Raw genomic sequence first — 57,671 nt, 5'->3', positions numbered from 1 at the left:
GTTATCATGCAAAAGCGTGAGCATGTCAGCTTCTGGTAGAGGCTTAGCGTATAAATAGCCTTGTAAATATTCACAACCGTACTGCTTAAAGAACGCTGCTTGCTCTTGGGTTTCAATTCCCTCCGCTACGCATTGAATATTTAAGCTGTCTGCCATTCTAAGTGTGGCAAGAATTATGGCCTCATTACCGCCGTTGAAGCCGATGTCTTGTACAAAACTTTTGTCTATTTTAAGAATATCAATCGGAAAGTCTTTCAAGTACTTTAGCGAGGAGTATCCTGTGCCAAAGTCATCTAAAGCAATGATAAAACCACATTCTTTCATTTTTGCCATTGCACGCATGGCGCTTTCGTAGTCTGACATGAGTGCGCTTTCTGTAATCTCAAATCTGATAGCACTGTTTGGGATGTCGTGGGCGGCAAGTAACACAACTATTTCATCAATCTTCGCGTACTTAGATATATGTGTTGCACTTAAGTTGATAGACAAATAGTAGCCACTTTTTCGCCACTCGGGGGAGGTAAGCGTAGGGATTGCTTGCTCGATGAGCGAAATCGTCATGTCTTCAACCAGTCCAATATCTTCTGCAACGGGAATGAAAACATCGGGTGGTGTCATGCCATTCTCAGTGGGCCAGCGCATCAACACTTCAAAGCCAGAAATGCGCCCCGTTTTGCAGTGCACGATAGGCTGGTAGTAGCCAATAAACTGTTTGTTGGCATGGGCTTGTTTTACGGCATTCTCTAGTCGCAGTTTGTTTTGCGCCCGTTCGTTCATGTATTCAGTAAAGTATTGGAAATTATTACTGCCCAGCTCTTTAGCGTGATACATGGCAATATCTGCGTTTTTCAGTAATTCTGCTGGTGTGCTGGCATCTTCAGGAAATACCGATATTCCCACGCTTGCTGAAACACTGACAACTTGGTTGGACAGCATCACGCTTTTTGATAGCTCTTTAATCATTTCATTGGCGATGTGACTGAGATCTTTTTCTTTAGAAACTTTCTCAATCATGACAACGAATTCATCACCGCCTAGTCGTGCGACGGTATCAGATTGACGCATTAAGTTTTCAAGCCTTTCACCGACGACGCGCAACAAGGTATCGCCCGCGTCGTGGCCTAAGCTATCGTTTACTTGCTTGAATCGATCTAAATCAATGAAGAATAGCCCTATGGAAGTTTTATCTCTGGTAGCCTGATCAAACGCGTGTTGAACACGGTCTAGCAGCAACGAGCGATTTGGTAGCCCTGTTAAACTATCGTAGTTGGCTAATTGTACCAAAGCCCCTTGTGCATCTTTTTGCTGAGTAATATCTGACAGAATGACTAGATAGCGGCTTATTTCGTTGTGGTCTTGCGCATTGGTAACGGCGGTTATGCCAATATTTACAACAAACTTATCGCCTTTTAAGCTTTGAATCTCAGTTTCGCCGCTCCAGTGTTCATTAGGCGCAAGTCTTCGCATATTGCGCAACGATTCAAACAATGCACTTTTTTGATCAGAAAAAATCTGACTAAGTTGAATGGCTATGTCTTTGTTAGGACAAAGGCAAAGTGCGTCCTTAAACGACTGATTTGCAACAATGGGTTTAAAAGCGCCATCAAAAATTACTACCCAATCTCGGGTGTGCTCGAATGCTTCGCCGTAGAGCTGTGCTTTAGTTTGCGTGTTAATTGACTCGGTTACGTTTGAATATGTGCCAGCCAGTTTTATGGTGTCACTGGCCTCTGCGCTATCTACAATGGCACCTACATCTCTATACCATTCATAATGCCCGTCTTTTGCTTGTAAACGGTATGTCAGGTCAAGGTTTTTTCGCTGGCCTTCAAGCACAAGTTGCCACTGTGATTTAAATGCTTTGAGGTCGTGTTCGTGAATTAATGCGCAATGTGAGTCGAAGTCAATTGAGCCATCTAAAGCGTCGTATCCAAGCTCTGTAGCAATGCGTTCTTGCGAAATGTTATTGGTGTCTTCACGCCACTGCCATACCTTTGTGTTACTGGCTGTAAGGGCCATGGACAGTCTATTTTTATTCTTAAGCACTGCAAGGTGGGCAGCTTTGAGCTTGTCGCTGTTTAGCTTTCTTCGCCAGAAAAATATCACCAAAAACAAGATGACTAGCAGGCTGTAAACAAGATAAGCAAAAGGAGAGGCAAAAGGGGGATAATGTACCTTAATACGCAAAGACGAAACTGGGCCTGTTGTGTTATTGGCAACATTAAACCGGCTTACTTCAAAGGTGTATTGGCCAGGTTCAAGTTGGGGAAACGTAACTTCTGTTGAATTAGTTGGGGGGTAGGTAACATCAACGCCTCCGAGTAAGGCATATTTATAATGACTTACATTGGTTTGGTCGTATTGCATGTCAGAGTAGTTTATCGTTAAACCAATATCATTGTGCTGCAGAATTACCATTTTACCGTTCTTGTTACCTGCACCTAATTCAAGTTGATTTGATATTAAGCTTACATCTGTGATCAGAACATTAGGCGTAATATCATTCTTTTGAACAAACTGATCGGGGTTGAAGAGGGTAAAACCTTTTTGAGAACCGAATACCAAATCACCATTGTTTAATGGCTTTTTCGCGCCCCATTTGAATTCGTTGTTGATAAGCCCTTCTTTGGTTGTGTATTGCTTAATAGCCAGCGTCTTAGGGTTAAATTGCAGTAATCCCTTGTGGCTACCCATCCATATATAGCCGTTATCGTCTTTCTCTAAACTAAACACGATATTGGTAGGCAGCAAATTTGAAGTATCGAAGAAGTGTTTTTGTTTGTACGTAGTCGCATCTAACCCGTAAAGTCCATGACCTGGGTAGCTAATCCACAGCGTATTATAGTCATCCAAAATAGCCTCAGTGGGCTGAATGACATATTCAGACTGAAAACTTCGCGCCTCGTGGATTTTTTCTAACTGGCTGGTAGCCACATGATAGCGCCATAGCCCACCCGTCATAGAAATAAGTACAGTATGCTCTTCGCCATCATAATCAGGAATGAAGGTGTAGAACTGGCTGGTATCTAAAGTGGCTGAAAGTACTTCGTCTTTTGTTAGTGTGTTTTTTGTTCCGTCAAGCAGATAGAACTGCTCTTCACCAGCCACGATATATTTGTTTTTCGACAGTCGAAGAATATCGTAGGCCATGTCTGAGCTTAACAGCGCATTGGCTTTTGCATCCATACTTAAAGGAATAACGCGCTTAGTCACGAGATCAAATTTGAGTATTGCCTCGTAGGTAACCAGCCACACCCAATTGTCTTCACCTTCACGAATAATAAAAATTGAGCCAAAAGACGCTACTGCTTTTTTATCCGGTGATACCAAAAAATGTTCAAAGTCGCCTGTTTCCAAGTTGTAGAGGTTTAACCCGTTGTTTGTCCCAACCCACAAATTAGTATCATTTTGAACATGGAAGTCATGAACCATGTTGTCACTAAGTTGGTTAGGAGACGATTTATCAGAAAATATGTTTTTAAAAAGGACTGAGCGAGGATTCCACAGCAACATACCAGATGTCTTCGTTGACAACCATAATTGACCGTTTGGCGTTTGAGCCATTTTGGTAAGGTTATCGTCAGTCATCAATAAATTGGAATTGGAAGGGCGAAACAGGTGCTGCAGCTGAAGTGTATTAAGGTCGATAATATATAAACCATCGTTGGTTGCCAGATAATACTGGCTATCTTTAATAGATAACATGCTCCAAATATTGAGTGAAGATAATGCTCTAACACTATTGGGCATGTTGTCTTGTCCTCGCGCAAAAGCGAGTAACTCAGCGAGATCAAATCGATATAACCCATCGACAGTGCCTAGCCAGAATTGATGCTTATCGTCGATTAGAATTAGCTTCGCGTTCATTTTGTCTTTGTTCGCGTCACTGTTTTTGACGTATTCAACCTTTTTGATAGTAAGGCTTGGGATGTGAAACGTGTAAAGACCTGTGGAAACCGCCACAAAAAGTACATCATCGTGCAACGTCAAATATCGAATAACTTCGTCATCTGAAATAGCGAGTTCGGGGGCCAGTAAATCGAATATGGTTTCCCATGTATTCGTGGTTAGGTTGTATTGAACTACAACGTGATCAAACGCAATAAATAGGGTGTTATCTGGCCCCTCAATATAATGCGACGCATATTGATACCACGACGGCTGACTTTGGTAGGTTATGGCAAGTAAACGCTCGCTTTTACCCGTAGCGCGACTAATTCGATAAACGCCACTACTGTATGTACTGACCCAAATATCGCCGTTCTTATCTTCAAATAGCGAATAGATACCGTCATCGGCAAACTCATTTTGTAAGCCAATATATTGCTTGTTGTGATGTCCGTCGTATCGGTTAAGGCCTGTCTCAGTCGCTACCCATAAAAAGCCATCACTATCGACCAACATGTCGTTGACAGAGTCCTGTGAAAGACCATTTTCGGTGGAGAGTTGTTTGAATCGAGGATTGGATATAATGGGCTCAGCGAAGGCGAACGAATGCACGCATACGCTTAATACGACTGTGAGTGCAAAGAACTTAACAAAGGTAAAAGTAGAAACTTTTTTGTCGCGCAATGACAGCATCAATTACATTCGCTTTCCGGTTGTTCCACAACGCCTATTCTCTATAAGTAGCAACATAACAGCGTCTTAATTTTGAAGCTAACTTAATGAGGGTAAACAATAACGTCTAGTCTTGTCATTAATTCTAGTTCAATTTATGAAAGTACTGGTAGTCACAAAAAGTATAAGTGTTCAGGCTACAACAAACGTCGTGTAGGTAACCATTTAATTCTAACCGCGATCTATTTTTAACAGTGTTGTGTTGTAGTTAATACTTGATCGCGAGCTTAAACTAATGAACCCGACAATTCACAACGCGTTGCTCAATTGCACTACAGAATAGTCGCTTTATTATCGGGCACAGGGGAAGGAATGTGCTGAGTATTGTATGGAGCTAGTAAGGGGCTTCGTCTAATTCACTATTAGTGGACAGCCGATGATGATGGCGCAATAGGTGGTTTATCGTATTTTGGGGTGTCTAAACCAACAGTGCCCGCTTCCTCGACCAATGCCGTCATGGCATCAATAATATCGAGAAAATGCGCTAGCTGTTTCGGTGATAGTTCGCTAGAAAGGTGTTCAATCTTAGTGATAAGTTGTTTTGTAGGTAAACGCATAGTGTCAAAATCTCGTTGTTTTACTGGTTTTGGCTCTTAATTAACCTTTACCTTTCAAGTTACTTGCCAATATTTAGTATCATTATTAAAAGAAACAAGAGAAGTTTACCAAGGAGCCAACGTGCCACACATTCGAGCTAGAGGAATTGACGTTAGCGCGCTTACGAGCGTTGCGGGTGATATTGTTGAGAGTATTGCTAAGGTGACTGATACGCCTGCCGATCATTTTACTGTCGAACACATACCCAGTGAGTTTATCGTGAAGGGTGGCGCGTCGCCTGCTTACCCTTTCATTGAAATACTGTGGTTTGATAGAGGGCAAGAGGTAAAAACCAGTGTGGCCATTATTGTTGATGACATTTTGCGGCCCATAGTGGGGATATACAAAGACATTACAGTGGTGTTTTCAGATTTGCGCGGGCAAGACTATTACGAAAATAAAACGCACTTTTAGGGCATAAAAAAACCGACACTATGTGTCGGTTTTTACCTAATTCTGTGATTGCTTATCGACCACTAGCGCTCTTTGCGCTGTGAATAGGTTGGCGAGAATGTTTGTAACCGTCGTGGTAAACAGCATGATTTACACTGTTGTGCTTTTGTAATCCTACTTCATAGCCTTGCATAAAGTCATCGGCCATCGCTGTTGGACATACATTCGGGTACGCTTTTTTAATTCTTCCCAGTGCATAGCCATTGTCATAGGTACAGAAGCTTTCGATGCCTGACATGTAGCCTTGCACAAACTCGGCTTCATCTTGCGCTGTTGCTGGCTTGTCGCACGATTGTACGATATTGTAAAACTGCGTTGCAGGCTCACCTTGGCTTGCTGCTTTATAGCCAACTTCCTGCCACGTAGAGTCTGTGGCGCAAGAAGCGTTGCCGGTGTGCTGACTTGCAAAACTAAAAGGCGCTAGAACTAGCAGGGAAACTACTGCGAAAAGCTTCTTCATAACATTCTTCCTTAAATCTCAGATGTACCTTACTTTCTCAGTACAATGTTGTTTATAAAATATACTTCTTCAACGAAAATATGGCAGTTCACAAAGCGTATGTCAAATTGGTTAAAGAACTAAATTGAGTAAGCTGATCATTTAGTGAATAGGTACTGCGAAATAACACTATTTCATGGATCTTCAATACGTTAAGAAAAAGCGCTGAGAGGGAAGTGCAGGCGAGCATCGATAACTCGCCTGCTTTGGGTGTGCTGAAATTTATTCGGCGACGAAATCGTCAAATGACTTTATTTCAACTTTGCTTTGCTTAGCTTCCAATAACGCGGTAAGCGCAGGTAGCTCTGACTTTTCCATTGCTTGATAAGTGTTTTTTGCTTTATCAAACATGTCTTCTAACAGCGCAAGGTTCTGCATTTCAGACTTAGATGGTGCTACAAAACTTTGCGTAATTTTGCTGTACAAGTCTGCGATTTTCTCGCGCAGCTGAGGTTCGGCTGCACCAACGTAGTTGTCACCCGTGGTGATAACTAGGGTCTCCTTCAGCGCCATAAGTTTATCGGTTATCGCAGTAACTTCGTCAGATTCGCTGCCTTGTGCTGCGTTTAGATACTGGTCAACTTGATAAACTAAGTATGCTAAGTCTTGTGTCATGTCATATAGCTTCATTGTGGTTTCTTGAAGCTTGCGACGCTCACGCTTAGACAGGGCTGAGTCAGGATCGTTTTTAAGCGTTAATGTGCTTTCAAAGGTTTCTTTGCCCTTGGTTAATACCACTTTATATTCACCTGCTGGTGCGGTAGGGGCCGCGAAACCGCCGCGAGCAAACGTCTTTCCGGTAGCAATTTTAGGGACAGGTAAATGGTAATCCCATGTGACCAAGTTAATACCCTTCTTCTTGCCCGCTGGTAACGCTTTTACTAGCTCACCCTCTTCGTTGAAGATCTCAATCTTCATTTTTCCAAAGATGTGCTTTTTCTTCATGTAGTAAGCAATTTTGGCTTCGTTATTTGGGTTGCGCCCTACAAACTGGGTTTCGCTGCCGAACCCTCCCGCCCCAAAGCTTTGCTCTTCATCTATAATGGTTGCAGATCCTTCATCGAAGAAATGTACTTTCTTCGCCAATACATCGTCGTTTAACTCACGAAGGGGCGATATGTCGTCAATAATAATAACGCCGCGTCCATGTGTACCCATTACGAGATCGTTGGTACGTTCTTGCAACGCTATATAGTGCACTGCTGTTGCAGGCATATTGTTAGTGAAACGTTCCCACGACTTTCCGCCATTGATTGTTACAAACAGACCAAACTCAGTGCCCAAAAACAGCAAATCTGGATTTACTGTGTCTTCTTGAATGTTTCTGGCGAAGCCTTCAATGGTGTCATCGTGAAGCGCCGTCCAGGTTTTACCAAAATCTTGCGTTTTATAAACGTAAGGTTTCATGTCACCTGATGTATGACCTTCAAAGGTCACATAAGCGGTTTTCTTGTCATGCACACCTGCTTCAATGTGTGACACCCATGTGTTCTTCGGTAAGTCGGGTACGTTGTCGATTAAGTTCGTCCACGACTTGCCACCATTTTTTGTAAGCTGAACATTACCATCGTCTGTACCTACCCAAATGATATCTTCATCAAAGCTCGACTCGGCAATGGTGAAAATAGTGGAGTGGTTTTCAGCACCAGAGTTATCCATCGACAGACCACCAGATTCCAGTTGCTTTTGCTTTTCGGGATCGTTAGTTGTCAAATCAGGTGAAATAATTTTCCACGTATCACCCATGTCGTCCGATACATGTAAGAACTGGCTGCCAATATAAATACGATCTGGCTCATTAGGGCTTAGTGTGATTGGTGCATTCCAGTTAAATCTAAACTTAGGTGTACCTTCAATAGGCAATGGCTGAATAGTCTTTATTTGTTTTAGCTGGGTGTTATAGCGCCAAACGTTTTCAGCACCTTGCATTTCAGAATAGATTACGGGTTTGGTTTCGTGTTTTAACACGCGGAAGCCGTCACCAAAGCCAACACTGTTCCAATCGCTTGCGCGTACACCACCAGGGGCGGCAGAAGGGCCATACCAACTGCCGTTATCTTGTAAACCACCGTACACATTATATGGCTGTGCGTTGTCTACACTGATGTGATAGAACTGAGATACAGGAATGTTCTCAACAATTTCCATCGTGGTGCCGCCGTCCCACGTACGGTAAATACCGCCGTCAGTGGCGACAAACATTTGATCAGAATCGTTAGGGTCAAACCAAATATCGTGAATATCTGAGTGCATAGTACCCATATTTCTAAAGGTATTGCCGCCATCTCTTGAGATTGAACCAAATAGGCCACCTTTCACAAGGATATCTGGGTTTTTCGGGTCAACCGTAATGCGCGAGAAGTAGAAAGGTCTTACTACTAGCCCAAAATCGCTATTAAGATGCTGCCATGTTGCTCCGGCATCATTTGAACCGTATAAACCTTTTTCCTCGTCTTTCTCTGTTTCAAGCACTGCGTACATTCTGTTCGGATCAGAAGGTGCAACGGCTACGGCAATTCGACCAAGCTTTCCTTCAGGGAAGCCTTGGTGAATTTTGTTCCACGTTTTACCGCCATCACTTGATTTATACAGTGCACTATTAGTACCGCCAGAGTTAAATGACCAACCGGTACGTCTAAATTCCCACATTGAAGCGTAGAGAACGTTTGGATTTTGAGGGTCCATGATAAGGTCAGCACAGCCTGTCGTTTCGTCTACGTAAAGCTGCTGTTCCCACGTCTTGCCGCCGTCTGTTGATTTGTAAACGCCGCGCTGTGTGCTGTCACCCCATAAACCACCCAACACACCAACGTAAATTTCGTTGCTGTTTTGCGGGTTTACGATAACGCTACTAATTCGTTCAGAGCCTTCAAAACCCATGAGCTCCCAGTTCTTACCGCCGTCACTAGTGCGAAACAAGCCGTCACCAATCGATACACTGTTACGCGTCCAGATCTCACCTGTACCAACCCATACGGTATTGTCAGGGTCGCTCGGGTCTACCTCAATAGCACCGATAGACTGAGGGAATTCTTCGAAGATAGGCTGGAAAGTTGCGCCACCATTCTCAGTTTTCCACACACCACCGCCTGCCGCGCCAGCGTAAAGCACTCGGCTATTCGTAGGGTGACCTTCAATGTCGCCAAATCTACCACTCATTAGCGCGGGGCCAATGTGACGTGCTTGTAAGTCGCCAAAAATTGGGCTGCCTTTTGCCTTGTCAACAGCAAGTGCGGGTGCACTTGCTGCTGTAGTCATTGCAATAGCAACTGCCAACGCCCAGCGTTTTGGGAGTTGATTCATGGGTTTATCTCCTTATAAAACCAATTTATTGTGCAGCTGGAAATGCGAACACACTGTCATCAACAGTTGGGTTTAATTCAATCTCATTAATTACAAGTGGCGATGTAGCAGCAGGCTGTCCTTTGATGCCTTGTGTCATAGCAAACGGAAAATAAATACCGTCAACTTCTTGATAGTCACTCATTTTTATTTGTTGAACCTGGCCTTTCATTGGACCGCTGTGAATATCGCTTTCCATCATCACTAAGACCATGCTTTCTGCATCGAAGTAATAATATTCAACAGAAGGGATTTCTTCGCCTTCAACGGTAATAGGCTCTTTAACTAGCTTCACCTTATAGGTGTCTTCGCCGTCAACACTTTCAGTGCCCATTAGTTCTGCTTGATAGCCTTTTTCAGCGTAATCCATTAACGAATCAGGGAAGTCGTTCATATTTAACTTCATGTTTTCGGTTTCTTCGGTTTGCGCTTTTTCTGCTTTCATGGTCATGAAGTTAGTGCTCCACAGCGTTTCACCATCAAATACGCCTTGCATGATTTCTTGACCCTGCACAGTCGCTTTGGTGTATTGCTTGCCCGAAGACTGTTGGACAATTTCCAATGGAAACTTCATCGGTCCTTGCGATACTTCGGCAACAATCTTGATACCTTTCATTGCTTTAAGTGCATCTTCCCCACCAATATTTTCATGGTATGTAGTGATAATTTCATCTGCATCGGTAGCGTGTGCCAATGAACTAAAACCAATTAAAAGCGCAGGCATGAGGATTTTTGCTAGTTTCATATCTATTTCCTTGTTTGTTTAAAACTTAAATTTACTTAGCTTACTGAATGAGTTGTCTGTTAGCGTTAGTCGTTAAACGCTTAAAAATATTACAGGCAAACTGAATAAAAACGGTTGTCTGATAACCCAGTATATTGAACACGGGTATGGTTACACTATCACTAAAGGTAAAAAAAATGTGACATTTTGTTTCCTCGTGTATGGGTTGCTTAAAAAGTGCTGAATTATGGTGTTGAATTGATTTTCTTATTGCGAATCTCTTTGATTTTGCAATTCGCAAATTGAAAAAATAAGGTGTTTTTTGCCCAATAAAGTTAACGCAATAATCTGAACTAATTTTTCGTATGGTATTGTTTTAAATGACTAAACTACTATAGTTGGTTAGTTTTTTCTTATCGCTGGCATGCAACTTGTAATCACAGTCATTACTATCCTTTGATTGTGAGAAGCTCAATGAAAAGACAATGCAAGCCAGCAGTTGCAATATTAGTGGCATTATCGTCATGTCATGTAGCAGCAGACGCTTTTGACACCTGTCCATCACAAGCCTTTTTAATGCAAGACACTACCGCACAGTTGTATGGGGTAAATCTTGTTACAGGAAACGTTGATTTACTTTCAAGTAATCTTGGCACGAACAACCGGATTAATGGTTTTGGGTTCAGTAACCACGACAGATATCTTTATGGCTGGGGTTATCAAAACAACACTATCGTACGAATTGGTAACGACTACCAAATTGAGCCGTTAACAGTAACCAACAAGCCCGGAGCGAACTTTTTTGTTGGTGATGTGGCGCTCACAGAAAATGCCTACTATCTGTATAAGAAAGGCAGTCAATATGGCTTGTATCGAGTCTCTTTAGATGAAGATGATGTCGATTATTTAGACATGCAGCGCGTAATCGATGGTGCTTCGCTTTCAATGTTAATTTACGATTTAGCGTTTCATCCCACCGACGGTTTTGCCTATGCCGTAGACAAATATGGTGACTTATATCGTATAGACGTTAGCACGGGTAGTAAGTCGAAAGTAAGCAACGTGGGGCAACGAGGAACCTTCGGCGCGGCGTATTTTGACGTAAACGGCACCTTTTACATTAGTCGAAACTCAGATGGAAATATTTTCCGTATCGATGTTGACGGGAATAATCCCAAAGCGGAGCTTTTCGCCTATGGCCCAAGTTCTGGCAATAATGATGGTGCGCGCTGCGCGATGGCACCCATCACCGATGAATCTGTGCCTGCGACTACTGATTTTGGCGATGCGCCAGACTCGTATTTAACTTCGCTTGCCAGTAACGGCGCAAGACACGGCGTGGTTGAAGGTATTCATTTGGGTAATGCTATAGATACTGAATATGATGCGCATGTTTCGCCGTTCACAGATGAGCAGACCAATGGCGATGAAGACGGGGTTAACTTTATTACCGCGTTTGAAGCTGGTCTAGAAAGCTTTATGCAAGTAACAGTCGAAGGTGACGGCTTCTTAAGTATGTGGGTCGACTGGGATCAGGATGGCAAGTTCGACGCGAGCGAGCAATTAATTGCTGATAAAAGCTTAACTTCAGGCACGCACTTCCTCTTCGAAGATACCCCATTAGAAGTCACCTCAGGTGTAACTTGGGCCCGTGTGCGCTATACAACCACGGCTGGGGTTGGACCAAGCGGAGGTGTAACTGATGGTGAGGTGGAAGATTATCAAGTAGCGGTTGTTAACTCAGGCAACAGTTTAGTGAACAATACGCCCTACTTCTTGGCCTTTGAAGACAACTGGCCTGAAACCGGTGATTATGATTTTAACGATGTTGTAATTCGTCTTAACTCGTCAATGATTGTCTCGCAACAAAACCACGTTAAAAAACTGAGCCTCACCGGTGAATTAACCGCTATGGGCGCGTCGTACAACAATGGGTTTGCTATTCAGCTTGAAGGTATCACTAATGAGGACATCGATACGGATACTATTCGTTTTTACATTAATGGCACCGAAGTGGCGACACCTTTATTAGAGAATGGTACCGAGTACGCGGTATTAAAAATTAGCGACGATTTATGGGAGCACGTGACAGCCGGCGGTTGTTGGTTCTATAAAACCGAAGAGGGATGTACGTCACAATATGAATTTAAGTTTGCAATTTCGCTTCAGTTCAATCGTGATGTTAGTGTGAGTAACTTCCCTCAGGCTCCTTATAAACCCTTCATTTTCGCCACAGAGGGGACCGAACATGGAGATACCTTTGCAACTAACCCAGGGCGCGGTTTAGAAATTCATCTTAAAAACAAAACACCTACAGCGTTAGCAAACACAAGTTACTTTGGTTTAGCTGAAGATGCCACAGATTTGGGAGCTGGGGCCACCTATCAAACAGAAAATGGATTACCTTGGGCTATAGCCATTAATGCAAGCACGAACAGTGACTGGCTTCATCCTCAAGAATATGTGGATATTTTAAGAGCTTACCCTCAATTTGCAGACTTTGTAAGCTCTAATGGCCAAGACAAAAAGTCATGGTTTATGAGCGAAAACGCTGACTTATCAAAAGTTTATTCTTACTAAGGGGCTGACAATGAAACATCTTTTACTTATTCCAGCAATTGCAGTGTTAGTCGCTTGTGGCGGCGGTGGTAGCGGTAGCGATACGTCAGTTTCAAGTTCTAGTGGTAATGGGCAGTCTGCGCCTCCTGCGAGCACACCGCCTCCGGCAAGTACTCCGCCGCCCACTACTACGCCTGAACCGGTGGAAGAGCCAGAAGAAACAGGCGATATTATTAGTGATGAAAAATTCGACTTTATAGGCAAAAACAACCTAACTTTGTCACTGGATAATAATGCTGATGCATCGAGAGTTTACTTGAATGTTTGCAACAACTTTTCAACGGTGAATGGGGTAGTGAAAGTTGACTACACTACCTGTCAGTTGCGCACAACATTGCCTGCTGGCGCGGCTGAATATCAACTCACGATTGGTGGTGATGTTGAACGGCTAGTGGCTCAAGTGTGGGTTGTAGAAGCTGGCGCTGTTCCAAAGAACTATTACTGGTCGGCTGCTAATGACGGTGCTGATTGGTCAATTGAAGTTAACTAACTACGCTAACCCAATGCATCTGCGAATATTCAGCAGGTGCATTGGACCTCACTATTGTCTACTTATCTGACCCAGCCTTAAGCCTCGTGCTCATTTTTCATTAGCCATGCATAAGCAGTTGTAAACGCGGGCTCTTGAAATTGTTTTAAACCTGTTTCAGAGAACGGCACTGCCAAAGGATTTTTGCGTAACGATTCTTTTATGTCAGTTGGGCTGAATACAATCACGTCTAAATCGTCGATAAGCTCAATGGCTGCTTCAAGCTTAAAACCAATGGCGCTGCCTGCAAACTTGCCTTTGCTCTGGCGCTGACGAATGATAACTGCATCCACTTTATAATCAGCCGCTAATTTGGCAAACGTGCTCTGAAAGTTCTTTAAACCCTTAGCGCTAGTGTCTGCAAGTGTTAAGCGGCGAGAGCGACAATCTGGAATATGAAATACACCGTCAACTAACGACAATAGACATAAGGTAGCGTCGTTACTTTTTAAATCTACACCTAAAACTTTCATTCTATTTCCTTCAATAATTTGCGCGCGATTATACCGTTTTGAAGCTGTTAAATGGAGTTTAATTCATCCTACCTTGGTAGGATGAATTCACCTCTAATGCAGGATGTGCTTTTTAACACAGCCTGTATAGCATAACCCTGTAATAAAAGGCTTACAGGGGCGATTATGTCGGGTTTTAAAAAAATATCTACAGCTATAGTAGCCGTTTTTATCGGCTGCTTTTGGGCCTTTACCTGTTTGGTCTATTTCCACATACAAAATAATATAGAGGAGGAGATGACTGGCGCACTTAATCAAGTGAGAGAAATGGTCAGCCTCAATATCCCTGTTGCTGATATCGAAGCGATTGTTGAGCCAAGCCCACACTTATCTGCTCACTATTTCACGGGCCGTCTTCAGGAAGACTACGCTTCAGCGAATTTTCAATCCGAAGGAACTGCACTGACGCCGGTTATTATCCCTATTCAGGAAAACCAGTATCTTATAGTGACGCCTTTCAAAGCTACAGAACTTACCCAAAATCTCACTTTTTTTGCATTAGTGGCGGGATTGTTTTTCGCAACATTCGTTTTGCTGTTGTTTACGTTAAAAGTGACGGTTAAACAGAGGTTAGTGCCGCTAAATCAACTTGCCGAAGGGTTATCTAAGCTGCGAGAAGGCAAGGGAACACAGCCCCTGCCACATTCAGATATTACCGAAATGAATAGGGTGTTGGACCAATTTAAGCACCTGCAAAATGCGCTTAAATCAAAAGAGAAGCAGCTCATCAAAATAGATAAGCAATTAGCTATTCTTCAAGAGCAAGAACGAAATTATCTTGCCAGAGAGCTTCACGATAACGTGGGACAGTTACTGACAACGATAAAAGCCCACGCCTATATATTGGTTAACGCAAAAGAGCGCTCGGTTGTTGAATTTTCTGCGCAAAAAGTTCAGGTAATGTCACATCAAATAAGTGATGCAATTAGAAAGCTGACAGCTCACCTTCACCCTCTGATACTAGACAAAGTACCTTTGCAATCGTCGCTTGAGAGACTGGTGTACGAGCAAGAACTGGCCCAGCCTGATACGCAATGGGACGTGTCAATTAACCTAAAGCGCTATCAAGAAGATAACGAGCGGGATATTCACCTTTATCGGTTTGCACAAGAAGCTATTAACAATGTGATTAAGCATGCGAAAGCCACCAAAGTTAGCATTCAAATTTATGGCGATATTCACCGGGTCTCTGTGATGGTCAAAGACAACGGTAGGGGGCTGGGAAATCACATCGTGGAAAACATTGGCATGTCATCAATGCGCAGCCGAGCGCGTTGTATAGGTGCTAATTGTAGTGTGACGTCACCCGATGATGGCGGCGTTGCTGTATCGCTGTCGCTTACCCTTAAAAAAATGCCTCCTCTTATGGGCGCTAATGTCGCATGAATATTCTTATCGTCGACGACCACGCTGTGGTGCGTGAGGGTTACAAAGCATTGCTCAATGCTATGATGCCCAACTGCCGTATTTTTGATGCTGAAAATGGTGCGCAAACCCATCGTTTATTAGCCAGTAGTAACATTGAAATCTTAATCCTCGACATAAACCTTTCAAATGAGAGTGGTCTTGTTTTAGCCAAGATTTTTTTAAAGCGACATCCAGATTTAAAAATTATCTTTTTTAGTATGTTCGAAGACAGCGTCATATTGCACCGCGCTATGCAAACCGGTGCTATGGGTTACATCAGTAAAAGCAGTTCACCTGAAATTCTTATCTCGGCTATTAAGGTTGTCGCTAAGGGACAGAAGTATATTGAGCGTGGTCTGGCGGTAAACTTAGCCAATCAACTTCTCGATACCAATGTGGACATTGCTGCCAAATTAACAAAACGTGAGTTCGAAATATTTATTGCTATAGCAATGAATAAATCCCGCTTCGATATTGCTGACGAGTTGGGCCTATCGGCTAAAACCATCTCTAACGCACTTACCGTCATTAAGCGAAAGCTTGACGCGGTGCCCTCCCAGTTTTCTGCCATTGCGACTAAACACGGTTACATCGGTGATGCAGAACTTTCAGCGTCTCAATCGGTGTCTTTTGTCGAGAAGAGTGAGAAGTAGCCATAGGTTTCCCCTCCTAAAGTAGGAGTCAAATCGGTCTATCGCATCATGGTAGGTACAACGTAAAAGTACCATTATCAAACTACACAACAAACCAAGTTAGTGCGCGTGGTACGCGCAAAGTTATCAAAAGGTACTTCTTATGATTTATGCAAAGCCAGGTAGTGAGGGTTCGGTCGTAAGCTTCAAAGAAAGCTACGGTAATTTTATCAATGGCGAATGGGTAGCACCGGTTAAAGGTGAGTACTTCACCGCAACATCTCCAGTAGACGGCAGCGACATCGCACAAATCCCACGCTCAACATCTGAAGACATTGAACTTGCGTTAGATGCAGCTCACGCTGCGAAAAAGGGCTGGGCAGATACGTCAGTAGCTGAGCGTTCTAACATTCTTCTGAAAATAGCCGACCGCATTGAAGAAAACCTAGAGCTACTTGCCGTTGCGGAAACATGGGATAACGGTAAAGCCGTTCGCGAAACGCTTAATGCAGACATCCCGCTGTGCGCAGACCACTTCCGTTATTACGCAGGCTGTATTCGAAGCCAAGAAGGCACCATCGGTGAAATTGATAAAAACACGGTGGCGTATCACTTCCACGAACCTTATGGTGTAGTTGGGCAAATTATCCCGTGGAACTTCCCGCTACTTATGGCTGCATGGAAACTTGCGCCAGCACTTGTTACCGGTAACGTAGTGGTGCTGAAGCCAGCAGAACAAACGCCAGTATCTATCTTATTGTTCGCCGAACTAATCCAAGACCTACTACCACCGGGTGTACTAAACATCGTTAACGGGTTCGGGGCAGAAGCCGGACAGGCTCTTGCAACAAGCACAAGAATCGCAAAAATTGCGTTTACTGGCTCTACACCTGTTGGCGGACATATCCTTCGCTGTGCTGCTGAAAATCTTATTCCATCTACCGTTGAGCTTGGCGGCAAGTCGCCAAACTTATTCTTCCCAGACATCATGAATCACGAGCCTGAATTTATTGATAAGTGTGCGGAAGGTTTAGTGCTTGGATACTTCAACCAAGGTGAAGTATGTACGTGTCCTTCTCGAGCGATTATTCACGAAGACATCTATGATGCATTCATGGAAAAAGTGTTGGAAAAAATTCAGAAGATCAAACGTGGCAACCCACTAGACACAGACACCATGGTAGGTGCACAGGCATCTAACGAGCAGTTCGAAAAGATCCTTAAATACATCGATATCGGTAAGTCAGAAGGGGCTCAGGTTGTCACTGGTGGTGAGAAAGAGCAGCTACCAGGCTTTGATGGAGGCTACTACATTCAGCCGACTATCTTGAAGGGTGAAAACCACATGCGTGTGTTCCAGGAAGAGATTTTTGGTCCGGTAATCGCTGTTCAAACCTTCAAAACCGAAGAAGAGGCGATTGAGATTGCCAATAATACAAGCTTCGGACTTGGCGCTGGTGTATGGAGTCGCGATGCGAATGTAGCATTCCGCGTAGGTCGAGCGATTGAAGCAGGTCGCGTATGGACGAACTGTTATCACTTGTATCCAGCTCACGCTGCGTTTGGCGGCTACAAGAAATCGGGCATTGGCCGCGAAACCCACAAGATGATGCTAGATCACTACCAGCAGACAAAAAATCTATTGGTAAGCTACGACATCAACCCACTTGGTTTCTTCTAAGTAAACCTGAGGGCGGCGCCTACCGCCGCCCGCTACTTTTATGCGCATCGCATTTTCCTCAATCATTTTCTTGCTGTTTCTCAGCACCAATGTGTTGGCGCAGTCTGACGCGACAGACATTCCACAAGACATTTACAAAATATTTCCCAACGCTACACGCGTGGGGGAGATGCACACTGACATCAAGGTAACCCCGGTCTATCAGCTTCAGCAACTACTCGGATATGTTTTTGAGTCGAATGACTTTGTCGACTTCATAGGCTTTTCAGGCAAACCGGTTAATGTGGTGATTGGGCTAGATACACAAGGCAATGTGGTCGATCTTTTCGTCAAGCAGCATAGCGAGCCGATTTTTTTGCACGGGCTTGGCGAGAAGTCTATGTTTGATTTCGTCGCTCAATACCAAGGGCACAGTGTCAAAGAACGTTTTATCATTGGTGGGAAAAGCAATGTAGGCAAAGACGCTACCTACTTTGATGGGGTTACGAAAGCCACCGTATCGGTGCTGGTTATCAACGATACCATCGTGACATCTGCACTAGCCGTTGCCAGAGCCAAGCTCGATGGCTTTGTTGCGCCTAGCAACAATATTATCAATCCAGACTTTTACGAAGCTCTTACTTTTAATGATTTGGTGGACAAGGGCTACATTCAAAAGCATCAGATTACGCGCCAAAATACCGAAGGCCTTTCGAGAGAAGTGGTTCGGGCGGTTGACGATATTCAAAGCGAGCTTGCTCTTGATGGTGACATCATTGCCGAACACTACTATGCGTTTTTAAGTCTTCCTATTGTGGGGAAAAACCTGCTAGATGAAGAGGAGTTTGCCCGGTTACAGGAAAATCTAAATCCGGGTGAAATGGCACTGATGGTGCTGAATACGAAAGGTTTTAGTTTTATCAGCGATGAGTTTATTCCCCAAACCACACCTGAGCATTTACGGGTGTCTCAAGGCGGCTTTCCCACAGCTATCCGCGATATCGATTTTTATAGCTTCTATGACCCCGCATTTTCACAAGCATTGCCCGACTACAACGAGATCAAAGTACTTCGATTAAAATCGAAAGGTGGGCTGTCGCTTGACCAAGAAATGGAAATAGCGATTAGTGTTCCGTTTAAGCCAAGTTTCTTCGAGCAAGATGAGCATCTGTTCCCTTTGAAAGTAACACTGCCTAGTGAACTATTTATGGAAAATCCTGAGGCTCAGTTAGCGAAGCCCATTCCGTTGTGGCAGAAAATTTGGGGGGACAGAACCTTAACAATAAGCATCACCGTTGTTTATCTTGTAGCGCTGTCGTTGTTTTTTGCATTCCAGCAAAGGCTAACGCCTTACACGAAGTTTGTGCACACAGTGAGGGCATTTTCCCTTGTGTTCGTGCTGTTTTTTATTGGTTTTTACGCTCAAGGGCAACTGTCTGTTGTCAACATATACACGCTGCTACTGGATATTGTCGATGGATTTTCCTTAGAGGTATATCTTCTCGACCCGGTCATTTTTATTTTGTGGAGCTTTGTATTTGTATCGTTGTTTATTGTTGGTCGGGGACTATTTTGTGGCTGGCTTTGCCCCTTCGGAGCACTCCAGGAAATGATGGGAATACTGGCTGAAAAGCTCAGGATAAAACAAATTAGAATTAAGCCACAGCACCACAAACGGGCGCAAAAAATTAAATATGTATTGCTTATAGGCCTAGTTGCGTCTTCATTCTATTCGCTAAACCTTGCGGAGAAGCTCGCTGAGATAGAGCCGTTTAAAACGTCCATAACCCTACACTTTGTTCGATATTGGCCCTTTGTGCTGTATTCGGTTTTATTGCTGCTACTTAGCTTAAAAATTCATAAAGTGTACTGCCGCTATTTATGTCCACTGGGAGCAGGGCTTGCCATTCTGGGGCGTTTCCCTTTAGTTAAATTGCTCACACGTAAAGACGCCTGTGGTAATCCGTGCCAGCTGTGCAAACAAAAGAAATGTGGTATTGATGCTATAGAACAAGACGGCAGCATTGACTATGCTGAATGTATTCAGTGCCTTGAGTGTGTGGTTACGTTAGATAACCCTGACTTGTGCAAAATCGATAAATATAAAAAGAAAAAGGTGCCAACGCGTGTCAAAAATCTCAATCCTGTCAGCACTTAGTCAACCTGCTAATAGCAAGGTTAACGATGACAACCATTCTAGTTTATACGGTGCTAAAGAAGCCTGCCGTGATGTGGCCAATGAGATTTTAGCCAACGTTAAGTGTGATGAAATAGAACTATTACTTTTTCATACCAGCACGCTGTTTGACTTAGACACCGTAGCAAAGGAAATCTCCGCACGTTTTCCGCACGTGAATATTGTTGGCTGCACCAGTGCTGGAGAATTTAATAAAAATGGCTATGGAACAGAAAAACTTTTGGCCGTCGCGTTTTTGAAAAACGAATTTTCTATTGCCACAGCATTGGTGCCTAATTTAGGCGAAGTAAACTTTGATGAAGCCCACGATATTGCCAGTGGTTTGCGCCGAGCCTTACAGGGGAGGGAGCGTCGTTACGATACAGAGCAGCACTTCGTTATTTCTGTGCTTGATGGACTTACCCGCCATGAGGAACATTTTCTAGAAACCTTTGCGACTGCATTTGGCAATATTCCACACTTAGGCGGTAGCGCTGGCGACGATCTAAAGCTTGAAGCCACCTATGTGTTTTACAACGGTGAATTTCATCGAGACGCAGCAGTACTGCTGCTTGTTGGCACGGGAAAACCCTTCACCGTGTTCTCCATTGATCACATTAACTCTCCCGTTTCAAAGCTGGTGGTCACCCACGCCGATCCTGAGTCGCGAACCGTGTATGAAATAAACGGTGAACCCGCAGCGCAGTATTACGCCAGTTTATTGGGAATGAAAGCTGAAGACTTAACGCCAGATGTTTTCTCGCTTTTCCCATTAGCAGTGTTAGTGGGCGGAAAATACTTTATTCGCTCGATTCAAAAAGTAGATTTAGCCACTAACGCCATTACCTTTTACTGCGCGGTAGATATTGGCATTATTCTTACATTTGTTCAGCTGGGTGACTGCATTGAAGCATTAGAAAGTAAGCTAGACAAACTGCGCGCTCAGCTTGGCGAGCCCGAATTTGTCTATGCTTGCGATTGCTTTCTGCGAAGGCTTGAAATTCAGCAGGGCAAAAACGACCACGAAATAAGACGGTTACAGCAAAGATACAATGTAGCGGGCTTCAACGCCTATGGCGAGCATATCCACTCGGTTCACTTGAACCAAACGTTTACGGGGGTGTATTTTGCAGCCCAATAATCAACTTACCGACGTGGAGACGCTTCAAAAGGCGCTGCACGAACAACGGCGTGAAAACGAAAAGCTTGAAAAAATAAACGCAGCGCTGATGTATCGCATGGAAGAGGGGGGGTTTAATCATCACAGCTACCGCGCCTTCGAACATTCGGTTCAACTTTCTGAAAAAGTGAGTCAAAAAACCGAAGAACTACAGTCAGTGCTGCAAAAGCTGGAGCAGTCAAACGCAGAACTGGTGCACGCTCACGAAGAAACCAATCAGGTAAAACAGCGTCTGCACGATGCCATTGAAAGTACCAATCAGGCGATGGTGTTGCTAGATAGGCTCGGCGGAATCATCTTCTTTAATCGGCATTTTGAAACCGTTTGGGATGACCTTTCTATTACTCCAAAAATTGGTGACAACTATTACGATATTACCCAAGCTGCCAAGCACTCTGGGGTTATTCGCCGCGCCTTGCCTGCCGATGTTGAAGGCAGGATGATCTATCAGTTGTCCAACCGGCGATGGTATCAGCTGACCAATCGACCCACGCAAGAAGGTGGGAACGTTATTCTGTTTAACGACATCACGGAAGTAAAGCTGCTTGAGTCGAATCGTTACGAGCAAGTCATTAAAGAGAAAAACAAGCTGTTGCAAAGCCTTATCGATAATATTGATGTTGGAATATTGCTCATTGATAAAGAAGGTGGCATTGCGTTTTGGAATAACACGTTTTTGACCCAATCAAACGTACCTCAGCACGTACTGGTAAACAGTAAGAATATTTATGCCCTTCAAAATAACCGTCACTGGAGCGGGCTCAACTTAAACCCGGTGGGGCCAAGTACCCAGATTATACACGAGCAATTGGTGGTTGAACGCAACATCACTACACTGCCCGACGGCAATACGCTGTGCACGTTCACCAATGTTACATCGCAGCATCACTACGCGGAAACACTGAAGCAAAACGAAAGCTGGATCCGCATGATAACCGATAATGTACCGGCGCTTATTGCTTATATTGGTACCGATAAAAAGTTTCAATACACCAATAAAGGTTATCGCGATTGGTATGGCGTTAGTGAGCAAGACATTAATGATATGCCTATGGATCGCAGCCACCTGAAAGAGGTTTACCCCAATCTTATTCAGTACTTGCGCCGTGTTAACCAAGGCGAAGTGGTGAGCTTTCAAAGCAAAGAAAAAAATGCTCATGGCGACGTTGGCTTTTTACAGAAAGTTTATTTACCTCATTTCAATGAATCTGGCGATATTATCGGGCACTTTGTCTTGGCAACAGACGTGTCGCAGCAGGTAGAAAGCCAACTCCAGCTTAAAGCGGCTAAAGACCAATTAGAATCGAATGTAGAAAAGCGTACCCGTGAACTCAACCACGCCAACATCGCCCTTCAAGAAGCCATTGATTCAAAGAGCAAATTTTTGGCTGCTATTAGCCACGATCTGATGCAGCCCCTTAGCGCTGCAATCTTGTTTAATGAAACATTGAAAGATCAAGTGGATAGTTCATCCAGCCCTATCGTTGCCGCTCTCGATAACTCACTATCTGATCTACATGGGCTTATTCGCGCACTTATTGAAACGTCCAAACTCGACGCTGGGGTATTACAGCCCGATAAGCAGCAAGAAAATGTATTGCCGTTACTTATGCAGCTAGCCGAAGAGTTTACGCATATCAGTAAAGATTACAGTGTAGATTTTCGCTATCGCTTGAAAGAAGCCTTCGTGGTGACAGACGTGAATTTACTTTCTCGAATATTGCGAAATTTATTAATAAATGCAATGAAATACGGCGCAAACGGCAAGGTGCTACTGGCTGCAAGAAAGGTAAATGAGAACCTGGAAATCAGTATCTACGATCAAGGTGTGGGCATAAGCGAAGACGATCAGAAAGTTATTTTTAAAGAGTTTTCTCGGTTAGAAAACGATTTTAATTACTCTTATAGTTTGGGGCTGGGGTTATACATTGTAGATAAAATGAGTAAGTTGCTAGAGCACGATATTCGAGTGCGCTCGAAAGAGGGCGTGGGCGCATGCTTCACGGTGTCCATTCCTATTACCGAAGTGTGTGATACGAGCCAGGAGCAAGACTATCTTTATACTTTGGAGCCATCGTTACCAGATTACATTTTGGATAAGCATATATGGCACATTGATAACGATGCGAATATGCGCATTGCTATGCAAACGTTGTTCGCAAACTGGGACATGGAAGTAGACACCTTCTCAGGTTTTGAACAATGCAGTGCCGTAAATAATGGCAGCTTTGACGAGTGCGACATGCTTATTGTCGATTACCACTTAGATGAAGAAGAAACCGGTTTAGACATTGCTAAACGGGTAAGAAAAATCGCCCCTTCCATGCCCATTATGATTTGCACCGCTAATCATTCGAAAGCGCTGGCGAACGAACTGGAAGGCACTGACATTCAGCTGTTGCACAAACCTGTTAATTCCGCGGTACTGAAGGCGGCACTAGTCTCCAGCTTGAATGGCTATAAGTAAAGGAACCTAATTAAATACGTATTGGTTAAAGTCGATATTCGCAGCACTGGCCACTACCTTCACTCGGTTGCTGGCGCCCAATTTTTTAAGAATGGACGAAACATGAGACTTAACCGTGGTTTCAGAAATATTAAGCTCGTAAGCAATCACTTTATTGGCTAACCCTTGAGTTAGATACTTCAATACAGTCAGTTCTTTTCGAGTTAATGAACGAATTTGCTCTGGCGAAATACCGTTATTATTGGTGATGCGCGTTCTGGTAGACGGGGTTCTCAATATCTCTGATGGTAAACATACGTTACCCTCAAAAATACTTTCGATGGATGTGGCAATTTCTTCAATCTTACTGCTTTTTGATATAAAGCCGACGGCACCATAAGAAATGGTTTGCAGAATATTTTGCTTTTCCGTTTCAGCAGAAATAATAACTACCGGAACGTTGGGGTGTTGGTTTCGAATTTCCAACAGCCCGTTTAGGCCACAGGTTTCTGGCATATTTAAATCAAGCATGATCAGATCAAACGTTGCGTCATGCTCCAGTAACGTTAACGCTTCAGAAATAGAATTGGCTTCTAAGGTTTCTGAGTCGGGAAACTTTTTCCCCAAAATAGTAATCATTGCGTGACGAAAAATAGGGTGATCGTCAATTATCAAGATACGGTGCATGGTCCTTCCCTCAGCTAAAAAAGCGACACTCGCCGCTGGTCTTTTGACATGTTTGGGCTGGCGCTTTATTTCCTTATAAGCTTTTTTAGTAAGACAAACTTATAGCGTAAATAAAACGCTTCAAAGTGACCAAATTCCCTGAAATATTAAATGCTAAACAGTCACTTTAAGTGCGCACAATGTTAACATAAATATAACATTAAATCAGGCTTAATAAGACCAATGGCTTATAATAAAAAAGCACGTAAGACCAGTGCTGACGGGACTTTCGTTCTATAACTCGTCAAGTAACTGCCTTCTTTTTTCAGCGTATTCTGTTTCGCTAATTAGGTTAAGGTTTTTTAGTGCATTTAACCGTTTGAAGCGGTCAACGATATTATTCTTTTTTGACAGGGTGGCTGGGCCGGATACGTCTTTCTTGCTGGGTACATTTTCCCTATTCGATAGGGAAAATATTTCCTTTTCTACAGGTGCTTCAAATGCCAACTGAGTCGGTGCCACCACCCAATCGAAGCGATTTTTAGTTTTTAGATCAATGCCTGGAGTGGAGAAAGAGAGTGGAGAGTTAAAGGAAAATTTTGCCTGTAGTCGTTTGCCAAAATCAAAGTCGTATTTTACCAAGCCCTGAGATGTTGGATCATAAGCCATTTCATAGGCTTTATTGGCTAATTTGTCGAATTCGCCAATAAGAATATTTAACTGGTTGTCTGCGACGAAAATACTGCCTGCAACGTAATACGTTTGGGTTTTAAGGCCAGCCAAATAACGCTTCTCTTTACTAAGGGCAAAAATTACGTCTTGCTGAGCGGTCGCTGTGATCAGCGCCTCAGGTAAATAGGCGGCAAGCAGCGAAACCTGTTCGTTGGAAAAAAGCGGTGTTGACGTATTTTGGTTTTTAACTACCTGAATACCGCTAAGTATGGCGGTAATATCCCGCTCGTGCAGCGTAAAGGGGTGTTGATTGGCACGCATGTCACTGTCTGTTTCGTTTGGTTTTTCAACAAGGCGAATGAAATTGTTTTTGTCCTCCTGAAATATGACCTGTGCGTCTGCTGTATGGGCTGTTGTTATAGCTAGTAGGGTTATTAGAATGAGTCGAGCTGAACGTAATGAAAACAGAGATATATTTTTCATGATCTTTCCTTTTTCAATAGGAAAAGCGAGAGTGAATCTCGCTTTTTTATGTCATATCTTTGAGCGTAATTTTAATTTCTTTTTTAAGTGTCAAATTAATCAGTTTTTTATCATTAACTAGATGAAAGTAAATGAATCGATTAATCTTTTAATTTGAGAATAATTAGATATAAGTTCAATGTTAAAATATGACTGATTTTTAATTATCAATTAAAAGAAAACAGTGCCACCTAGTTGAATTAGGGTTAAGTCTTCTGCGTTGTTATAAATTCCTTGCGCAGATTCTGAACCGTCAATATCTAAACTTAGGTTTTCATATTTCGCGTACACCAAGAAGCGCGAGCCAAAATATTGTTCTGCTGCAACGCCCCACTGACTAAGCTCTGAGCCGGTAACGCCATCTAAATGAGCCATGCCGTATTGGTCGTTATAACTGGCATATTCAGCGTAGAACGCAGAATCACCTAAGCGATTAAACTGTTTTCTAATGCCTGCTTTAAAGTAATAAGCATCCGTATCGTCACCCGAGCCAACAATCGCGTCGTCAGCTTCTTCCATCTGATAAGTGGCTACCCCAAATACACCTGACTCAATATGCATGAGTCCAGCTTGCAGTTGTAGCGTAGTTGAACTGTTGCCACCCACATTGCTACCGCCATCTTTATTCACTGAGTAACCTGCGTGAAGGTTAGTTTTGAAGCCTTCGTGCTCAGCCGCATACTTAACCGCAATATCGTAAATTTCGTCGTTTGCATAACCGACCGCAATACTCACGTTGCCCATTTGAGGGAGATCGTAGCGCACGCCGTTGCGATATATGCCGTTACAGTCAATACCAATACCCAAGCCAGGCGTAGCCAAGCACTGAGCAAATTGACCCCACGCGACATTGGTTGAACCTTCTTCTACGCCTCGAATAAAGAAGCCATTTGCTCTAAATAATGGAGAAATTCCCGACCAGATTGTGCCAGAGGGATCGGCTAGAACGGCAATGTTATCGGTGGGAAGGCTTTGTAAACCAACAGTGATTTTACCCCAGTCGCCACCAAAGTAGAGGCTACTGCCCAACAGGCCTATGTCGCCGCCATTGAAGGTGTCTAAGTTATCCTGATTGGCAAACAAAAGCGGGGTTTGATGGCCACCACCGGCGTAGTTCGGTGCGCCTGAAAGAGGTTCAATAATGACCTCAAAGCCCACGTCCATGCCTTGTTCTTCCAGTTTATAATTCCCTGAAAGCGTAATACGGCTGCCTAGCGTTGTACCGTTGTCTGAAAGTTGTGCCACATCACTACCCACACCATCGTCGTAATAAGTTAAGCCTTCATTTATCCATCCAGAGATATTCCATGAATAGGGCTCGTCCTGGGCAAAACTATGGCTACTGATTGTGCTTAAAATGGCAATAGATAAACAGGTTTTTGTAAATGTATTTTTTTTCATTTTACTGTCCCAATATTGGTAGTGTTGATTAATTACAGTGGCTTTTTATTTTTATTTTTGACTGGTTTTAATACTTTCGGTGTCCAGTAAATTGATAATAGGTTCTATCGAATTTTGAACCATCGGCCGTAAGGCGTGTTAATCTCCTTCTTTAGTAGCGGGAAAATTAAATGTATAAATGATAAAAAACGCGACTACTGTGAAAAAGTAAGTCGCGTTTTTTTGATTTTTGTTGCAGCTTTTGTGTGGATAAAAGCGCATGTGGTAACAACTGCTACCTGATTAGAATCTCGCTTTTAGATTTACACTGACCATTCGCGGTTGTGCGGGGCCCACGAACTCTGCACTTTCTACGTCGGGATAAATGTCTTCTAATACCTCATCAGCCTCGCCATAAGTGCCAAAGGTTTCATAGTCTTTGTCGAACACATTGTTCACACGTAGCGATGTGGTAAATGTGTCGTTGAAACGGTACGATGCATAAATGTTTGTAATAACGTATCCGTCAATCTTTTCATTTTCGTTAGCCTCATCGCCCCTAAAGTACTGACTAGAAGCTGAAATAACTTCTGCGCCTAAACGCGCTTTATCCGTTAAGGCGTAATCTGCGTAGAGCTTGACTAAATGCTCTGGCTGGCCTGGAATTTTGTCACCTGGCGTTACGACCCGATCCGGGCCCTGAGGGTTAAAGGGGCTAAACGACGTGAATGTTGATTCATAGGTTGCGTTAAGGTAGTTGTAGTTTAACCGGTAGGTGAGTTTTTCCCACGTTGAGCCTACGCTGAATTCAATGCCCTGACGCTGGGTTTCATCAACGTTAATAAAGTATCCGCGAGAGGCAACAGCGCCTGCTTGTTGGAAGATAATGTCGTCCTTACTCCTACTATGAAAAACATTTAGCATCAGGTCGATGTTATCAATGCGTGTGGTGTAGTTCGCTTCAATAGTTTGGGTGACCACCTGATCAAGAGGAGGATCGGCCACAAAACCGTTCGGTAGCCGGCACGGGTCGTCTTCATCTGCACAGCTTAACTCTGCTGGGCTTGGCGTTCTTGAAGACTGGCTGATTGCAAGATTCAACTGGCTTTGCTCATCAATAGTAATGTCTACCCCTACCGCTGGGTTAAATTGGGTAAAACGGTGATTGCCGTCCAATGAACCTTCACCGTCATCAATCAGGTCTTCCATAACAATATGGTCTCGGTTAAAACGTCCACCAAGATTGAGTGATACTGCTGAAGAGAGCTGTGTACTATTCATGAAAGATAGCGACCATGCGGTGGTGTCTACATCTAATCTAACCCTGGCTTCTTGTGCCATGAGCCCGTCGATGGGTAAAACGGTGCGTGAGTCTTGTGCAGATTCGTTTTCCAAAATACCAAATGTAGTATCAGCGGCGTAGTTAACATCTCCTTTGGTGTAGCTGGCACCAACAATTAACTCTGAACTGAAGCCGCTTAAGGCATATTGTTTTGCTAGCTGAAAAGATAACCCAGTAGCTTTGGCGTCTGTGCGGCCCGTATTGTATGTTCCATCAAGTTCATCTGCGTCCACATCTGATATTTCACCAAGCGCGGTGTCGTCATCAAAGCCAATAAATTCAACCGCTTCTATATCGTCGCCTTCTCCTACAACAGGCAAATCATCGTCATCATCGTCGTCGCCATCATCATCACTATCAAGCGGATCATCATCATCATCGTCGTCATCATCTTCAAATTCACACAGTGTTACGCGTCCATCAGCGAACTGGCAGGCACCAAAATCACTGTCATCGCCGTTGATTGATTGAGTTTGTGTGTCGCGATAAAACATATTGGCGGTTAAGGATAAGGTGTCAGTTAAAACGAAATCACCGGTTATATTAACATGCGTAAGTTCGTTGTTGGTCTGATCGGGGTGGGTGTAGACCGCTTCTCTGCCTTCAATATCCAGCAGTTCAATAGGTGATGCACCATTGCCGAGTAACTCGTTATCGGCCATAAACAGGTTCATGTCGAGATGCATTTTGTCACTTTTATAGGCAAGCGATGTAAATACTTGCTGCACTTCAGATGGCGAATAGTCGCGCCAGCCATCTTCCTCATAGTGATTCAGGTTTACATAATACGCCCAATGATCGTTATGACCACCCGATTCCACAGACGCGGCTTTCTGGCCGAATTGTCCAGCCTGTAAATCTATTTCGTTGGCGTTGAAGCTAAACCCTGTTTTCGTTCTTAGCGCAAGGGCGCCGCCTAGCGTGTTTTGGCCAAACAGAGGGTTTGAACCAGAGTACAAAGAAACGGTATCTATAGCATCTAGAGGCATTAGGTCCCAATGCACAGTATCGCCAAACGCTTCATTAACCCGACCGCCGTTCAAGTACACCGAAATGCCCTGAGGTAGACCAAGCAGCGGAGAGGCAGTAAACCCGCGGTATTGCAGATCGGGTTGGAACGGATTATTTTGAACATCGTTTAGGTTCACGCTTGCCAGTTGAGTTTTGAGTAGCTCCGGTAGTGAACGGTTGACGCTCCCTTCAATGTTGTCTTGAGTGAGTATCTGAACGTTACCAAATACGGCAGAGTTATTGCCATTGGCATTAAGGGAGGTGACTCCTTGTACCTCTATGACCTCGTAGTGCTCGAATGCATTATTCGCTGCTGCAACGGTGTTACATACAGCGGCTACCGCGCTGGCAATGACAGTAAATACCAAAGGGGTTCTAGTTGTAAAAGCCGGCGTAGCTTTAAATTGTGACTCGTTTTTTAAGGGGCTGTCAGCAGGCTTTTCTATTGGGCATTGCAAAGATTTACGTGTAGGCATGGTCTTGGCTGTGTAGTTATTATTTATGTTTTAAGTATTGCCCTAACCATTCCCTAAAAATATCCTCCTTAAGTGGGAGGAAGTATCATAAATTGGTAGCAGTGTTTTTTCCCGAATTCCCTACGAGAGAATCGATAAAACCTTATGACACCAGTTTTCACGCTCTGTGATATTTGTATCGCTGGCACCAAATAGAAAAAGATTATTTTCATAGGTCGCAGCGCCTAGTGCGTAGCATTCCCCAGAGGTTCTTGGTTGCCAGAAAAGGTGGTGTGCAAGTACCGCTTGTAGTCTTGACTGTTGATATAACGCGATGCGATACACCCAGTGCGAGGCCAAATAACCAGAAGCGGAATTTGAAGAAGCCGACTCTAGAGTTATTGAGGGCGATGGAATGGAAAACGGCGTTAAGTGCGAAGCAATGTGTTCAGCGTTAAAGCGTTTCAAATTGGTGGTATTGTTGGCGAGTGGCCGTAATAAACGTGGAAGTGCAGGCAAGTGCTCTAACCCAACAAAATGTCGGTATTTAGAGGTAAGACGCGGTATTAAAAGTGACTGGTCGCTATTGGAAGCGCAGGCCTTTGCGGAAAAGTCTTTGCGTGCCTTTCTAATCCGCTCGAGAGCGATTGACTTTTCAGGTGAAGGTAGAGCCCTCAGGTAGGAGTGCGATACCTTACTAGCACTCGCCAAATAAGCGCTTTTGGCGGCACACTTGTTCGAACGCAACGCATCTGTTAGTTGCGCAAAATAGCGAATAGCCGCCCCCACACCTTCTGCGTGTTTATCAGTGTCTGGCATTGGCTTTGAAGGTCTAATATCAAATGAGGCAAGACACGCGGATACCACATGTTTTAGTTGTTGCAGCCTTTTATCATAATTATCGCTCACGAGCTTGTGTGTCAGATTTTGTGAAAGCTTTGGAAGTGCTTCTATCGAAAGTTCGCTTGCTAATTCCTTCATCGCTTCGTTTGTGACGAGGCGAATTGCAAAATTGCCTTGTTGATTGATTTCGGGGTCGATAAATAAAGTGTTTTCAAGGCCTGCTACGGTGCTAAGTGTTGCTTCTTGCTGTAGTAAACCCTTTAGAAAGCACTGAGGAAACCACCATGTTAATACATGCTTTATTGATTCGTTTTTGCCTTTTATTGTTTGTGCGTCAAGAGAGGCTTCTTTGCTTAATTGAGAGTGTTCGCGTTGAGATGCGTGCGGACTCAGAGAGGCGTTTCTGTTCAGTGTTGATTCTTCGCTCAAAGCTGCTTTCTCGCTCAAGGCTGTTTCCGCGCTCAAGGCTGTTTCCGCGCTCAAGGCTGTAACAACCTCCTTGCACTGTTCGAAAAATTGGGCTGAATCACTGTAAATCAGCGTGGTGATATTGTTTGGCTGATACCACTGGCGTTTGTAGTCTTGAAGCGCTTGAATGCTGTTGCTGCCTATAGTTTGGGTAAAACCACCCGCGTGTTGATAGGCATTTTTATTGGTGTCGGTTAATCGAATAGCGGCGTTTAATGCATAGTCGCTGTTTGCCTCTAGCATGGCGAGCTCGTTAAAGATAACCCCGTCACGCTCTAAGATAACCTCATCGATACCGTAATCCCGGTTAAGCAGGCCACAGTACAGGTAATTTACAGCATCAAGCAGCACGTTCGCTTTTTCAGACGAAGCGAAAAAGAACGTGTACTCGGCGAGTGTGGTAGCGTTAATAGTAACAGGCAGAAGTGTATTGGCCGTAAAAAGTTCGTGGGCAGTTGGGTATTGGTGAGAGCGTCGAAAGCTCATGTGCTCAGCTAAATGAGACAACCCAGTGTGGCCTGCTGCAGGGGTTTTTAGCGCAAAAACAACGCTATGCACTTTTGACCCAGAGCCGGCATCAATGAAATGAAATTCAGACATACACTTTTATCATTGCGGTTTAACGGTATCTCTTTTTGTTTTGTACTTATCGCAGCCCATTTACTTCCTAGTACTTACCTCGTAGCACTTACTTCTAAGATGGGAATCGGCTTTTCCACCTTCCGATACTGTAGTGCCTTCGACGGTGCAGTACCTGCTTTATCGGTAATGCCTTTCATCAAATGGTGAGCGGGCGACTTGCTGCAAACCGGATCCGTCTTATACATATCACCTGTTAGCAGGTACGCCTGACATCGGCAGCCGCCAAAGTCTTTATCTTTTTCATCGCAGTCCCTACAGGGCGACGGCATCCAACTATCGCCACGAAAATGATTAAAGCTAAAGTCTTGGTGCCAAATATCGTGCAACGAGCGTTCTTTCACATTAGGAAAACGAAGGGGCAATATCTTTGCACTGTGACACGGAAGGGCACTGCCATCTGGCGTTACGGTTAAAAACGTTGTGCCCCAGCCATTCATGCACGCCTTAGGGCGAGATTCGTAGTAGTCGGGCGACACAAATATGAAGGTTGGCCCTTTACCGTTTTGTTGCGCGCGGTAGCGGTTCACTGCGGCCTCAGCTTGTTGTAGCTGCTGTGACGTAGGCAGCAAATGGTCTCTATTTTCATAGGCCCAGCCGTAATACTGTACGGTAGCTAGCTCGACAAAATCAGCGTTCAGCTGCTCGCTGAGCGCCATCACGTCTTCTATTTCGTGAATGTTCTGCGCGGTAATACAGAAGTTAAGCACCATAGGGTAGTTGTATTGTTTTACCAGCTTCGCAATTTTAAGTTTTTGTTCAAATGAGTGACGCTTGTTGCCTATTAAGTCGTTGACTTCAGCATTGGCTGCCTGAAAGCTCAGCTGAATGTGGTCAAGGCCGGCTTCTTTGAGTTTGGCAATACGTTTTTCTGTCATGCCAATGCCAGAGGTGATCAAGTTGGTGTAAAAACCCAAAGCCCGCGCATAAGCGACTAAGTGCTCTAAGTCTTTTCGAAGCAATGGCTCTCCGCCAGAAAAGCCCAATTGCACGGCGCCCATTTCCCGCGCTTCACGCAGTACACGCTCCCAGTGCTCAGTAGAGAGCTCATTAAATGTTTCTTCCATGTTTACTGGGTTAGAGCAATAGGGGCAATGCAATGGGCACTGATAAGTAATTTCGGCTAGGAGCCACAGCGGAGGCGTTATGCAATTTTGTACGTCGGTTTGTAAATCAACGTCTGTATTATTCGTCATAGCGGATCCACTTTTTTTGCTCGGCATGAACCAGAAATGCATGAACATCTTCTTCTAAATCTTCAGGTGCATCAGGGAACGCTTGGCGAAGTTCAGCACAAATGGCATTTTCCGTATTGCTGCCATCCACGCGCTTAAGAATTTCTGCCGCAGAAGGGTTAAGTTTGATCATTCCTTCGGGGAATAACAAAACATAACAACCCTGAGCTTTCTCGTACTGCATGCGAAAAAGCGGATTTAAAGAAGCTGTTTTGTCTCTTGTGCCGCTGCCCTCGTTGTTGTGACTGCTGCCATGTTCAATGTTACCTTCCACGTTATCAGCACCGACGCTATCAGCATCTAAGTGGTGCTCGGTTTGTGATTGTAAATTCGACATCATTAAAACCTCCCTATATGGCACACCCGCTGGTCGGCAATACCATCAAACGGCTTTCTCTTATATTCATAGGCGAAGCAAATGGCATCAGCAATGCTCCACAAAATATCAATTTTGAACTGCAATATATTGAGCGCATGTTCTTGCTGTTGTCGGGTAACAAAGTGGTCAAGGGTAATCTGCAGGCCATGCTCTACATCACGGCGCGCCTGACTTAACCTCATTTGAAAGTAGGTAAAGCCTTCACTATCAATCCATGTATAGTGCCCAGGCCAGGTATCTAATCGGCTTTGATGTATTTCAGGGGCGAACATTTCAGTTAACGATGAGCAGGCAGCCTCTTCCCACGACGCACGGCGGGCAAAATTCACATAGGCATTTACTGCAAACTTAACCGCTGGTAACAGGTGGGTTTCATCAAGTAATTCACTGCGGTTCAAGCCTACCGCTTCGCCCAACCGCAACCAGGCTTCTATGCCGCCCAGTCCGTCTTCACCTTCCCGTCCATCGTGATCGATAATTCGTTGGATCCAAGTTTTGCGTACCGATTGATCTTCGCAATTCGCTAAAATTGCCGCGTCTTTAACGGGTATCGCCATTTGATAATACAGTCGGTTGGCCACCCAGCCCTGAATCTCATCAACGCTACAGTGTCCTTCATTCATGCGTTTATGAAAGGGGTGATGAATATGGTAGTAAGCGCCTTTTTCTCTCAGTTTGTGTTCGAATTCTTGTCTAGACCATGCTTGTTCTGTCATTACTACACCTCAATTTCCATACCGTCGTAAGCCAATTCAATACCTTGCTCACACAGGCTGTGATAAGCACTGGAGTCTTCGTCAAGCACGCGATTTGTGTTGTTGATATGAATAAGTACTTTACGCTCAACGTTAAATTCATTTAGCAGCGCAATGGCTCCGCCCTTTCCATTAACCGGCATGTGCCCCATATCAGTGCCCAGCTTGTTGCTAAAGCCGTGATCTATCATTTCTTCATTGGCCCACAGCGTACCGTCAAATAGCACACATTGAGATTCGCGCATCACCTGTTTTACTGTGTCGTTTGCCTGCATACATCCCGGCGCGTAAAAAAGCACCTTGCCCGTGGTGTCGTCAGTTATCTTCAGACCGATATTGTTACCCGGCACAATGTTGTCGCGATATGTCGAATAAGGGGGCGCATTAGACTCTAATACCACGGGTTGGAAAGTCAGGCCTTCTGCCCCTTTTGGTACAAAGCGTTGATGATAATCGGTATTAATTGAATGCTGCTGTAGTCCGCCGTGCCAGTGTTTTAATACGGTAAAAAGCGGGAAGCTGGTGGTTAGGTCTTCGGCCACAACATCGGTACAATAAACGGGAAGGGGTAAGCCTTCGCGCAAAGTTAGCAGGCCTGTAGTATGGTCTATTTGACTGTCGGTAAGCACAATTGCGCTTATGCGTGTGCCGCGAGACACATGGGCGTCGGGCCACAGCTGCGGGTGGCTATTTATCTGCTCCCGCAAATCGGGGGAGGCATTAATGAGAACCCAATTTTTACCATCGCTACTGACAGCAATGCTCGATTGTGTTCTGCCTTTCGCCTTTATTTTACCTTCGCGTAAACCCTTACAATTTGGGCAGTGACAATTCCACTGCGGAAATCCACCCCCGGCGGCAGCACCAAGAATCAATACGTGCATAACAACTCCATACTACAAGTAAAAAAAGGCTGCATCGGCAGCCTTTTTGTTCATCATCCCAGAGGGCGTTGCCTAGCGGTTATTGATGTAAAGAGTTACTTCAAAACCAAGGCGCATTTCTGTGTATTGGGGTTTAGTCCACATAATTGTTCCTCTTCTTTATGATTAAACGCATGACTGAGTATATGTTGAATATGTGTTAACAGATATCCTCCTAAGGGAGGAGAACTGTCATGAATTTTGATGATTTATTGATTATTTTTGATAGCGCAGCTGCTTAAGTAAGATAACAGCAAAGGAATAGGGCGGCCGGTTGCCGATAACGATTTGGTGTAAGTAAAAGCGGTTCCTGCTGCATCGAGGTGAGCCCACGGCGTGCCGTCAGCAAAGCGAGAGAGAAAGCAGCCTGCCGAAATAGCACCGGGAGAGTTTATGCCCGTATTCATCATATCCGCGTGTTGAGAGGTGATGGCGTCTTGATATTCTGGCCACAGTGGGAAAGGCCAGCACCTGTCGTTAGCCTGTTCACCCGCTTCAACTAACGCATTTTCAAGCGCTGGAGCGTTGCTAAAAAGCGCAGTGGCTTTGTGCCCTAGTGCGCTAATAGCCGCGCCGGTTAGGGTTGCAATATCAATAATAACCGAAGGGGAGAACTGCTTCGCGTAGCTGATTGCATCGGCCATAAGCATACGCCCTTCTGCATCGGTGCTCATGACTTCCACGGTTTTTCCTGAGTGCATAGTAATAATGTCACCCGGGCGATAGGCTTTGCCATCAATCGCATTATCGGCGCTCGCCACAATACCAATAATATTTATATTTAACCCCAGTGTGGCAACCGCCTGAATGACGCCCAATACACAGCCAGCGCCTGCCATGTCGTAAATCATATGGCGCATATCAGGGCTGCGTTTTAACGTTATGCCGCCGCTGTCAAACGTTACGCCTTTGCCAATTAACACTACTGGCGGTGAATTCTCTAAACCTTTGGCTGTATAGCGAAGAATGGGCATGGTGGCAGCAAACTGTGAACCTGCATTTACCGCTAAATACCCGTTCATGCCTAACTGCTTTAGCGCACTTTCATTGAGGATATCGCAAGACACCGTATTAAAGGTTTGCGCCAGATGCTGAGCTTGTTCCGCCAGATAATTTGGCGTACACAAGTTGGCTGGCATGTGGGCGAGATCTTTAGCCCACGTCATCGCGTCATTCAGGGCCGTTTCATAGCTTATAGTGTGTGAAACGAGGCGCTTTTGCGCGGTATTAAAATGCTTAGCATCTAATGCAAGGGACAGAGTGCCCCCAATATCAATTGCTTGATCAATTGCTGCATTATTTGAGTCGTTGTTGACATTGCGACGCTGGCTGCAAGAAGCCGGCGTATTATTCGTTTTATAGCCTTTAAAGTGATAGCCGTGCTTGAAATAGCTTCTAAGTAGCGCACTCAGAAACTGTGAGTGGCTCGCAATGGTGTTAACAGGGTCACCGCTTGCTGTTTCAGCGGTAGAAAGCGCCATAAACGACAGTTTTTCCAAGGTTACCGACACGCTTTTAAGCTTTTTAAACAATGCATCGAACTGCTGTTCTAAGTAGCGAAATGCTGGCGCGTTAGTTTGCTTCAAGTCACTAGTGCTTTTCGAATAAAACGCGGAGTTTGAATCGCTAGCGTAGCTTGAGCGGTTCACCGTCGAGGGGTCATTAGTTTTAGATAAAGTCGAGGCACGGCTAGGGACGTTGGGTGCATCTGACGCTTCAAAAAGCGCAAAATCGACACCATAAAACAGCACCCGTTTTACATCAGCTAATTGTTGGCTAATTTTGTTTTTTCCGCTGTTTTCAGTAACTGGGATGTAACTTGTTTTAAACGCCTTAAGGCCTTGTACGAATACACATTCGCCTTTATTTCCTGCAAAATCTTCATCGTCAAAAACCTGCTCAATGTATGTCTTAGCGGGTGATGAAAAGTGAAATAGTTGGCTCGCTAATAACTCGGGCGTAGTTAAAATAAGTAAGTAGTCACTATCTTCTAATGTTTCAACTTTATTGCTTTCATTAGCCCAGATTAGGTTTGCTTTTATCACGAGAAGCGCCCTTTTGAGGCTTTGGGGCGAAAGCTTCTCACAGCGAAAATAAAAGTGATAGCCGTAAGGCAAAGTACAACGGCAAGCGCGTTGTGTTCGAGTTTTTCATAGAGCGCAAATCGCAGTAATTCTACGCCGCTACTAAAGGGGTTAAAGGCACAAATCTGATACAGCCATTCGCTGGCCTCACGCATTTTCCAAAGCGGGTATAGGGCGCTTGATAGAAAGAACAATGGGAAAATGACAAAGTTCATGACCCCGGCAAAGTTCTCTAGCTGCTTAATATAGTTTGCCAGTAATAATCCTAACGAACCTAAAAACAATGACAGTAGTGCAATAACAGGCAACGCATAAACGTATCCCAACGCAGATAGGCGTACATCCAGTAAAAGCGCAAAGGCAAAGAAAATGTACACCTGAATAGCGCTTACCAAGGTGTTGGCTATAAGCTTGCTGCCTAGCAGAAAAGGGCGGGGAACCGGGCTTAACAGCAGTACTTTCATGCTGCCCATTTCTCTGTCGTACACCATGGACAATGAACTTTGCATACTATTAAAAAGCACAATCATGGCGGCAAGCCCAGGTACAATGTACTCTTCGTACAAAATATAACTCTCGTAAGGCTCGGTCATTGAAAGACCCAGGGCCGAACGAAACCCTGCGGCAAAAACAAATAGCCAAAGCAGCGGGCGCACCAATGCACTTAACAGGCGTGTACGTTGCTGCCAGAACTTCAGCATCTCTCGGGTAAGTACGCCCACAAAACAGCGCCAATACATCAGGAGCCTTCCTGCATCAAATGCTGCCAAAGGTGTTCAATATCTTGTTGATGATACTTGGCTAACAAGGCTTCACATTGGTCGTGGGCTAACATTCGTCCTTTTGATAAGACTATCAAGTTGTTGTTGTGCTTCACTTCTTCAAATAAATGCGTGGCCCACAGTACACTTACGTTTTGGGAATTAGCGAGTGCTTGAACTACCCGCAAAATAAGATGACGGGATTCTATATCTAAGCCAACGGTAGGCTCGTCTAGTAGCAGCAAGGATGGCTTGTGAATAAGGCAGCGAGCTAACTCGACCCGACGTCTGTGTCCGCCATTTAAGTTGCGAATTTTTGTGTTGAGCTTACTCGTAAGGTCGAGCTCGTCGAGCAGGCCTTGAATATGAGATAGCGCGCTAGCGGTAGTTATGCCGTGGAGCGAAGCAAAGTAGGACAAATTTTGTTTTACCGACAGGTCGATATCTAAGGTACTTTGCTGAAATACCACGCCCATTTTCGCCATAATACTTGTGCGAGATTGAGACAGGGTAGCACCATCAAAGGTAATGCTGCCTTGCGTGAGTTTTTGAAGGCCCGTAATAAGTGCAAATAAGGTACTTTTGCCTGCGCCATTTGGTCCAAGCAGCATGGTTAAGCCTGGTTTTAGGCAAAGGCTTACATCGTCCAGCGCGTTGTGGCTGCCGTACTGATGTGAAACCGCTTGAACCGCTATTTCCATTTAACCGCCACGCCCCAAGGGTAACGCCCCACTTTTACCGTATGCTCTACGTTTGACGTGTGGGTATTGATGACAGAAACATCACCGCTCACACCGTTAGTGGTCAGCAATAAAGACTGATCTTGGTTAAACGCTAACTGCCACACTCGTCGCCCAACCAAAATGTAGTCTTCCACTTCAAAGGTATTGGTATTGATGACCGCTATGCGATTCGCTGGGCCAAGCGCCACGAAGGCGTAGGGCTTATCTTTCATAAGCACAATACCCACTGGCTGAACCTTGTCGCGATAAACGCCTTTAATGGCAAAGGAAAGGGTCTTCACTTTTTGCTTAGTAGCAGTATCGAAAATACTAACGGTGCCACCTATTTCCGAGCTTACCCAAAGGTACTTGTCATCTTTGGTAAAGTGAGCATCTCTGGGTCTTGCATCAACCAAGCTATTTGCAATATTTTCATGCGTTTTGGTATCTATCCAGTGCACCATGTTAGTGGTTTCTGATGTGACGACCATCATGCTGCCGTCGTGACTCACAGCCAGCCCCTCAGGCTCTACGCCCACATCTATTTGAGAAATGACCTGAGCCGTTGGAATGTCGATAACGGTAAGAAGGGCATCGTCTTCATTAGCTGTGTAAATAGTGGTGCCGTTAGGATGTAATGCTATGGTTTCAGGATCTGCACCTGAGGGAAGATCGCCTACGATTGAATGGGTAGATAAATCCATAATTTGAATGCGATCAGCATCAGAGGCACAGATATACGCGTGGGACTGGTCTGCACTTAAAATAAACCCTCGGGGTCGCTCTCCAACCTCGATAGTTTCAATCACATCAAATGTCGTCATATCAATGACAGATAGCGTGTTGTCTTTTTCGTTAGTGACATACGCTTGAGGAAGTGCAAAGGCTTGAGGAAGTGCTAAGGCAAAGGCTGCCATTAAACTGCCAAGCAAGAGTGCAAAGCGATAGCTCATAACTTGTCCTTACAGGTAGTGTGTGTTGCGCCTAATGTGTCCAGTTCGTTGGTTTGGTGCAGAAAGCCTTCAAGGGGCGCATGAGTCACCAGTGCGTCTTCGTGGGCCAGCGCAATAGGCTGACGAAATTGGTGGGTGTAGGGGCGAATAGAAAGAGGGCGGCCTTTATAGGCACCCAGCGTGTAGTGGTCGCTAAGCAAGGTTTTAAGTATTCCCTGCTGCGTTAAATCGCTTCCTTGCTGCGCAGCATTTGCCACCGCAGTTACTGCAAGATACGCAGCGAAGTCGACTTCATTCATGTGTCTGTTAAACCCGTCGTTAAAACGGCTTTGAAGCTGACGGGCGCCCCATTGTTCGTGGGTAAAGTGCCAACCTAGTGCTTTTAGGCCGGCAGCGCCTACCACAGGTACGGGATAATAGGTGTTAAAGGGTAGGCTATACGCGAATTGCGCCGCGCTATCAGCGGTAAAAACAGCCTGATAGGTTTCTGTTGTTCGCGTAAATTGAGGAATTTCTGCAAAGGCAGCCCTGCGTAAATCAAAACTGTCCTGCCACTGTTTAGTTTCAACAAGTGAAAGCTTGAATTTCTTAGCGCTGCGTTTGAACGCGGCTAGGTATGCAGCATCGTCAGCGGTTTTTCCGTAAACCGCGAATATGTCGTCAATGCGTTTAGTGCGAAACCACTGGGCTAGCGCGTCGGCTTTCATCTGATAACTGGGGATTGTATGAAACAAGGGTAGGCGACATGAATTCTGTCTAAGTAAATCATCGCTATTAGCTATGTTAAAAAATACGGCATTAGGAAGCGTGCTTTGAATAGTGGCAATCAACGGCTCAATTGAGGCAGCCTTTACCTCATCACTGCTTCGCATGTCCAGTAGAACAACAGATGCAATGTTGCCTTGCTGATTGCTGCTTATTTCTTTGTGATTTGTGTTAGCACTTGAACCAGAGTACTTACGTGTTTTAGCTAAAGAAGCTTGCAGTTCGCCGATAGAAGGCACACTGATTTCAGTTAACTCAAACTGATAACCAAGAAATTTTCCCGTGATATTGGCATCCTTTATCGCCACACTTGCGCCAGCTGTCCCCTCATTGCTGAGGGACTTTAAATAGTCTGGTGTGCCTGGTGGAGATGTGCCTGCAACTTTTATGTAAATGACCACAATAGTGGCAAAAGAGGCCTGTGTTGCAGCTTGTTGAGTATGTGAAGGTTGCGCTTCATTAAACGCGAGCGCGCTGTTTAAAAACGGCAACAGAACACAGCAAAAAAGTGACGCTACACACTTTTGATAGCGCTTACCGGTTAATCGTCCTTCAACCGTGCTTTTTACACCCTTTGCCATATACCACCCCGAGCTCAGCTGCATGCTTTTGCTGATATCTGTTTGTCTGACATAAGGGTATATGGCAATTTTCCCGAAGAACATCCTCCTAAAGGAGGAATGCTATGGCGCTAAAGTAGCATTAGTAAAATCACGCTAACCCCTTAGTATGCTTAAGAAGTTCGATTGAATAAGTGGGTAAGCTGTGCAGTTAGTTAAACCTTTTCGAGTTATTTTCATTTTACTCTGCCTGATAACGGGTTCTGCGCTTTCTGCGTTCGGGGAAGCAAGATCGTTAGACGATATTAAAGACAGCGGTTTAATTAGAATTGCGGTGTACACCAACTATCCTCCATTTTCATTTATTGAAAACGACAGCCCCACAGGTATTGATATTGATATCGCCCGTGAAATCGCGAGCGCCCTAGGTGTTGAGCTAGAACTGATATGGATGACACCAGGTGAAACGACAGAGGACGATTTCAGAAATTACCTATGGAAGGGCCATATTATCCACCGCATTAAGGCTGATGTGATGATGCGCGCGCCTTACGACCCCAGTTTTTCTCAAAAACGTGACGACGTGGGCTTGTTGGTTAATGAGCTTGTTCATATGTTTGCCCCCTATCAGCGTGAAAGCTGGCAAATCATTCATAACACGCACACCTTGCCCGAAGTGGAAACCATGGGCATGTTTCAGTATCACACAATTGGTGCGGAAATAGACAGCATTCCCCACTTTTACTTAACGTCAGCGTTTGGCGGCCGATTGCGAGAAAAAACATCGCACTATGGTTCAAACGCAGAAGCGATTGACGCGATGAAAGCGGGAACCGTCGAAGCGGTAATGGGATTGCGCTCGCAAATATCCTACCTCAGTCAGTTTGTTGATAATGAGCAATATCGCCTTGCAAGCAACGCGTTTCCGCTTATTGGAAAGCAAAAGTGGGATATAGGACTTGCTGTTCATACTAATTATCGCGCGCTAGGCTATGAAATTGGTGATGTAATTACGCGAATGGTGGTCGAGGGCGATATGCAACGGCTATTTGAGAAATACAAAACCATTTATGAGATGCCGCCTTATTTTGCGGGGAATGAAAGTTCAGAATAAGATAATTCAGTATAAAAGCATCTGACCAAAAGCGATCAGAACATTAGCACTTCAAACAATAGCACGCTGGTTAACAGGCTTCGAATTACAGCTTTTCGAACACTAGCATGTTAACCGGTAGCACTTTAGGCAATAACTCTATTGCCAGCAGCCTTCATATTATTAGCACTGCTATCAGTATTGGAAGAACGCATTTCTTTAAAAAGACGTGAAAGCGTAAAGGTGTTAATCAAAAGGGAAAATAGCCCTTCATTCCTCCTCCTAAAGGAGGAGTCAAATCACTCCGCTGTTGCATAGGCATCGACATCCCCCCTAGCTATGCTAATCCTAACGAATAGTCTGAAACAGACCATTTATGGCCTACATGCAACTAGGAACCGTTATGAATAATAATATGCCAATTAAAAAACTTGCCCTATCTATGCTGATTTGTGCAAGTGCGTTAACTCCTGTCCATGCTGTTGTCACCGACAAAGATATTCAAAATGACCACGTTACCACTGACGACGTTGTGACGTATGGAATGGGCTTGAAAGCTCAGCGCTATAGCCCGTTAACCGCCATTAACCGCGATACAGTAGAAGAAGTACGTCCTGTGTGGGCGTTTTCATTAGGTGGTGAAAAGCAGCGGGGTCAAGAATCGCAGCCTCTGGTAAAAGATGGTGTGATGTATGTAACCGGATCTTACTCTCGTGTGTGGGCTATCGATGCGAGAACTGGTGAAGAGCTATGGCAATATGAAGCGCGTTTGCCCGACGGCATTATGCCTTGCTGTGACGTAATAAACCGTGGTGTTGCGCTTTACGATAATCTGGTCATATTTGGCACACTGGATGCCAAGCTAGTAGCACTGGATAAAGACACGGGCAAAACCGTTTGGAAGAAAAAAGTTGAAGACTACCGAGCTGGCTACGCCATTACTGCGGCGCCTATTGTTGTTGACGGAAAAGTCATTACAGGCATCTCCGGTGGTGAGTTCGGTATCGTCGGTAAAGTGTATGCTTACGACGCGAAGTCTGGCAAACAGCTATGGGTTAGACCTACCGTTGAAGGGCACATGGGGTATCTATGGAAAGACGGTAAGAAAACCGAAAATGGAATTTCAGGCGGCGCGCCAGGTAAAACATGGCCTGCTGATTTATGGAAAACCGGTGGTGCAGCAACGTGGCTAGGCGGTACTTACGACTCAGATACAGGCTTGCTATTCTTCGGTACGGGTAACCCTGCACCGTGGAACTCTCACCTACGTCCGGGCGATAACTACTTCTCGTCGTCGCGCTTAGCTATCGATCCTAATACAGGCAAAATTGTGTGGCACTTCCAAACCACACCACACGACGGCTGGGACTTCGATGGTGTAAACGAGCTTATCTCGTTTGACTACAAGGAAAACGGCAAGACTGTTAAAGCGGCGGCAACCGCCGACAGAAACGGCTTTTTCTACGTCCTTAACCGCGAAAACGGTGAATTTATTCGCGGCTTCCCGTTTGTTGATAAATTGAATTGGGCAAAGGGGCTAGATGAAAAAGGTCGACCTATCTACATTGAAGAAAATCGCCCAGGAAGCCCAGCGCTATCAGCTGATGGTAAACAAGGTGAACAGGTCGTAGCGCGTCCTGCGTTCTTAGGTGGTAAAAACTGGATGCCAATGGCCTATTCAAAGGATACTGAACTCTTTTATGTGCCTTCAAACGAATGGGAAATGGATATCTGGAACGAGCCAACCTCTTACAAGAAAGGTGCAGCGTACCTAGGTGCGGGTTTCACTATCAAATCAGTGAATGAGGACTTTATCGGCGTACTTAAAGCGATTGACCCTAAAACAGGTAAAACCGTTTGGCGCTACAACAACTTCTCTCCACTTTGGGGCGGCGTGTTAACCACAGGTGGTGGTTTGGTTTGGACCGGTAACCCTGAAGGTTATCTTATGGCCTTTGACGACAAAACCGGCGAAATGGTTTATAAGTTCCAAACTGGCTCAGGTATTGTTGGCTCTCCAGTGACATGGGAGATGGATGGTGAGCAGTACATCTCTGTACTATCTGGATGGGGCGGCGCAGTGCCATTATGGGGCGGTGAAGTTGCTAAACGTGTGAAGCACTTCAACCAAGGCGGCACCGTGTGGACGTTTAAATTACCCAAGCGCTATCAGCAGGTGGCAAAAAACTAACCTTAGCTGAGCAGTAAAAAGTGATTAATACATGGCCAGTGCCTGTGTGCGCTGGCCTCTTTTTGAACACCTATTAATCCACCTGTTGGCAAGGTAAGTCTTCATCATTCTCATGGGCGTTATTTCGACTCTGACTTTAGCACTAACGTTGAAGAAGCAACTTTTAAGCTTGCGCTTTCAGTGGCTATCATTGTGGCCTCCTACCAAAGGAGGAGCCTTTCAAAACCAAAGTAGAGTTACCCCTTATTTCCTCATACGTATACTTAATTCATAGTCTTTTGAGGATGTATGAATTATGAAAACAAAAATATCGATGTTGTTTGCTGCACTCGTGGTAACTGGCTTGTCTGGCCACGTGTTTGCACATGGAAATGTTATCCCTCAAGGGGCAGATAGCTCAGCTATGCCGCCAATCACTGACGGCGATGAGTCTGAAAATGGCTGGGTGTTTGAAAACCCATATCGAAGCCTAGATGAAGAAACCAAAACGAAGGTCATCAAATTTGGTGAGTCAGCTTATGCAAATAACTGTGCAGGTTGTCACGGATTGCACGCGCAGTCTGGTGGAATAAACCCAGACCTTCGTGAACTCGACCCAGAAAGCTTTGAAGACGACGAATGGTTTGTTGAGCGCTTGCGTTTTGGCTCGGCGAAAGGTATGCCTGCACTTGGCGGTATTCCTGAAGGTCAAACCGATCCTATCTTAGACCAAGAGACACTTTGGGCTATTAAAACCTACGTTGAAGCACGTCGCGTTGTGGCCATTGAAGAGGGTGAGATCGAAGCAGATTAGGGCGACGTCTGTTACGCCTTTTTCGCCGGGTTAACGTCGAGTTACCCGGCGCTTTTCGTTTCCAATAACGTCTAACAACACATCAATAGCCTCACTCTTCACTGTTTTTAAACTTAAAATGCGCTTAACAAAGACGTATTTTCATCACACCAGCTGTAGTTTACTTAATATTCCAAAGGCGAGGGCGGTAATAGGCAGAGATGCCAATGTGCTCAGTGCGATGATACTTGCCGCCAAACGATAATCACCGCCTAAGTTTCTAACCATGACATAGCTTGCAGCGGCAGTAAGTGAAATGGCGAGAAGAAGAACAATGCCCAGCTCTATACCCCTAAATCCCAAAGCATAGGCTAAAGCTACTAGTACGGTGGGATAAACCACGCATTTACTGGTTGTACTAAGCACAATGTTAAACCAGTCGCTGGAGAATGAGCGGAATTGCAGTGAGGCGCCGGTACAAATAAGTGCAAGTGGCAGAGTGAGCTGCGCAAAGTATTCACCCGTTTTTATCAAGGTGGTGGGCAATTGCCATTCGAAGTAAGAGAAGGGGAGCGCTGCCACGATAGACAGAATTAGCGGGTTTTTCACCATGCCAGTAACTTGACCCAGCAAAGAACGCGATGTGCCTTGATAAAAATTAAGAACAAAGACAGACAATACGTTAAACAATATAGTAATACACCCCATATAGACCGAGGCTACAGCAAGCCCTTCCTGCCCATAGGTATTGGCACAATAAGCTAGGCCAATAATGCCCATATTGGCTCTGAAACCGCCTTGTACAACCACACCTCTGGCTTTGTAGGGATGTACGGTTAGATGAGAGGTAATCATCAGTACGGCAAAAACAACGGGCGTGCCCATTACTCCAACGCCTATCAGCGATAGGTTGGCGACTTTAGAAAAGTCAGCTCGCGCTATCGATAAAAATAACAGCGCAGGGAGTGCAACGTTAAATACCAGTTTAGATCCAGCTTCTATAAACCCTTCATTGAGCCATTTAATGCGAAAAAATAGCCATCCCATTAACAGAAGGAGCAACACAGGAATCAGCGTGCTGGTAATAAAACTAAGCATAAAAGATACGTAAGCCTTCAAATGTAGATACAAAATAAAACTGCGTTTGGCAATGGGTACCTAGGTTAACAGCATTTCAGCATTTAATATTTATATTCGTAATTGGTATTGAAGATATGATACCAGAGGCCGGGCTTTGACTGGGTCGACACTCGTACTTACACCTCGGGTATGCCGATTGGCTTTTTTCAGACACAAAAAAACCGACTTTCGTCGGTTTTTGTATATCTTCGTAATTGGTATTGAAGATATGGTACCAGAGGCCGGACTTGAACCGGCACACCCGCAAAGGCGGCGGATTTTGAAAAGACTGTGGCTATTTTCGCCCAGTAATGGCGGCGGCTAGAGGCTAGTGCGACGCGCTTTGCAAAAACTTTGCAAATCAGCTTTGTGCTGAATAGGCAAATAACAATAACGTCCCCCTTTCGGGGCACACTGCCAGTTTTCTTTATTGTGTGTGCGACTTAACGCTTCGTTTTGGTATTTCAATTTCGCTTGCTACGGCTCCATGAGCACAAAACGATATGGCTAGTAAAAGTACTAACCGGCTACCCTAAGGTATAAAAAGTCTACCGACAGCGTACGCGGTCAGGTTACATCACTTAGTAAGACTCTCTCAACAGTTTTCTTCTTAGTTTTAGTAGCAAGTCAATATCGTTCCAATTCACGAACCACTGATGTTGTGAAAAGAAGCTCATAAACTCCTGACTTTTTGCACTCACATCTTCACGTCTGATTGCGAACTTTTTCTGCTCTTCATCTTTTAACTTTAAGACTACAGCCTTAGAAAAGTCGAGTTTCTCACTTTGTTCTAAATAAGGACAACTCATTAAATCAAGATATAAATGCATTGATTCGGAACATGTATAGATACTATTTCTATCTGCGAAGATTTCATGAGCGAATTTAATTGCGGTATTTTTAACCTTGATGAACCTAGAGTCATTTTTCGCGAGAAAAAGTGCTACCACAACGTTGAAATAACTAACGGTAGTTTTGTCGGAAAAAATAACTTCGATTAACGAATCGTCATTAGGCAGGTATGACCTATCTACACTTGTAAGTGTTAGTAGGATATTAAACTTCTCAACTCCGCAGACTGAAACTTTCGAAAGCTCATTGTTCAAGAGTGTAATCAATGCCTCGTGTATCTTATGGTTTAGCTTGTCTGAATAAGGCTCTGAGACACCTCTAACAAATTTGCTCATAACTAGGAGCAAATGACAAAACTTGTAAGATTCGGAGACTTTTGGTGTTAATGCAAAACAGTAGTGAGCAATTTCGAGTAAAAATATTGAAAAATTTGCAATCGAGTTACCTTCAATATCCGAAGGTCTGTTTTTATAGAGTTTTATAAAGTCGAGGTATTGTCTCAACAGTGCGCTTAAAACGTAATTTGAAAAGCCGGGCTCGGAGTGCTCCTTATTGTGCCAGTAACTCTTCATGTCTTTTATGAAGGCAGTTGAAGCATTAGTTGGACGCTGTATCGTCTTAAGCTTGTAATACTTCTTCCCATCCTCGTTTTCTTCCTTGGAGAGTATTGAGCCAAACTTAGCATCTAAAATCGACCTCAACTCTACAATATTTCTGCTTCGTTCAGTAGTAAATGGCCTTTCGTAGGACTTTGTTTTTATTGGGTTTACTCTGAGTTTGTATAACCATATTTTTTCGATAACTGAATTCTTGACTTTATCCTCAACCTGATGATCTTTTGTGAAAATAAAAAAGTCATCAATATATCTTCTAATTGCATAGTCTCTATTGTGAACAAGGCCTTGCTGCCTCAGGTCTTGTTCAATATCCAAGTCAATTTGTTGAAATATAATCTCGGCGAAAATCCTAGAAAATTCCGGACCTATCACTATACCGTTTGTTTCGTTGTCATTCGCTTTCCTTATTAGTACATCAAATTCGTCATCAAATGAATCTGGAAACTTGGTTAAGTTCTTCTTGATGTATGATTTAGATTTAATGGCCCAAGCAATACTGTGAGTATAAATTGTGTCAAAGCACCGACTGACATCAAGGGTACTAAGTTGATTGAAACGTTTTTCAAGTCTGATGAATTCAGACGACTCAAAAAATTTGTATAGGATGTTTACTTTACGGTACGAGAAATAGTTGGAAGAAAACTCACTTACTTTATCTTCACCGTCCAATTCAACATTTTCTCGACGAAGATTTGTATGCGTCTCGGATAAGGCATCGTAGGCCTCTTGATTCCTCTGTTCGTATACTGTGCTCGCAGCTCTTTTTGGATAGCGCAGTGAAAACTCACTTTTAGAGCAGTAATAAGTTATGAGTGCGTCGTTTCTTTTGTAGAAGTCTACGAACTCGTTTTGGACTGCTGGATGAATCAATGATAGCTCTCTTGCTGAAGAGATATCCTTAGATATTTTGTAACTAAAAGGTTTTTTCGAGAACACTTCGCCTTCAAGACCTAACACGGATCGAATATGTACAGGCAAAGATTGATTTTGGCCGCTAAATTTTAGGTAAAAGGAATATAGCCCTTCATTTCCATAAATTAGCGGTACTTCATACGGTACAGTTTCCGTAAGTAATATTCGATGGTAGTTATCTGTTGATATTCTGTATTTTTTTCGACTCATCCTAAAAGCCCCAGCAACGCTTAATTTTTTTCATTAAAAAAGGACTGAATCGGTGAAAAAGTTTCTTTTTAAAACCTTCGACGAATGAGAAGCTTACTATTTGTCTCTTTTGACTAGTATTCAACGAAAGCTTACGGCCAAGACATTTTTCTTGAGTGTTTTCAGAAAAAATCAGATTTCTAAGATAGTCGTCTAAAGCCTTTAATCCTGAACCGTCAGCAGTTTCTGTAATGTGTGGGTAATTATAATAAATCCCTGTCTTTATAGATGTGCTTCTGTATTTGTTGAACAAGTAGTAATTGCTTGTGAGAAACCTTATTCTTTTTTCTAAAAGAATAAAGTCGCTCGTTTTACTGAAACTCAATAGCGATTTAACTATTCTAGTTTTTATTTTTTTCTTTTTTGATTCTGAAAGGTCTATTTTTAAGTCACGACCACCTTTGCTGTCTGCCAACTTGAAGTGGTAACCAAGAAAATCGAGCTCGTAAGTCTGTGTGGATTTCTTATGCCACTCCGAAACTGGCAGTTTTTGTTTTTTGCCAGGTTTCCGACTGAATGTCAGACATCGCGGAAGCAACTTTTCTACCTCCGCAAGAAGAGTCTCAGGGTTTTCTGTCGTAAAAATAATGATGTCATCAACAAATCTTGCATAATAAAATACGCTCCCAATATTTCGAACTCCTTTATCAAAAGGACGCATAAAATATTCTGAAAGTGTTGAGCTGATGCTTAGGCCTCTTGGAAGGCCTTGTACCCTACTATTCTTGAAGCAATCTGCCCATTTCGTTAATAAATCTCTTGTGCTAGAACTATACGCAGAGTCTGTACAGATTTTATTAACAATAAAATCTAGGTCTATCGATTCGTAGAACTTTGTTATATCTAGCCTTAATACAGAATACGGCCTTTTATCGGGTAACAGTGACACGATGGACTTAATAATATTACTTCGATCATTCTGACGGGCAGAGTTAATGGTCTTAAGTGTAAGATTCAGGCGGCGAAGAAAAATATCTGAGGTTATATCGTCGATCGTGTATATCGGGTTACCGTACAACGGTTTGGACGTTAATAAAGGAAAACCTCTACCTGACTGATAGAAAGTCATGCAATCATCTATAACGGCTGAGTCACCATTTATAAATTTATCTGGATACTTGATCCACTCATTCGGCGAGATTGCAAACTCAAGACTTTTTGGGTTAATAGACTGATCAAGCATCCTTTCCTCTTTCAGCTTGTTATTAACATTTTTATGTTGAAACGCGACTTATGTAAACATTATCATCAAAACCTTCTTAAAAATACCAACTTATATACAGCCTCGTCTTTTATAATTCGCTTCCCATTCTTTAGCTCTTTTAGTGTAAGATGCAACGGCTCTTTCGTTAGAAATAGCAAACCTGTCTTTGACCTGCTTAATCTCATCCATTTCAATACCTGAAAGCTGATTGCCGAACATCTTCGGGATCACGTGACTGTAGTGCTGTTCAATCATTGATATTGACGTACCGCATTGCTTGGCGAGTATTTCCATGCTTACTCGTTGTGCCATTAGTTCCCATGTTATGTAGCTGTGTCTCAGTGAGTAAAGAGTACGTGTTCCATGATGCGATTCTTTGATTCCTAGTTCGTCCAATACGGCGGTGAACGTTCTGCCTAGTTCCTTTGTAGTCTTTCCGTTTTTGAGCCTGAAAATTAAGTCGCTAGGTTTACGGTCGGGAAAGTCTCTGGTTAGGCCCCAAATTGCATCATAGATGTTTGCATTGCATACAACTTCTCGAGTGCCTGTAAACTTTGTTGTTTTTCCTTTTCGTACAGTTAGGTAGAATCGTGCCATATGATTCTGAGTCTGGATATGTAAGTCACCCCAAGTCAGCTGGTCCAACTCAGAACCTGGTCGAAGTCCGGTATTGATGGCGAACTCCATATAGTAGAAAAGACAGCTTCTGATCTGCGCAGTCACTTCTTTTCTGGCGTTTTTTTCCATCTCTATTACTTTGTCGCAAATACGTTGATATTCTTCTGGCGTGAATGACGCTCGCCTTGTTCCAGCCTTACCTAGATTGTTTAGGTTCGGTACCTGTATCGGGGCCATCCACTGATTGTCCAATGCGATTTTAAAAACCATATTTAAAGCTGCGTTATGATTGAGGATCGTTGACTTGGATAAATCCTTCTTAGCGATCTCTCTGCGTTTTACGTTGAATTCACGCAGCTTATCTTGGTCAATAGATGTGATATAGGTCCGGTCAAAGACTGGAATGTGATACTTTGTCAGTGCGCCAATATAGTCCTTGTAAGCAACCTTGCCTGTGCCCATTGCAAGTTCGTGCTCCATTTGTTCAATAGCTTTCTTTGCGACATCACGGAACCGCTTGCTCGTCGATAGCGTGCCAGTTTCAATTTTGATCTTGTACTCAGTTCGAAGGTACCGAGCGGTCGCCTTTGCTTCTTCTAAGTCCTTTTGTTTTGTCGCTTTGCAATACCATTTCCCAAACAGCTGAAAACGTGCGTACCAGCGTTTACTGTTATCCTGTAAAAAGACATACAACGTATCATCGATGTCATGTCGCTCAAGTTGATTAGCCATTGTATACTGCCTTGCAAAGAAAAATAGCGTGCGTACTTGGATGGTACGTGAAACGCTTTCAGTCGCAACCGAAAGCGCCGATTTTCGAATTACTTATATAAATATGTAAACAAGTAAACTGGTTTCGCTTTATGCCGCTCAGAAAAACTGAGTGTGTTGAGTGTGCACTTACTGTTTTAATCGCAATATGTTTTCACTCGGCGTTATCGCTACCAAGCAACAACCTCATGTATCTTTGTGCCAGCTTATCTTGTTCACGTTGTACCCATGATTTATCCAATTGAAAAAACGTTAGCTTCTTCCTCATCTTCCAAAGATGTCGACGGACTTTGCGCACCGTCAGCTTTGTGTCTGATTGCTTCTTATATGTTAAGGACTTAAGCAATATGTCTTCTGGAAGCATATGTAAGTAGCTAGGAGACGCAACGCGGATGCTGCTTAGTTCTGGTGGAATCCCGTCAAGTTCGGATAACAATCTCGGCTTACCCGAACGGTATGGATAATGCCGATACTCCATTCTTGTCGTCACCGCTAGGTTGCACCACACGGCTTCGTCGATGTTGCAGCTATTGGCTTCTTTGAGAATTTTTTCATAGATAATGCAATAGCTAGACTTTCTTTTACTGTTGAGATAAATCGTCTCCGCCACGACGCTATTTGATGGTTTTGTATGGCTATCAATAGGTTTTTTTACATCCCTGTACGCATTAAAAAACAACCCTGATAACCCATGCAGATTCACTCCGAAGTCAATTCTGGTTAAACGCGCTTTCTTGATAAGCTGGCAAAACCTATGCTTACCAAATTTGGCGTAGAAGTGACTTACAACCAGTCTAAATTCATCATCGTTCAAATGCTGTGGAATAAAGTCTATCCGGAGTGAAAGTTTACCGTTATCTCGTTTCTTTCCATCCGAAACAAATAAGAACACGCTTTTCTGTGCGCAAGCCTTTATTTCCATCTTAAAAGCATGAGAATAGTAGGGTCGTGCTTTTTTTGTTTTGTTAAGCGATGTTATTTTCCAGTCTTTGTTTATCTCATATGTACTTGCTGGTGTTATTTTGAGTTGAGTATCCTTTTTAGCAACTTTGGTAAAGCGATAAACTTTGGCTGTTCCTACTTTCTTTATGGCCGCCTTCACGTCTCTTTCAGTGCAGATGATCGTAAATGTGATTCTGTCACAGTCCACTGATAGATGGCTTTCCGGCTCTGTAAAATAGGCTCTAAGCAAACTTGCTTGATATCGGCAGAGTTTTGCAGACTTCAGTAAACACAAGTGTCTACCAGTATCCTCTGAAAATCGTAATAGATTCTCGTGGTTGTACTCATAAGCACTCAGAAGACGTTGATTTTTTTCTGCATCAACAAAAGGACGCTGTTGTACTGAAAAAGTGTTACAAATCCAGTCGGTGGTGTAATTGTAATTTTGCATAAAATCACCCGTAGACAGCAGTTGAATACACAAATTGACTGTCTTTATTAAATTCTACTAATTGGTGAAGATTCAGTGGTTTTACAGTAACTTGCTATTTGAACCATCTGAGTGTGTTGAGTGTGGTATTCGAAAGCCACACTCACAGTCGAAACCGAATATCAGTCGTGCTGAATATCTGCTCTGACAAGCGGATTCACTTTCCAGTATCGAGTTTTACCTTCCTTCGGAAGTTTTCTGACAACCAACTCACTCTCTAGAATCTCCAAGGCCCGCTCAACTAAAGCACTGTCTCGTCCTATTCCAGTCCAATTGAGTTGCGAAATCTGACGCACCGTAAATTTGCTTGGCAGCCTATCCAAGCGACTTCTGATAGTTTGTGCATTGTTTCTGTCAATGTCTGAATCTACTTCAAATATGCTCCTAGCATGCTCCTCAATATATTCAGCGATAGCGATTGCCTGATTCATGCTATGTTTTGAAATGAAGTCGAAAGGTTTTATTGATGTTGACTTAAAGTCAAAGCTGTCCACAATCTCAAAAAGGATGGCTAGTTTCAGAACAATAGGTTTAAGTTTTGTAAGATAGTTGCAATACACCGCACGAACGTTACGGTCAGCCTTAATTTCATGAATTCTTCCACACCAGTTTTCGTATAGATTTACAGCATCGGGATGCACTTGCTTTGTACGACGCTTTAGAGCTGTCTCTCGACTAAACCCGTACTCCTCTCGACTTAATGCTAGGAATAGCTGTTGTAATTCATTCCACAAATCTTGGTCTAGCTCAGTTTGCTCTCCATAAGATTCCTGTTCCTCTGGGTAGATGAATATAAATCGTTGCCACAGACCGTCGTTATCTTGCGTGTCTCTCATAGTCTTATTTATCTGAGGTCGAAGTACGGCTGGCTGAGTAGTTGAAAATATAGACAACAGCATATTGCTTGCGTGTGTTGTGCCTGTATTAAGTCTGTCAATATCATGAAGACCAAAGCCAGCATGACTTTCCAGTAAAAATGATCTGTATTCGGCACCCCTGGTTCCAGACAAGTGGTTTATCAACCCTTTGAGCTCTTCAAGGTCCATCAGAACACCAAGCTCATTTTCGCCCAGAATCTTCTGTAAAGAAGCGTACGTAGCTCTGTTGGTTGAATATCGAGTTAGCGTTGGCTCCATCAACACCTCCGTGCGGCTCAATACATCGTCCTCAATTTTTGCGATGAGTGTTTGCCTTCTGCTCTCATTTTTTTCCTTATTGATATTTTCGATGCTTTCTTTCCACTGTTTCCTATATTCGGAAAGTAGAAGCTTGTTTACTTCTCTCTTCGCTGAATACCGCGACATCGCTTCTTCAAATTTGGCCTTAGCTTCGTCATTGATAGGTTTGAATAGCTCTCGAAGTTTTAGGTGAGCAGGAGATTTCCCAGCACCAGAGTCTCCTACTGAGATGGTCCAAAAAGTTGGTGCAAGTATATGCTCAGACTTTTCATTGAGCTGAGCATGAACCCGGTGGCCAATCAAAGACCCAATCATTGTTAATAAAGGTGCGAAGACGTAATCAGGAGGACACGAATAAGCATTACTCAAATTGTCGACTACTTCACCGAGAAGCGGTGGAAGTTCGTCGACTGGTAATGTCGGCTTTGCCGTAAAGATTTCTTTTGAGCAAGGTTTAACCCAGATATCTAATTTGTTGGCGATTACAAATTTTACTGGCGACAAAGAATTCAATTTTAAACGGTGAAATTGAACCTTGTATTTGTCTTTGCCAGCGAAAAAGCTGCTTGGTGCAGGAACCAGAACATTATCTATCTGAAATGCTTTACAGCAATGATGGCTTGATGACTGAAGGCCGTTTGATAGTTCGCTAATGTCAGTCAGCGGAAAATGGTTAACTAGCCAAATACCAACGATCTTATCTGGTTGGGTCTGATAGATTATGCTCGCGGTGTCGATTTTGTTTAATACATCATCAACTTGCTGGTTTTCAGCTATTTCGAACACCCCCTTTATGTAGTGACTACCCGCTGAGTGCAACGCATCAGTAATATCACAATAAACGTTAGCGTCTGCAGCATTCTGCTCTTTAGTCCATTTCAAGGCTTTTATTAGCGAGTTATAAACGAAGCTTTGTGACTTTTTGTATGCGGTAGAATGATAACTGACATTATGAACACGCAGGCTCAAGTCAGTAAAGAAACGATCTGCTTCTCTTACTTCATCCGTCTTAACTTTATATTGTGATTTACTAGTATTTATTTGTGACATAATCTTGCTCCAAAATGTTTGATTACAGTGCGTGATGCACATGAACAAGATACGGCAGATTGAAATCGATAAGTTCCGTTAAAAAGCCGTTTTGAAAATTCTGTTTTTTCCTTTAATTACAGTTAGTTGCTTGGTTTTTGAAACGGTATTTTTTAAATGTGATTCTTTGTGATAAATGCCACTTTATTTGCCTTGGGAAAATGCAATAAAAACAGTGCTTTATTTCATTTGTTACTGTTTTTGAAATTCGTAAAAAGTCGGAGTTGTTATGGCAAAAGTTGGAACCCAAGATAATCCAATAAAGTTAGTTCCAGATGTGAGTCAAAGATTGCTATTGGCAGAGGCCACTGGCATTGGCGTCGATGATGAAGGGCCGGTAACCGTTATCAGCAAAATGAAAGAGCCTGTTCATGGGTACGATCTTTATCTTAAAAACCTGATGCGTAATCCTCGGTTGAACTGTATGGATTTAAGGCTCGGCTTTCTTCTGTTTGATCTTTTTGAAAATGACTACACCGAGGCAACTTTCCTTTTAGTAGAAAAGTCATCTTACAGGATGTCTAAAGTCGGAGAAGATGGCCTTTTATATCTGCACGATAAGCGGCAAGTATCAACAGGAGTAGAGTTTTTAGAAAAGCAAAGTCTTCTCGAAATAGCCAGAAAGTCAAACATTGGTACGGATCAAGCAGGTCTGATAGCCACACTAAACAGACTACATAGCTATTTTTACATAACCTGTACGGAAATTTCTGGGGTAAACACCGCTAGTGAAAAGAAGCACTTCGATTATCAAACTAATGAAGTACTTCTCTCTAATGAAACTGAGGTGGTCCACATTCGTCTCAATGACAGATTTACAAAATACGACTTTACAAGGAAGTGGCGGAAGCCTTCGAAATCGGAGCAATCTTGCTTGCTTACGTAGGTCAGAAATACAGGCAGATACACCTCATACAAGGCGCTAAATTAATGTGAAAGCTTTATTTAAGGTTTTCACGTGCTGTTTAGACCAATGGAGGTGTACAAATGGATAAACGTTGTCCATATAAGCTTTATTTGGCGCGCTTGTCGCCACTCAGTAGAACGAGCATACGCTCGCAGTTAGAAAGTGTTGGCGAGTTAATGGAATGGCCGCCTAGTGATCTTGCTGAACGACTAGTAAATGTCGATTATGCAACGGCATTAGATGTCCAATCAGCAATGCTAGACAAAGGCTTTGCTCCCAGGACCGTTAACCGAGTTATTACCGCAATCCGCGGTGTTGTAAAAGCTGGTGTAATTACGGAAAAAGTAAGCCAGAAGCAATATTTACATCTGCAATCTGTTCCCAAAATCAAGCATGCCCAAAAAGCAGGAAACGCACTCACTTTACATCAGGTGATTAAGCTTTTTCGGAATCTTCGGAAAAACACCTCACCTTTAGGCTTTCGTGATCGTGCAATATTGGCAGTGATGCTAGGTTGCGGCTTAAGAAGAAGCGAAGTAATTGCCTGTAGTATTGGGCACTTTGATGGAGAGGCAAGGACGCTGTTTATAGCGCATGGCAAAGGAAGTAAATCGAGGCGGGTGTATTTGCCAGAATGGGTGCAAGTGTTGATTCAAGACTGGCTTGAGGTAAGAGGAAATGACTCTGGATATCTTTTTTGCGTCATTAAAAGAGGAGGCCACACTCATCCAGACCGGATGCTATCTGGTGAAGTAATTTATTACTTAGTCAAACAACATTGTACAAGTATAGGTCGACAAGATATTACTCCACATGATTTACGCCGTACATACATTACCCGATTACTAGACCAAGGCGCAGACCTAAACACAGTCCGGCAAATGGCAGGGCATTCGGATATCTCAACCACCGTCATTTACGACAAACGTGATGACAAAACCATGCGCAAAACAGCAGATGAGCTTAATTATGGTGATGCAGGTCTGCCGTTATGACATCGCGCAATATGGTATCCAGTGCGCTACCTGCACTAGGCTCGAGGCTGGCTTTACGACTATTGGACGTGACACCATCACACGTTGACTATGACTGGCCTGCCACGCTGCCTAAAGTGATAGACAAGCATGTCCGTCTTGCCAAGGCGTTAAAGAAACAGGACGTTAAAAAGGTGCTGTTATCAAACCTCGTACTGTCACCGGAGGAGCTGCGGTTATCAAGAAACATCGACAACGTCTGTGAGTTATTCCAGTTAGAGCATCCATGTGGCGAGATAATACTGTTCACGATGCTTTTATCTATCAATGAAGGCTTCGCCAAGCTTTACTCAGACATGGAGTTTACCGTCCAGCGTCTGACTAATCAGCGCATTTTATGCCACATGTTCGAGTCGCGAATTGAGGCGTTACACGATGCACAGGCAAAGCTTTTTGAGCTCGGTTTTGTCGATAATATGGACATCGACAATCTATCAACTCTGGGTCTGCCGTACTTTCTGCGTAATGCGTTGCTGACGACAACGATAAGCACAAAAGAGCAGTTGCTAGCACCGTTGATGACGAGCAGCCCAAATGCACAGTTCGGGCTTAAAGACTTTGCGCATATCAATCATGAATTGGTGAGTGATTACCTACATGCTGCAATTGATAAACAGGTATCGGGTGTTTCACTACTGCTTTACGGCGAAAGTGGCAATGGCAAAACTGAGTTTGCCCGAACACTTGCAAAGACATCTCATCGTCAGCTTATCGAGGTACGAGCTAAAGACACCAAACAGACGACTACGCAGAATGAATTCGGTTACCCATTTGCCAGCGATGAACGGCTGCAAAGCCTAAAGCTGTTACAAACCCTGCTGGGCGATAACAGCAATGCCATGTTGTTAATTGATGAATGTGAAAGTCTGTTCGACCAAGCCGATACCCGATATACCAAAGAACGGCTTCAACGGTTTATTGAGCAGACCCAAGTGCCGTGCATCTGGGTAACGAATTATATCAACTGGCTAGAGCCGAGCTACATTCGCAGGTTTAAACTGGTGATGGAAGTCACCGCACCGCCTGCGTCACAGCTTGAGTCGATTATCCAGACATCGAGCAAAGGTTTGCGTCTGTCTAAGAACTTTAAACACCAATGGGC

The 57,671-nt window shown here is 43.8% G+C and carries 42 protein-coding genes (2 of these 42 only partly in view); 15 read left to right on the top strand and 27 right to left on the bottom strand.

Annotated features, from left to right (window positions below; translation table 11 throughout):
• Positions 1-4,500: the 5' portion of an EAL domain-containing protein gene (locus OZ660_RS15890; RefSeq protein ID WP_274741586.1), read on the bottom strand. It extends 21 nt beyond the left edge of the window; 4,500 of the gene's 4,521 nt are visible here — the first part of the coding sequence; its start codon is at positions 4,498-4,500; its stop codon lies beyond the left edge, outside the window.
• A 482-nt stretch (positions 4,501-4,982) separates the two neighbouring features.
• Positions 4,983-5,177, bottom strand: a complete 195-nt coding sequence (locus tag OZ660_RS15885; protein ID WP_202262426.1) for a hypothetical protein — start codon at positions 5,175-5,177, stop codon at positions 4,983-4,985.
• 121 nt (positions 5,178-5,298) lie between these two features.
• Here OZ660_RS15885 and OZ660_RS15880 point away from each other — a divergent pair, with 121 nt between their 5' ends.
• The gene (locus tag OZ660_RS15880; protein WP_274741585.1) at positions 5,299-5,631 is read left to right on the top strand and encodes a DUF1904 family protein; all 333 of its coding nucleotides are present in this window, start codon (positions 5,299-5,301) and stop codon (positions 5,629-5,631) included.
• Positions 5,632-5,683: 52 nt separating this feature from the next.
• On the opposite strand, the gene OZ660_RS15875 is transcribed toward OZ660_RS15880, so the two are convergent.
• The 3 genes from OZ660_RS15875 to OZ660_RS15865 form a co-directional block, all read right to left on the bottom strand.
• Positions 5,684-6,130 (bottom strand): DUF2799 domain-containing protein, encoded by a 447-nt coding sequence (locus OZ660_RS15875; RefSeq protein ID WP_202262424.1) that lies wholly within the window; start codon positions 6,128-6,130, stop codon positions 5,684-5,686.
• Positions 6,131-6,391: 261 nt separating this feature from the next.
• The gene (locus tag OZ660_RS15870) at positions 6,392-9,472 is read right to left on the bottom strand and encodes a WD40/YVTN/BNR-like repeat-containing protein (RefSeq protein ID WP_274741584.1); all 3,081 of its coding nucleotides are present in this window, start codon (positions 9,470-9,472) and stop codon (positions 6,392-6,394) included.
• A gap of 25 nt (positions 9,473-9,497) precedes the next feature.
• Positions 9,498-10,256 carry an outer membrane lipoprotein-sorting protein gene (locus tag OZ660_RS15865; RefSeq protein WP_274741583.1) on the bottom strand — a complete coding sequence of 253 codons (759 nt, stop codon included), beginning with the start codon at positions 10,254-10,256 and terminating at the stop codon, positions 9,498-9,500.
• A gap of 453 nt (positions 10,257-10,709) precedes the next feature.
• Here OZ660_RS15865 and OZ660_RS15860 point away from each other — a divergent pair, with 453 nt between their 5' ends.
• Together OZ660_RS15860 and OZ660_RS15855 are read left to right on the top strand one after the other, a co-directional pair.
• On the top strand, positions 10,710-12,815 hold the full coding sequence (locus tag OZ660_RS15860; RefSeq protein WP_274741582.1) for an LruC domain-containing protein: 2,106 nt from the start codon (positions 10,710-10,712) through the stop codon (positions 12,813-12,815).
• Positions 12,816-12,825: 10 nt separating this feature from the next.
• Positions 12,826-13,344, top strand: a complete 519-nt coding sequence (locus tag OZ660_RS15855; protein WP_274741581.1) for a hypothetical protein — start codon at positions 12,826-12,828, stop codon at positions 13,342-13,344.
• Positions 13,345-13,421: 77 nt separating this feature from the next.
• Here OZ660_RS15855 and OZ660_RS15850 read toward each other — a convergent pair whose 3' ends face one another.
• Complete coding sequence (locus tag OZ660_RS15850; RefSeq protein ID WP_202262419.1) at positions 13,422-13,856, bottom strand: DUF3010 family protein; 435 nt, start codon at positions 13,854-13,856, stop codon at positions 13,422-13,424.
• A 276-nt stretch (positions 13,857-14,132) separates the two neighbouring features.
• Here OZ660_RS15850 and OZ660_RS15845 point away from each other — a divergent pair, with 276 nt between their 5' ends.
• The 6 genes from OZ660_RS15845 (at position 14,133) to OZ660_RS15820 (ending at position 23,417) form a co-directional block, all read left to right on the top strand.
• Positions 14,133-15,281 (top strand): sensor histidine kinase, encoded by a 1,149-nt coding sequence (locus tag OZ660_RS15845; RefSeq protein WP_274741580.1) that lies wholly within the window; start codon positions 14,133-14,135, stop codon positions 15,279-15,281.
• Positions 15,278-15,955 carry a response regulator transcription factor gene (locus OZ660_RS15840; RefSeq protein ID WP_274741579.1) on the top strand — a complete coding sequence of 226 codons (678 nt, stop codon included), beginning with the start codon at positions 15,278-15,280 and terminating at the stop codon, positions 15,953-15,955. The genes OZ660_RS15845 and OZ660_RS15840 overlap by 4 nt, the downstream gene beginning before the upstream one ends.
• A 142-nt stretch (positions 15,956-16,097) precedes the next feature.
• A complete protein-coding gene (exaC, locus tag OZ660_RS15835; RefSeq protein ID WP_014950684.1) occupies positions 16,098-17,615 on the top strand; it encodes an acetaldehyde dehydrogenase ExaC in 1,518 nt (505 codons plus the stop codon).
• A 40-nt stretch (positions 17,616-17,655) separates the two neighbouring features.
• The gene (locus OZ660_RS15830; RefSeq protein ID WP_274741577.1) at positions 17,656-19,752 is read left to right on the top strand and encodes a 4Fe-4S binding protein; all 2,097 of its coding nucleotides are present in this window, start codon (positions 17,656-17,658) and stop codon (positions 19,750-19,752) included.
• The gene (gene nosP / locus OZ660_RS15825) at positions 19,721-20,911 is read left to right on the top strand and encodes a nitric oxide-sensing protein NosP (RefSeq protein ID WP_274741576.1); all 1,191 of its coding nucleotides are present in this window, start codon (positions 19,721-19,723) and stop codon (positions 20,909-20,911) included. The genes OZ660_RS15830 and nosP overlap by 32 nt, the downstream gene beginning before the upstream one ends.
• Complete coding sequence (locus tag OZ660_RS15820; RefSeq protein ID WP_274741575.1) at positions 20,898-23,417, top strand: hybrid sensor histidine kinase/response regulator; 2,520 nt, start codon at positions 20,898-20,900, stop codon at positions 23,415-23,417. Before nosP ends, OZ660_RS15820 begins: the two co-directional genes overlap by 14 nt.
• A 6-nt stretch (positions 23,418-23,423) precedes the next feature.
• On the opposite strand, the gene OZ660_RS15815 is transcribed toward OZ660_RS15820, so the two are convergent.
• The 15 genes from OZ660_RS15815 to OZ660_RS15745 all read right to left on the bottom strand — a co-directional run bounded on the left by OZ660_RS15815 (position 23,424) and on the right by OZ660_RS15745 (position 40,552).
• Complete coding sequence (locus tag OZ660_RS15815; protein ID WP_274741574.1) at positions 23,424-24,083, bottom strand: response regulator; 660 nt, start codon at positions 24,081-24,083, stop codon at positions 23,424-23,426.
• A gap of 273 nt (positions 24,084-24,356) precedes the next feature.
• Positions 24,357-25,217 (bottom strand): hypothetical protein, encoded by an 861-nt coding sequence (locus OZ660_RS15810; protein ID WP_274741573.1) that lies wholly within the window; start codon positions 25,215-25,217, stop codon positions 24,357-24,359.
• A gap of 210 nt (positions 25,218-25,427) precedes the next feature.
• Positions 25,428-26,657: a porin gene (locus OZ660_RS15805; protein ID WP_274741572.1), complete on the bottom strand. Its 1,230-nt coding sequence runs from the start codon at positions 26,655-26,657 to the stop codon at positions 25,428-25,430.
• A gap of 282 nt (positions 26,658-26,939) precedes the next feature.
• Positions 26,940-29,465: a TonB-dependent receptor gene (locus OZ660_RS15800; RefSeq protein WP_274741571.1), complete on the bottom strand. Its 2,526-nt coding sequence runs from the start codon at positions 29,463-29,465 to the stop codon at positions 26,940-26,942.
• Between the two features lie 120 nt (positions 29,466-29,585).
• Positions 29,586-31,355, bottom strand: coding sequence for an insulinase family protein (locus OZ660_RS15795; RefSeq protein WP_274741570.1), 1,770 nt, complete (start codon positions 31,353-31,355; stop codon positions 29,586-29,588).
• Between the two features lie 74 nt (positions 31,356-31,429).
• Complete coding sequence (gene pqqE, locus OZ660_RS15790; protein ID WP_274741569.1) at positions 31,430-32,590, bottom strand: pyrroloquinoline quinone biosynthesis protein PqqE; 1,161 nt, start codon at positions 32,588-32,590, stop codon at positions 31,430-31,432.
• Positions 32,580-32,969, bottom strand: coding sequence for a pyrroloquinoline quinone biosynthesis peptide chaperone PqqD (pqqD, locus tag OZ660_RS15785; RefSeq protein ID WP_274741568.1), 390 nt, complete (start codon positions 32,967-32,969; stop codon positions 32,580-32,582). Before pqqD ends, pqqE begins: the two co-directional genes overlap by 11 nt.
• A complete protein-coding gene (gene pqqC / locus OZ660_RS15780; protein WP_274741567.1) occupies positions 32,969-33,724 on the bottom strand; it encodes a pyrroloquinoline-quinone synthase PqqC in 756 nt (251 codons plus the stop codon). Before pqqC ends, pqqD begins: the two co-directional genes overlap by 1 nt.
• A 2-nt stretch (positions 33,725-33,726) precedes the next feature.
• Positions 33,727-34,647: a pyrroloquinoline quinone biosynthesis protein PqqB gene (pqqB, locus tag OZ660_RS15775; protein WP_274741565.1), complete on the bottom strand. Its 921-nt coding sequence runs from the start codon at positions 34,645-34,647 to the stop codon at positions 33,727-33,729.
• Positions 34,648-34,719: 72 nt separating this feature from the next.
• Entirely contained in the window at positions 34,720-34,791 is a 72-nt protein-coding gene (gene pqqA / locus OZ660_RS15770) for a pyrroloquinoline quinone precursor peptide PqqA (RefSeq protein ID WP_071953288.1), read from the bottom strand.
• 104 nt (positions 34,792-34,895) lie between these two features.
• Positions 34,896-36,731, bottom strand: coding sequence for a leucyl aminopeptidase (locus tag OZ660_RS15765; RefSeq protein WP_274741564.1), 1,836 nt, complete (start codon positions 36,729-36,731; stop codon positions 34,896-34,898).
• The gene (locus OZ660_RS15760; RefSeq protein ID WP_015068005.1) at positions 36,728-37,510 is read right to left on the bottom strand and encodes an ABC transporter permease; all 783 of its coding nucleotides are present in this window, start codon (positions 37,508-37,510) and stop codon (positions 36,728-36,730) included. Before OZ660_RS15760 ends, OZ660_RS15765 begins: the two co-directional genes overlap by 4 nt.
• Positions 37,510-38,232, bottom strand: a complete 723-nt coding sequence (locus OZ660_RS15755) for an ATP-binding cassette domain-containing protein (RefSeq protein ID WP_274741563.1) — start codon at positions 38,230-38,232, stop codon at positions 37,510-37,512. Before OZ660_RS15755 ends, OZ660_RS15760 begins: the two co-directional genes overlap by 1 nt.
• Positions 38,223-39,206: a PQQ-dependent catabolism-associated beta-propeller protein gene (locus tag OZ660_RS15750; RefSeq protein ID WP_274741562.1), complete on the bottom strand. Its 984-nt coding sequence runs from the start codon at positions 39,204-39,206 to the stop codon at positions 38,223-38,225. The genes OZ660_RS15755 and OZ660_RS15750 overlap by 10 nt, the downstream gene beginning before the upstream one ends.
• The gene (locus OZ660_RS15745; protein WP_274741561.1) at positions 39,203-40,552 is read right to left on the bottom strand and encodes an ABC transporter substrate-binding protein; all 1,350 of its coding nucleotides are present in this window, start codon (positions 40,550-40,552) and stop codon (positions 39,203-39,205) included. The genes OZ660_RS15750 and OZ660_RS15745 overlap by 4 nt, the downstream gene beginning before the upstream one ends.
• Positions 40,553-40,736: 184 nt before the next feature.
• On the opposite strand from OZ660_RS15745, the gene OZ660_RS15740 reads away from it, so the two are divergent.
• The 3 genes from OZ660_RS15740 (at position 40,737) to pedF (ending at position 44,608) form a co-directional block, all read left to right on the top strand.
• Positions 40,737-41,645, top strand: coding sequence for a substrate-binding periplasmic protein (locus tag OZ660_RS15740; RefSeq protein ID WP_274741560.1), 909 nt, complete (start codon positions 40,737-40,739; stop codon positions 41,643-41,645).
• A gap of 382 nt (positions 41,646-42,027) precedes the next feature.
• The gene (locus OZ660_RS15735; RefSeq protein WP_274741559.1) at positions 42,028-43,815 is read left to right on the top strand and encodes a PQQ-dependent methanol/ethanol family dehydrogenase; all 1,788 of its coding nucleotides are present in this window, start codon (positions 42,028-42,030) and stop codon (positions 43,813-43,815) included.
• Between the two features lie 295 nt (positions 43,816-44,110).
• A complete protein-coding gene (pedF, locus tag OZ660_RS15730) occupies positions 44,111-44,608 on the top strand; it encodes a cytochrome c-550 PedF (protein WP_014980237.1) in 498 nt (165 codons plus the stop codon).
• 144 nt (positions 44,609-44,752) lie between these two features.
• On the opposite strand, the gene OZ660_RS15725 is transcribed toward pedF, so the two are convergent.
• The 6 genes from OZ660_RS15725 to OZ660_RS15700 form a co-directional block, all read right to left on the bottom strand.
• The gene (locus OZ660_RS15725) at positions 44,753-45,685 is read right to left on the bottom strand and encodes an AEC family transporter (protein WP_274741558.1); all 933 of its coding nucleotides are present in this window, start codon (positions 45,683-45,685) and stop codon (positions 44,753-44,755) included.
• 602 nt (positions 45,686-46,287) lie between these two features.
• Complete coding sequence (gene drt3b / locus OZ660_RS15720; RefSeq protein WP_342455327.1) at positions 46,288-48,297, bottom strand: antiviral reverse transcriptase Drt3b; 2,010 nt, start codon at positions 48,295-48,297, stop codon at positions 46,288-46,290.
• Position 48,298: 1 nt separating this feature from the next.
• Positions 48,299-49,519: an antiviral reverse transcriptase Drt3a gene (gene drt3a / locus OZ660_RS15715; protein ID WP_274741555.1), complete on the bottom strand. Its 1,221-nt coding sequence runs from the start codon at positions 49,517-49,519 to the stop codon at positions 48,299-48,301.
• Between the two features lie 90 nt (positions 49,520-49,609).
• Entirely contained in the window at positions 49,610-50,890 is a 1,281-nt protein-coding gene (locus tag OZ660_RS15710; RefSeq protein ID WP_274741554.1) for a tyrosine-type recombinase/integrase, read from the bottom strand.
• Between the two features lie 193 nt (positions 50,891-51,083).
• On the bottom strand, positions 51,084-52,322 hold the full coding sequence (locus OZ660_RS15705) for a hypothetical protein (RefSeq protein WP_274741553.1): 1,239 nt from the start codon (positions 52,320-52,322) through the stop codon (positions 51,084-51,086).
• Between the two features lie 161 nt (positions 52,323-52,483).
• Entirely contained in the window at positions 52,484-54,589 is a 2,106-nt protein-coding gene (locus OZ660_RS15700) for a DUF3987 domain-containing protein (RefSeq protein ID WP_274741552.1), read from the bottom strand.
• 268 nt (positions 54,590-54,857) lie between these two features.
• Between OZ660_RS15700 and OZ660_RS15695 the strand changes: the two genes are divergently transcribed.
• The 3 genes from OZ660_RS15695 to OZ660_RS15685 all read left to right on the top strand — a co-directional run.
• A complete protein-coding gene (locus OZ660_RS15695; protein WP_274741551.1) occupies positions 54,858-55,514 on the top strand; it encodes a hypothetical protein in 657 nt (218 codons plus the stop codon).
• A gap of 101 nt (positions 55,515-55,615) precedes the next feature.
• On the top strand, positions 55,616-56,530 hold the full coding sequence (locus tag OZ660_RS15690; RefSeq protein WP_274741550.1) for a tyrosine-type recombinase/integrase: 915 nt from the start codon (positions 55,616-55,618) through the stop codon (positions 56,528-56,530).
• Positions 56,527-57,671, top strand: the 5' portion of a protein-coding gene (locus OZ660_RS15685; RefSeq protein WP_274741549.1) for an AAA family ATPase. Its footprint extends 868 nt past the window's final position; the window shows 1,145 of its 2,013 coding nt (coding positions 1-1,145); its start codon is at positions 56,527-56,529; the stop codon falls past the right edge of the window. Before OZ660_RS15690 ends, OZ660_RS15685 begins: the two co-directional genes overlap by 4 nt.

It is taken from the genome of Alteromonas sp. 009811495, from assembly GCF_028865455.1.
In the GTDB taxonomy this organism is placed as follows: Bacteria; Pseudomonadota; Gammaproteobacteria; order Enterobacterales; family Alteromonadaceae; genus Alteromonas.
This window is presented reverse-complemented; position numbering and strand designations above follow the sequence as displayed.

Coding starts and splice junctions, on each gene's coding strand:
- OZ660_RS15885 (WP_202262426.1), bottom strand. CDS start 5,177: ATGCGTTTACCTACAAAACAACTTATCACTAAGATTGAACACCTTTCT.
- OZ660_RS15875 (WP_202262424.1), bottom strand. CDS start 6,130: ATGAAGAAGCTTTTCGCAGTAGTTTCCCTGCTAGTTCTAGCGCCTTTT.
- OZ660_RS15870 (WP_274741584.1), bottom strand. CDS start 9,472: ATGAATCAACTCCCAAAACGCTGGGCGTTGGCAGTTGCTATTGCAATG.
- OZ660_RS15865 (WP_274741583.1), bottom strand. CDS start 10,256: ATGAAACTAGCAAAAATCCTCATGCCTGCGCTTTTAATTGGTTTTAGT.
- OZ660_RS15860 (WP_274741582.1), top strand. CDS start 10,710: ATGAAAAGACAATGCAAGCCAGCAGTTGCAATATTAGTGGCATTATCG.
- OZ660_RS15855 (WP_274741581.1), top strand. CDS start 12,826: ATGAAACATCTTTTACTTATTCCAGCAATTGCAGTGTTAGTCGCTTGT.
- OZ660_RS15850 (WP_202262419.1), bottom strand. CDS start 13,856: ATGAAAGTTTTAGGTGTAGATTTAAAAAGTAACGACGCTACCTTATGT.
- OZ660_RS15845 (WP_274741580.1), top strand. CDS start 14,133: ATGACTGGCGCACTTAATCAAGTGAGAGAAATGGTCAGCCTCAATATC.
- OZ660_RS15840 (WP_274741579.1), top strand. CDS start 15,278: ATGAATATTCTTATCGTCGACGACCACGCTGTGGTGCGTGAGGGTTAC.
- exaC (WP_014950684.1), top strand. CDS start 16,098: ATGATTTATGCAAAGCCAGGTAGTGAGGGTTCGGTCGTAAGCTTCAAA.
- OZ660_RS15830 (WP_274741577.1), top strand. CDS start 17,656: ATGCGCATCGCATTTTCCTCAATCATTTTCTTGCTGTTTCTCAGCACC.
- OZ660_RS15815 (WP_274741574.1), bottom strand. CDS start 24,083: ATGCACCGTATCTTGATAATTGACGATCACCCTATTTTTCGTCACGCA.
- OZ660_RS15810 (WP_274741573.1), bottom strand. CDS start 25,217: ATGAAAAATATATCTCTGTTTTCATTACGTTCAGCTCGACTCATTCTA.
- OZ660_RS15805 (WP_274741572.1), bottom strand. CDS start 26,657: ATGAAAAAAAATACATTTACAAAAACCTGTTTATCTATTGCCATTTTA.
- OZ660_RS15800 (WP_274741571.1), bottom strand. CDS start 29,465: ATGCCTACACGTAAATCTTTGCAATGCCCAATAGAAAAGCCTGCTGAC.
- OZ660_RS15795 (WP_274741570.1), bottom strand. CDS start 31,355: ATGTCTGAATTTCATTTCATTGATGCCGGCTCTGGGTCAAAAGTGCAT.
- pqqE (WP_274741569.1), bottom strand. CDS start 32,590: ATGACGAATAATACAGACGTTGATTTACAAACCGACGTACAAAATTGC.
- pqqD (WP_274741568.1), bottom strand. CDS start 32,969: ATGATGTCGAATTTACAATCACAAACCGAGCACCACTTAGATGCTGAT.
- pqqC (WP_274741567.1), bottom strand. CDS start 33,724: ATGACAGAACAAGCATGGTCTAGACAAGAATTCGAACACAAACTGAGA.
- pqqB (WP_274741565.1), bottom strand. CDS start 34,647: ATGCACGTATTGATTCTTGGTGCTGCCGCCGGGGGTGGATTTCCGCAG.
- OZ660_RS15760 (WP_015068005.1), bottom strand. CDS start 37,510: ATGTATTGGCGCTGTTTTGTGGGCGTACTTACCCGAGAGATGCTGAAG.
- OZ660_RS15755 (WP_274741563.1), bottom strand. CDS start 38,232: ATGGAAATAGCGGTTCAAGCGGTTTCACATCAGTACGGCAGCCACAAC.
- OZ660_RS15750 (WP_274741562.1), bottom strand. CDS start 39,206: ATGAGCTATCGCTTTGCACTCTTGCTTGGCAGTTTAATGGCAGCCTTT.
- OZ660_RS15745 (WP_274741561.1), bottom strand. CDS start 40,552: ATGGCAAAGGGTGTAAAAAGCACGGTTGAAGGACGATTAACCGGTAAG.
- OZ660_RS15735 (WP_274741559.1), top strand. CDS start 42,028: ATGAATAATAATATGCCAATTAAAAAACTTGCCCTATCTATGCTGATT.
- pedF (WP_014980237.1), top strand. CDS start 44,111: ATGAAAACAAAAATATCGATGTTGTTTGCTGCACTCGTGGTAACTGGC.
- OZ660_RS15725 (WP_274741558.1), bottom strand. CDS start 45,685: ATGCTTAGTTTTATTACCAGCACGCTGATTCCTGTGTTGCTCCTTCTG.
- drt3b (WP_342455327.1), bottom strand. CDS start 48,297: ATGAGTCGAAAAAAATACAGAATATCAACAGATAACTACCATCGAATA.
- drt3a (WP_274741555.1), bottom strand. CDS start 49,519: ATGCTTGATCAGTCTATTAACCCAAAAAGTCTTGAGTTTGCAATCTCG.
- OZ660_RS15710 (WP_274741554.1), bottom strand. CDS start 50,890: ATGGCTAATCAACTTGAGCGACATGACATCGATGATACGTTGTATGTC.
- OZ660_RS15705 (WP_274741553.1), bottom strand. CDS start 52,322: ATGCAAAATTACAATTACACCACCGACTGGATTTGTAACACTTTTTCA.
- OZ660_RS15700 (WP_274741552.1), bottom strand. CDS start 54,589: ATGTCACAAATAAATACTAGTAAATCACAATATAAAGTTAAGACGGAT.
- OZ660_RS15695 (WP_274741551.1), top strand. CDS start 54,858: ATGGCAAAAGTTGGAACCCAAGATAATCCAATAAAGTTAGTTCCAGAT.
- OZ660_RS15690 (WP_274741550.1), top strand. CDS start 55,616: ATGGATAAACGTTGTCCATATAAGCTTTATTTGGCGCGCTTGTCGCCA.